This is a genomic window from Ohtaekwangia koreensis, assembly GCF_900167975.1.
GTDB lineage: Bacteria > Bacteroidota > Bacteroidia > Cytophagales > Cyclobacteriaceae > Ohtaekwangia > Ohtaekwangia koreensis.
In genome coordinates this window covers 57,672-115,342 of sequence record NZ_FUZU01000004.1, presented here as the reverse complement: position 1 = coordinate 115,342, position 57,671 = coordinate 57,672, and the positions used below count along the sequence as shown (strand labels likewise).

45 protein-coding genes and 3 tRNA genes (2 of these 48 cut by a window edge) are annotated in these 57,671 nt (G+C 40.8%); 27 read left to right on the top strand and 21 right to left on the bottom strand.

Annotated elements, in window-relative coordinates:
• The 7 genes from B5Y40_RS23935 to B5Y40_RS23900 all read left to right on the top strand — a co-directional run.
• Window positions 1–1,672 carry the 3' portion of a sensor histidine kinase gene (locus B5Y40_RS23935; protein ID WP_079689405.1) on the top strand. The gene continues 1,475 nt to the left of window position 1, outside the view, so 1,672 of the gene's 3,147 nt are visible here — the last part of the coding sequence; the start codon falls outside the window, past its left edge; it ends in the stop codon at window positions 1,670–1,672.
• A 90-nt stretch (window positions 1,673–1,762) separates the two neighbouring features.
• Entirely contained in the window at window positions 1,763–3,781 is a 2,019-nt protein-coding gene (locus B5Y40_RS23930; protein WP_079689404.1) for an ATP-binding protein, read from the top strand.
• 351 nt (window positions 3,782–4,132) lie between these two features.
• Window positions 4,133–4,221 (top strand) — tRNA-Ser (locus tag B5Y40_RS23920).
• A gap of 34 nt (window positions 4,222–4,255) precedes the next feature.
• On the top strand, window positions 4,256–4,606 hold the full coding sequence (locus B5Y40_RS23915; RefSeq protein WP_079689402.1) for a four helix bundle protein: 351 nt from the start codon (window positions 4,256–4,258) through the stop codon (window positions 4,604–4,606).
• Window positions 4,607–4,611: 5 nt separating this feature from the next.
• Window positions 4,612–4,685: transfer RNA gene (locus B5Y40_RS23910), tRNA-Arg, on the top strand.
• 81 nt (window positions 4,686–4,766) lie between these two features.
• Window positions 4,767–4,840, top strand: a tRNA-Pro gene (locus tag B5Y40_RS23905).
• Between the two features lie 275 nt (window positions 4,841–5,115).
• Window positions 5,116–6,378, top strand: coding sequence for a site-specific integrase (locus B5Y40_RS23900; RefSeq protein WP_079689401.1), 1,263 nt, complete (start codon window positions 5,116–5,118; stop codon window positions 6,376–6,378).
• A gap of 51 nt (window positions 6,379–6,429) precedes the next feature.
• On the opposite strand, the gene B5Y40_RS23895 is transcribed toward B5Y40_RS23900, so the two are convergent.
• Together B5Y40_RS23895 and B5Y40_RS23890 are read right to left on the bottom strand one after the other, a co-directional pair.
• A complete protein-coding gene (locus B5Y40_RS23895; RefSeq protein ID WP_079689400.1) occupies window positions 6,430–6,897 on the bottom strand; it encodes a JAB domain-containing protein in 468 nt (155 codons plus the stop codon).
• Window positions 6,898–7,131: 234 nt separating this feature from the next.
• On the bottom strand, window positions 7,132–7,419 hold the full coding sequence (locus tag B5Y40_RS23890) for a hypothetical protein (RefSeq protein WP_079689399.1): 288 nt from the start codon (window positions 7,417–7,419) through the stop codon (window positions 7,132–7,134).
• A 752-nt stretch (window positions 7,420–8,171) separates the two neighbouring features.
• Between B5Y40_RS23890 and B5Y40_RS29710 the strand changes: the two genes are divergently transcribed.
• The 14 genes from B5Y40_RS29710 (at window position 8,172) to B5Y40_RS23820 (ending at window position 31,422) form a co-directional block, all read left to right on the top strand.
• Entirely contained in the window at window positions 8,172–8,315 is a 144-nt protein-coding gene (locus B5Y40_RS29710) for a hypothetical protein (protein WP_159453801.1), read from the top strand.
• Window positions 8,316–8,473: 158 nt separating this feature from the next.
• Window positions 8,474–9,031 carry a hypothetical protein gene (locus tag B5Y40_RS23885; protein WP_079689398.1) on the top strand — a complete coding sequence of 186 codons (558 nt, stop codon included), beginning with the start codon at window positions 8,474–8,476 and terminating at the stop codon, window positions 9,029–9,031.
• 106 nt (window positions 9,032–9,137) lie between these two features.
• Window positions 9,138–9,665, top strand: a complete 528-nt coding sequence (locus tag B5Y40_RS23880) for a 3'-5' exonuclease (protein ID WP_079689397.1) — start codon at window positions 9,138–9,140, stop codon at window positions 9,663–9,665.
• Window positions 9,666–9,830: 165 nt separating this feature from the next.
• Window positions 9,831–10,319: a hypothetical protein gene (locus B5Y40_RS23875; protein ID WP_079689396.1), complete on the top strand. Its 489-nt coding sequence runs from the start codon at window positions 9,831–9,833 to the stop codon at window positions 10,317–10,319.
• 404 nt (window positions 10,320–10,723) lie between these two features.
• A complete protein-coding gene (locus B5Y40_RS23865; protein ID WP_143785920.1) occupies window positions 10,724–11,122 on the top strand; it encodes a hypothetical protein in 399 nt (132 codons plus the stop codon).
• A gap of 1,423 nt (window positions 11,123–12,545) precedes the next feature.
• On the top strand, window positions 12,546–13,091 hold the full coding sequence (locus tag B5Y40_RS23860) for an OmpH/Skp family outer membrane protein (RefSeq protein ID WP_079689394.1): 546 nt from the start codon (window positions 12,546–12,548) through the stop codon (window positions 13,089–13,091).
• Window positions 13,088–13,690: a hypothetical protein gene (locus tag B5Y40_RS23855; RefSeq protein WP_079689393.1), complete on the top strand. Its 603-nt coding sequence runs from the start codon at window positions 13,088–13,090 to the stop codon at window positions 13,688–13,690. Before B5Y40_RS23860 ends, B5Y40_RS23855 begins: the two co-directional genes overlap by 4 nt.
• Before the next feature lie 36 nt (window positions 13,691–13,726).
• Window positions 13,727–19,708, top strand: a complete 5,982-nt coding sequence (locus tag B5Y40_RS23850; protein WP_079689392.1) for a hypothetical protein — start codon at window positions 13,727–13,729, stop codon at window positions 19,706–19,708.
• Between the two features lie 82 nt (window positions 19,709–19,790).
• Window positions 19,791–22,964 (top strand): Ig-like domain-containing protein, encoded by a 3,174-nt coding sequence (locus B5Y40_RS23845; protein WP_079689391.1) that lies wholly within the window; start codon window positions 19,791–19,793, stop codon window positions 22,962–22,964.
• A gap of 54 nt (window positions 22,965–23,018) precedes the next feature.
• Window positions 23,019–27,431 carry an RHS repeat-associated core domain-containing protein gene (locus B5Y40_RS23840; protein ID WP_079689390.1) on the top strand — a complete coding sequence of 1,471 codons (4,413 nt, stop codon included), beginning with the start codon at window positions 23,019–23,021 and terminating at the stop codon, window positions 27,429–27,431.
• Window positions 27,428–28,006, top strand: coding sequence for an SMI1/KNR4 family protein (locus B5Y40_RS23835; protein WP_079689389.1), 579 nt, complete (start codon window positions 27,428–27,430; stop codon window positions 28,004–28,006). Before B5Y40_RS23840 ends, B5Y40_RS23835 begins: the two co-directional genes overlap by 4 nt.
• Before the next feature lie 252 nt (window positions 28,007–28,258).
• The gene (locus B5Y40_RS23830; RefSeq protein WP_143785919.1) at window positions 28,259–29,791 is read left to right on the top strand and encodes a hypothetical protein; all 1,533 of its coding nucleotides are present in this window, start codon (window positions 28,259–28,261) and stop codon (window positions 29,789–29,791) included.
• A gap of 178 nt (window positions 29,792–29,969) precedes the next feature.
• Window positions 29,970–30,413, top strand: a complete 444-nt coding sequence (locus tag B5Y40_RS23825; RefSeq protein WP_079689387.1) for a hypothetical protein — start codon at window positions 29,970–29,972, stop codon at window positions 30,411–30,413.
• Between the two features lie 316 nt (window positions 30,414–30,729).
• Window positions 30,730–31,422 (top strand): hypothetical protein, encoded by a 693-nt coding sequence (locus tag B5Y40_RS23820; RefSeq protein WP_143785917.1) that lies wholly within the window; start codon window positions 30,730–30,732, stop codon window positions 31,420–31,422.
• Between the two features lie 536 nt (window positions 31,423–31,958).
• Here the strand turns inward: B5Y40_RS23820 and B5Y40_RS23815 are convergent.
• The 18 genes from B5Y40_RS23815 to B5Y40_RS23735 all read right to left on the bottom strand — a co-directional run bounded on the left by B5Y40_RS23815 (window position 31,959) and on the right by B5Y40_RS23735 (window position 45,949).
• Entirely contained in the window at window positions 31,959–32,774 is an 816-nt protein-coding gene (locus tag B5Y40_RS23815) for a hypothetical protein (protein ID WP_079689385.1), read from the bottom strand.
• 55 nt (window positions 32,775–32,829) lie between these two features.
• Complete coding sequence (gene traN / locus B5Y40_RS23810) at window positions 32,830–33,678, bottom strand: conjugative transposon protein TraN (protein WP_079689384.1); 849 nt, start codon at window positions 33,676–33,678, stop codon at window positions 32,830–32,832.
• 483 nt (window positions 33,679–34,161) lie between these two features.
• Window positions 34,162–35,472, bottom strand: a complete 1,311-nt coding sequence (traM, locus tag B5Y40_RS23805) for a conjugative transposon protein TraM (protein WP_079689383.1) — start codon at window positions 35,470–35,472, stop codon at window positions 34,162–34,164.
• Between the two features lie 51 nt (window positions 35,473–35,523).
• Window positions 35,524–35,988 (bottom strand): hypothetical protein, encoded by a 465-nt coding sequence (locus tag B5Y40_RS23800; RefSeq protein ID WP_079689382.1) that lies wholly within the window; start codon window positions 35,986–35,988, stop codon window positions 35,524–35,526.
• Window positions 35,989–35,998: 10 nt separating this feature from the next.
• The gene (gene traK, locus B5Y40_RS23795) at window positions 35,999–36,616 is read right to left on the bottom strand and encodes a conjugative transposon protein TraK (RefSeq protein ID WP_079689381.1); all 618 of its coding nucleotides are present in this window, start codon (window positions 36,614–36,616) and stop codon (window positions 35,999–36,001) included.
• 9 nt (window positions 36,617–36,625) lie between these two features.
• A complete protein-coding gene (traJ, locus tag B5Y40_RS23790; RefSeq protein ID WP_079689380.1) occupies window positions 36,626–37,795 on the bottom strand; it encodes a conjugative transposon protein TraJ in 1,170 nt (389 codons plus the stop codon).
• A 10-nt stretch (window positions 37,796–37,805) separates the two neighbouring features.
• Window positions 37,806–38,441, bottom strand: coding sequence for a hypothetical protein (locus tag B5Y40_RS23785; protein WP_079689379.1), 636 nt, complete (start codon window positions 38,439–38,441; stop codon window positions 37,806–37,808).
• Between the two features lie 18 nt (window positions 38,442–38,459).
• On the bottom strand, window positions 38,460–39,107 hold the full coding sequence (locus B5Y40_RS23780) for a hypothetical protein (protein WP_079689378.1): 648 nt from the start codon (window positions 39,105–39,107) through the stop codon (window positions 38,460–38,462).
• A gap of 15 nt (window positions 39,108–39,122) precedes the next feature.
• Window positions 39,123–39,347, bottom strand: coding sequence for a hypothetical protein (locus B5Y40_RS23775; RefSeq protein WP_079689377.1), 225 nt, complete (start codon window positions 39,345–39,347; stop codon window positions 39,123–39,125).
• Window positions 39,348–39,359: 12 nt separating this feature from the next.
• Window positions 39,360–40,037 carry a conjugal transfer protein TraI gene (locus B5Y40_RS23770; RefSeq protein WP_079689376.1) on the bottom strand — a complete coding sequence of 226 codons (678 nt, stop codon included), beginning with the start codon at window positions 40,035–40,037 and terminating at the stop codon, window positions 39,360–39,362.
• 17 nt (window positions 40,038–40,054) lie between these two features.
• On the bottom strand, window positions 40,055–42,532 hold the full coding sequence (locus B5Y40_RS23765) for a TraG family conjugative transposon ATPase (protein ID WP_079689375.1): 2,478 nt from the start codon (window positions 42,530–42,532) through the stop codon (window positions 40,055–40,057).
• An 11-nt stretch (window positions 42,533–42,543) separates the two neighbouring features.
• Window positions 42,544–42,888, bottom strand: a complete 345-nt coding sequence (locus B5Y40_RS23760; protein WP_079689374.1) for a DUF4133 domain-containing protein — start codon at window positions 42,886–42,888, stop codon at window positions 42,544–42,546.
• An 11-nt stretch (window positions 42,889–42,899) separates the two neighbouring features.
• Entirely contained in the window at window positions 42,900–43,106 is a 207-nt protein-coding gene (locus B5Y40_RS23755; protein ID WP_079689373.1) for a hypothetical protein, read from the bottom strand.
• A gap of 11 nt (window positions 43,107–43,117) precedes the next feature.
• Complete coding sequence (locus B5Y40_RS23750; RefSeq protein WP_079689372.1) at window positions 43,118–43,447, bottom strand: DUF4134 domain-containing protein; 330 nt, start codon at window positions 43,445–43,447, stop codon at window positions 43,118–43,120.
• 24 nt (window positions 43,448–43,471) lie between these two features.
• A complete protein-coding gene (locus B5Y40_RS23745) occupies window positions 43,472–44,047 on the bottom strand; it encodes a hypothetical protein (RefSeq protein WP_079689371.1) in 576 nt (191 codons plus the stop codon).
• A 324-nt stretch (window positions 44,048–44,371) separates the two neighbouring features.
• Complete coding sequence (locus tag B5Y40_RS30035; RefSeq protein ID WP_262497188.1) at window positions 44,372–44,500, bottom strand: hypothetical protein; 129 nt, start codon at window positions 44,498–44,500, stop codon at window positions 44,372–44,374.
• Window positions 44,501–44,864: 364 nt separating this feature from the next.
• Complete coding sequence (locus B5Y40_RS23740) at window positions 44,865–45,557, bottom strand: hypothetical protein (protein ID WP_079689370.1); 693 nt, start codon at window positions 45,555–45,557, stop codon at window positions 44,865–44,867.
• Window positions 45,558–45,601: 44 nt separating this feature from the next.
• Complete coding sequence (locus tag B5Y40_RS23735; protein WP_079689369.1) at window positions 45,602–45,949, bottom strand: hypothetical protein; 348 nt, start codon at window positions 45,947–45,949, stop codon at window positions 45,602–45,604.
• 718 nt (window positions 45,950–46,667) lie between these two features.
• Here B5Y40_RS23735 and B5Y40_RS23730 point away from each other — a divergent pair.
• On the top strand, window positions 46,668–47,030 hold the full coding sequence (locus tag B5Y40_RS23730; protein ID WP_079689368.1) for a hypothetical protein: 363 nt from the start codon (window positions 46,668–46,670) through the stop codon (window positions 47,028–47,030).
• 131 nt (window positions 47,031–47,161) lie between these two features.
• Window positions 47,162–47,554, top strand: a complete 393-nt coding sequence (locus tag B5Y40_RS23725) for a hypothetical protein (RefSeq protein WP_143785916.1) — start codon at window positions 47,162–47,164, stop codon at window positions 47,552–47,554.
• 44 nt (window positions 47,555–47,598) lie between these two features.
• Here the strand turns inward: B5Y40_RS23725 and B5Y40_RS23720 are convergent, their stop codons facing one another.
• Complete coding sequence (locus B5Y40_RS23720; RefSeq protein WP_079689366.1) at window positions 47,599–49,398, bottom strand: helicase associated domain-containing protein; 1,800 nt, start codon at window positions 49,396–49,398, stop codon at window positions 47,599–47,601.
• 1,669 nt (window positions 49,399–51,067) lie between these two features.
• On the opposite strand from B5Y40_RS23720, the gene B5Y40_RS23710 reads away from it, so the two are divergent.
• The 4 genes in view from B5Y40_RS23710 to B5Y40_RS23695 are tightly spaced (at most 12 nt apart) and all read left to right on the top strand, a layout consistent with a single transcriptional unit that may run on beyond the window.
• Window positions 51,068–54,685, top strand: a complete 3,618-nt coding sequence (locus B5Y40_RS23710) for an RHS repeat domain-containing protein (RefSeq protein ID WP_079689364.1) — start codon at window positions 51,068–51,070, stop codon at window positions 54,683–54,685.
• Window positions 54,686–54,693: 8 nt separating this feature from the next.
• Complete coding sequence (locus tag B5Y40_RS23705; RefSeq protein ID WP_143785914.1) at window positions 54,694–56,598, top strand: DUF6443 domain-containing protein; 1,905 nt, start codon at window positions 54,694–54,696, stop codon at window positions 56,596–56,598.
• 12 nt (window positions 56,599–56,610) lie between these two features.
• Complete coding sequence (locus B5Y40_RS23700; RefSeq protein WP_079689362.1) at window positions 56,611–57,021, top strand: hypothetical protein; 411 nt, start codon at window positions 56,611–56,613, stop codon at window positions 57,019–57,021.
• A 9-nt stretch (window positions 57,022–57,030) separates the two neighbouring features.
• Window positions 57,031–57,671, top strand: the 5' end (the start) of a protein-coding gene (locus B5Y40_RS23695) for a polymorphic toxin type 24 domain-containing protein (protein WP_079689361.1). Its footprint extends 4,969 nt past the window's final position; 641 of the gene's 5,610 nt are visible here — the first part of the coding sequence; the start codon lies at window positions 57,031–57,033; its stop codon lies beyond the right edge, outside the window.

Below are 57,671 nucleotides of genomic sequence, written 5' to 3'. Positions count from 1 at the left end.
TAGTCGTAATGGATTGCCATCCAACCTAAATAACAAGGTATATCGCCTGGAGGCAAGTAATAAAATAGTTGTAGCAACTATTGAAGGAATTTATACTTACAACGATAAAACGGAACGCATAGAAGCAGACAAAAAGATAAATGCTGCTTTAGGTCCAAATTTTTGCATTTATACCCTGGCTGAAAACCAGGCTGGTGATATTTATTTTTGTGGCGCCATACCTCATGTAAAGCAAACGCCAGGATTATTGAAGAAGCAATCGGACGGATCTTTTAAACTTGTCTTAACACCCTTTAATAAAGTTGCTAAAAAGATAGAGGAACTTCGTGTTGATGTTGACGTACCCATATTAATTTCAAGAGATGGAAATGTATACTTCGGAGATGATTTAACGTTAGTCAAGTATGATTCAAAGCAAAAGTCGTTTTACGATGAGCCGATATATGTTGCTGTTAAAAATGTATGGGCAGGTGACTCTCTTATTTTAAAAAACAAGAACGATCAATCGGTTAACGTGCCTTTTACGAGAAACAACTTTAAATTCCAATTTGCGAGTTTTCTTTTGGAGGATCCTGAAAAAATCACCTACCAGCATAAGCTGATTGGATTTGATGATAAATGGTCGGATTGGACGTCATCACATGAAGCTATATATACAAATTTGTCGCAAGGCAGCTATACATTTTCTGTACGCGCAAAAGATCAGTATGACCGGATCAGTAAACCCGTTACATTTTCATTTTACATACATCCACCTTGGTACAAAACTATATGGGCATACTGTGCAGATGCAATTTTGCTAGCAGCGTTGATGTACTTTATTGCAAAGGTATATACATGGCGGGTGAGGGCTCAAAAGATAAAATTGCAACAAAGGGTCGATTTGCAAAATCAGGAATTGCTTGCGCAAAATGAGGAACTATCTGCTATCAATGAAGAGGTATATAGCAAAAATGAGGCGATCAGTGATCAGGCAAAAGAACTTGAGCGACTGAATTTCACAAAAGATAAATTGTTCTCTATAGTGTCACACGATTTGCGGGGACCAGTACGGCAGGTGCAGGATGTATTGGACCTGATGGACAGGAACTATATATCAGCAGACGAATTTCAAACAATGATGCCGCGACTTCGGGAGAACATTCGGCACACATCTAACTTGACGGAGAACTTATTATACTGGGCAAGACAACAAATGGATGGTCTGCAAGTAAAAGCTTCCGTTTTCGATTTGCGCGTTATTGTAGAGGAGAATTTTAGACTCTTCAAATCAATGGCCGAGAACAAAGGCATCGTGCTTACAAATTTTGTGGAACCAACCCTATGGGTATATGCCGACAGCGATATGATGCGGTTGGTACTTCGCAACCTGATTAGTAACGCCATCAAATTTACAAGCAATGGTGGAAAAATAATGATCGGCTATAATCGTGATCAAGAGTATACCATGATTTTTGTAGAAGACACAGGTACTGGTTTGGGAAAGGATGAGATTTTAATGCTCTTCCGCAATGAACAGTTTACGAAATATGGTACATCCGGTGAGAAAGGCTCCGGTTTAGGGTTTAGTTTGTGCAGAGAATTTACGGAGAGAAATGGAGGTACCATTACCGTGGAGAGCGAGCTAGACAAGGGAACCAAAATCAGTTTCACCATGCCTAACGATGCTTGAATTTGATGTAGCAGAAATAAAAAATGATAAAACGAATTTCTATTCACAAAAATAATTGCTATCGAGCCAGTTTTGATAGATTATATAAAAATGAAAAACCTCATTCTTAAAGTATTTTATTGCCTGTGTTGTGTCCCCTTGTTTTTTGCATGCTACACCAGGCAGAAGCCCATGGATATCCAGTATAAAGGATATTGTTTTGATCAGATGGATGCAGCGGTTGATAAATGCAAAGATAACGTAGCCGACTCCCTGGATAATGTATGTTATAAACACCATATTCTAATTGACACCATCAAAGATATAGATGCAGAGATATGGCATGAATATGCTCGTGCACGCGGGCTGTTTAATCATATGAAATTTGATGAAGCGAAGGAATCTGTAAATCACTTATTGAGCCAGATGACAGATTCATCTTTCCAGCTTGAGCAGGCTAAATTGTTGGAACTAAGAGGAAATATTTGTGTGGTTGGTGGTGAAGAGCAACCGGCGGCAATTGATTATTATAAGAGTATCAATATATACCTTCAACTTGATTTACAACGTAATGCAGCGAAGTGTTATCGAGGTATAACGAATGTTCAATTCAGAGTCGGCAATCATAAACTCGCTATTGAAAACGGACAGCGAGCTATTGCTATAGAAATTGCTAATAGAATGCATTCGCGTACAGATTCCGTTGATTTGATAAACATCTATAATACGATTGGCCTTGCCTATCAGCAGATTCATGAACTTGATAGTGCTATGAAGTATTTTGAATATTCACAAACCATGGCAACAGATTTGAAGGAGGAGTTCTGGATTGGGCTGGTGAATGGAAATACTGCTAAGATATTGTTTGAAAAAGGTGATATGGAAGAGGCGGAGAGAAGAATTCGGATTGATATAAATACAAGCCGTAAGTTTAATGAGCATGCCTCGGCGGCTGTGTCTATGCTTAGCATGGGGGATATATGCGCATCACGAAACCAAAAAAAGGAAGCATCTCTATATTATGACAGTGCATACCAGCTGCAGAAAATAATTAAAGATAAGGCTGTTCTTGCTATGTACTATAGAACTCTGGCCAAGTTTAATCGCAATAAGCAAAATTTTCGGGAGGGCGATATATACTTTCGACAATATATAGCGTTACGCGACTCATTGCAAGGTGCCACGATTGGCAATGGTATTGAACAGGTGCAAAATAAAGCGCGGCTTGAGAAACAGCTTGCAGATATAAATTTGCTGCGTATGGAGAATACGTATAAAACAAAAAAGGTGCAGCTTTGGCAGCTATGCATTGGTATCATTGCGGGTGCGCTGTTATTGCTATTTATTTTATACCGAAACAATCGAAAACTCAATCAGCAATTAACCAGATTGAATGTTGATCTCGAGGAAAAAATTAAGGACCGCACCACGGAACTTATCAAGACCAATAAAGAACTCGATACATACTTGTACCGTGCTTCGCATGATGTAAGACGACCCATACTTTCTATCATTGGTCTCGCGCAGATCGCTGAGTTTGCTACTGATATTCATGAGCAATCCGATATACGAAAGAAAATTATTGCAACAGCACGTGATATGGACAAGATGCTGCATAAATTGAAAATGACATATGAACTCAGAGCATCAGTTGAGAAACAAACCTTTGATTTGTACGAATATGTTTCAGGGTTAAGTCAGGACCTCGTTAAATTTTATCCTTCCGCTAAATTTCAAATAGCAAAATCCGGTGATACAGTTTTGACATCAGACATCAGGTTTATTAATATGATCTTTTTGAATATCATGGAGAATGCCTGTGTATTTCGTCATGTTGATTCAGGAATTAATGTAAATATTGAAGGCGATGCTGACTATATATCCGTTAATATTGAGGATCATGGTATCGGAATCCAGGAAGAGTATTTGACGTCAATTTTTGAAGCCTATACACGCTTCAGTGAGCGATCTATAGGCAGCGGTATAGGACTATACATCGTATCGAAGGCGCTTTCGAAAATAGGAGGGAGTATCAATGTCAGGAGTATAGTCTATGAAGGCAGTATTGTGAAAGTAAGAATGCCCAGAAATATTCAGGTTAGTGATACTTCTGCTATGGCCATGGGATGATTATGATGTTTCGCCTTCTCTTTGTCATCCGGCTTTTTAAGTATGAATGATGATGGGAGTGGTACAGTGGTGTTTCAATTTTTTTGTCTCGTACATATTGGTAGTTTTCAACAAGAGTGCGATCATTTGTATATTCATCCTGTGTTCAACGCATGGACACAGGAAAAAATCGGTAAACAAATATGGAACTGTTTTAAAAACAATTTTGAAACAGTTTGCGATAGTTTACCGGCAACTTATATATTTGCACTTCCTTTTTGAAAAGGGGTCGATTTAAATCAAAACGAGCCTTTTCTTATCAAGAAGGCAAACAAATAAGACTGAAAAGTCTAAACAATAAGCTGAAATCCCGGAGAGGTGGGTGAGTGGCTTAAACCAGCAGTTTGCTAAACTGCGGTACTGGGCAACCGGTACCGGGGGTTCGAATCCCCCCCTCTCCGCTTAACGCGGTTGTGATGTGACTAAAACAGCGCCATGTTTGATTTTGAAAAACTAGAAGTATACCAGATTGCAAAGAACCTGGTAACCGATTCACTGAAAATCATCTTCTCCAATGAGAAGCTTGATCCTTATATCAAGGACCAGTGGAAAAAAGCATGCATGGATATTCTGTTGAACCTGGCTGAAGGTACTGGACGTATGACCAGTGCTGACAAAAAGCATTACATCACGATAGCACGAAGTGCAGTTTTTGAATGCGTAGCGATCCTACAGGTTCTTGGTGAGTTGAATTCAATTCCTTTGGCTCAAGCTCAGGATTTATATGATCGCTATGAGAAAGTTTCGAAGATGCTGCTGGGCATGTATAGAAGTCATTCGGAATGATATTAGGTCCGGTAGCTCAACTGGATAGAGCATCAGATTTCTAATCTGAGGGTTCGGGGTTCGATTCCCTGCCGGATCACAACAGAAGAATTCATAAAATTAGAATTCAGAAGTTAGGAGGTAAAAAGATAAAGTGTATCTTTGCACCTCGTTAAACAATCGGGGTGTAGCGTAGCCCGGTATCGCGCTTGGTTTGGGACCAAGAGGTCGTCAGTTCGAATCTGGCCACCCCGACATAGATACCATCATGTATCATTAAAAGCCTGCAAATTATGCGATTTGCAGGCTTTTTTGTTTGTAATCATACCAATCAGCAACAAGCAATTTCAACAAAAATGAGAACTAAACGGTGACCTAACACGGGAAGCAACCCGAGGTCACTGGAGACGTACAAATAACTGTAAGTCAGGCAATTGAATCATTTTTATCGGTTCGTTTTGATTTCATTCTAAATGACTTTTTGAAGCAGGTCACCAAATGAAACTATTCAAACTCAAAACAGAACAATTATGAGAACGACAAACACATTCGGTATTCAGTTCATCATCCGTATGAACAAGGCCAAGGATAACTTAGTCCCTATATATAGCAGGGTAACGGTTGATGGTCGCAGGGTTGAAATATCTCTGAAGAAATGGATTAATCCCAAAGAGTGGAACAACAATAAAGGTTTAGCCAAAGGCACTCGCGAAGAAATAAGATCACTCAATCACTATCTGGAAGAAGTCAAAGCAAAATTAATGAACACCTACCAGGAGATGCAGATACACAAAGAGCTCATCACTGCCGAAGAAATCAAAAATAAGTTTCTTGGAACCGATGAGAAAGACTATACGCTATGCAAAGTGATTGACTATCACAATACACAGATGAAGGAATCACTGGCCTGGGGCACAATGAAAAATTATTTTACCACACAGAAGTATATTCAGATGTTTTTAAAAGTGAAATTCGGAACTCCGGATATATATTTGTCTCAACTCACCTACAAGTTCATAGTACACTTTGAATATTATCTACGAAACTACAAACCGTTGGATCATCACAAACCTCTCGGAAATAATGGTGTAATGAAACACATTGAACGGTTTCGAAAGATGATCAACATGGCTGTACGCATGGAGTGGGTTAACAAAGATCCTTTTGCTAAGTATAAACAAAAGTTCGATAAGGTAAACCGTGAATTCCTGAGCAAAGAAGAACTTGCTAAAATTGAAAACAGGGAACTGTCGGTCGTGCGCTTGCAGTGGGTACGTGATCTTTTTGTGTTTAGCTGCTATACAGGACTTGCCTATATTGATACCATGAGACTTTCTCCGGCCAATATTACCATTGGCATTGACAGTGAATATTGGTTGATCACAAAGCGTCAAAAGACAAGTAATCCTGTACGCGTGCCGCTGCTTCCAAAAGCCCTGCAGATCATCGATAAGTATAAAGGCCATCCTCGTGCTTTAACTGAAGGTACATTGTTTCCGGTGATCTCTAATCAAAAGCTCAACAGTTACCTGAAGGAGATAGCAGATCTGTGCGGCATTCACAAGAATCTTACCTTTCATTTAGCCAGACATACTTTTGCTACTACCATCATGCTTACCAATGGCGTACCGATCGAGTCAGTAAGTAAAATGTTGGGGCACTCAAAAATCACGACTACGCAAGTCTATGCAAAAGTGATTGAACAAAAATTGAGCGTTGACATGAAAACACTGAAAGAGAAATTAGCATCGGATAATATAGACAAAGGGTTCCTGCGAGTTATCAATCAATAGTATATATTCATTGCATCATCCGTTTTAATAGTATTAATAAATGATGCGGGATTAAATTAACCCCTCATCTGCAAATGAATAATAGCTTTCGCTGGTAAGTATAAGGTGGTCGAGTAACTGAATTTCCAGCAGTCGTCCACCTTCTTTTATTTTTTTTGTCAGTTCAATGTCCGCGTGGCTTGGTGTAAGATTTCCGCTCGGATGATTATGTGATAAAATTAAGCCAGTCGCGCCGGCTCTTAATGCTGCAACAAATATCAATTTCGGATCGGCTACTGTTCCAGCTATACCACCAGTTGATACTTCAAATACACCGAGGACTTTGTTAGCTCTGTTTGTAAAGAGTACTTTGAATTGTTCGCAGAGTTCAATTACTGAATCATTCCAAACTCGTTTCAAAACTTCATGAGCATCACGTGAACTGGTAATCTTCGGCCTTAGTGAAGGCTTCACATTCGATTTGTACGAGAGCTGAATTTCCGCTACTTCCCATTGTTTCTTTTCATTTGTGCTTTCCATAATTGTAAGTATTAATTATGGTCGTCACAAAGCTTAGGTGTACGCTCCGGCAAAAGGAATCGGAATAATTGGGGGTTCCTGGAAACGTACGTTGTAAGGGGGAAACCGTTTATGCCGAAGTCTTTTGCAAGGAACGAAACACCTAAGCTACTTTTACCATGATTAATACTTTACTGGGAAAGCACAAGAAATAATAGGCAGAGTAGCGGCAGCCTGGCGTAGCACGAAAGATTTTCAGTAAGCTTCCCTGGAGAAGTATATATACATTCCTTTAAATTTCATCCACTCCACATCCGAAACCCGAAGCTTACATAAACCTTTTACAAAGCGTCCTATTTCTGCTGGAGCAATTTTACTGTCTTTGATTTTTCGAAATAGAAGTTCCTCGGTCTCATCCGAAATCCAATGAATGTCCCTTTCTTTAATGACCTCCAGCATTGTTTCAATTTTGGTTGTCTGTCCTCTCGGGGTTTCCCGGGCTACATATAGTTGAATTAAGTGTTCGAAGTTGGATGTTTTCATTTTGAAATTCCCTCCAACTATATACTCTCAGAAAGTATATCTTACCCTACATGGAAGTAGAAATTTATTTTTCAATTTTTGAATCTTGCCACAGATCCAGGAAAAGACAGTGTTCCCTTTTTGACGGTCCCTACGCCACGAACTGCCCGCCATCCTAACAAAAGTGATTTTACCCTGCCATTTTCTCCCATAAGCCGCCCATCAGCACGTTTCAAAGCCTGTGTCAAGGGTGGCGATTCCAAAAAGAAATTGGATTGCCATCGCCACTTGTATACCCTTGACACAGGTTTGAAACGGGACTTACTTTGGCTTGGCGGAGAAATGCCTATTGATGTGTTACACGATCTTTATTAACTGGAGTAAGGCATGGAGGTAATAGTACACAAGCAGGCTTACGTATATGTATATAATTATGATAACATGAGCCGGCCTGGCTGATTTACCCGAAAGGGTTGGCATGGCGATGAAACTTCGGCTCAGTGAAAATTTTTCCAACGAAGACATTGCAAAAAAAAATGAATATCAAGAAAATCGTGGTGGAGAAATATATAGGTATAGCGTAAAAACACCTGAGAACATCTTATGATAATTTAGTTTAGTTAGTCATTCTACGAGTGGGCAATTGTCATTTTATCCATGTCCTTGTGAGCGGGAAATTGGGCATTGCGTAATATTCCTTTACTTCGCAATAGTTTTCGCTTCCAGCACTTGTATAACTTTTATAGTGCATGGAGTCGGAACGTGTGTAACATATGTCTGAGAAGAAAAACAAGCCTGACCAATATCCCTATCAAAACATGTCGCTGGACTCCATGAAAGGAGAGAAGTGGGCAGATATACCCGGCTTTGACGCTGTACCATGTGGGCCTTACCAATATAGACAAAAGATTGTCTAAGACTAGTATACGCAATGGGTTCGAAACGGTGTGATTATTTTAAATAATTATCAATTCCTTATAGCGGCTTAAGCTTTTTAAAAAGAAAAGTAAAAAATTATCAACTGCGCAAAAAGATTGCACAGTTGCGCTTATTCTTTGTACCGTTAACATAGCTTATGAATGTATTGAAGGATTTGAAAGAGAATGTTTTTAAAGTACTGGAGGATCAAATGGCTTTAGAAGATTTTGAAAGATGGCTTTATAGTTCAGAAGAGCTACAAAGCCTGATGAATGAAAGTGTCGTGCTTGAGGCATATACTGTGAACTATAACCAGCGAGATGCAAAGTATCAACTCAAAAAAGCAATCTTTAAATACTTTGGTGAAGACGAATTCTTGCTATGGAAAGTCAAGTCAAATCTCCGTGATCTAATTGCCAATGGAGGTAATAGGGATCGCGTATTAAATGATTTTTATTGTATAGGATATGATGGATATACCTTTTTATGCTACATCGGATACTACATATATAGGATTGAAGACACAGAATATTGTGGAAATAATTTAGAAGCTTTATTAATAGAACTTAAAAGGGACTGCGAGATTCTTCTTGAGGAGATTGAAAAGCAGGAGTTTGAGAATCCTGGATTTAGACTCAACGATTATCGCCCTAGTGATAAACTGGAGTTCAATCCTTTGGAGGTAACAAAAAAATGGTGGAATTTTTGGAGATGACATTCAGATTACAATAAGGTACAGCTCTACTGTTGCTGTTATGATAATCGCATTGATCATAACCTAATTGTAATTTTGAGGATGGCAAAAAAATAAGTATAGTATTATGAGTTATATAGTTGTTGATGTAGAGGCGGATGGACCGATACCTCATAAATATTCGATGGTAAGTTTTGGAGCCGTTGTTCTTGACGGCACACTAAGTAAAACCTTCTATGGACAAGTGAAGCCTATATCTGAAGAGTGGATTCCGGAGGCTCTCGCAGTAAGTGGTCTTACCCGAGAACAGCATCTGTCCTTTAAAGAACCTGAAGCTGAAATGGCAAGGTTTCATGCCTGGCTTTCTGCTACCTCAAGCGGAAGACCGGTTTTCGTAAGTGATAACCTTGCATTTGACTGGCAATGGATCAATTACTATTTCCATTTCTATTTAAATGAAAATCCTTTTGGTTTTAGCGGAAGAAGAATAGGAGATCTATACTGTGGAATGAAGATGAACACGGGCCTCAATCATGAATGGAAAAAGTTATTCAGACAAACCAAACATGATCATAATCCTGTTAACGATGCAAAAGGAAATGCAGAGGCGCTTTTAAAAATGAATATGTTAGGATTGAAAATCCCTATAGGGTGATGAAGGAATAACAAGGTTTACTTTAAAACGTAGACCAAGCAACCCTTTGATGCCATTTTTAGCATATTACTAAATACAAAGCTGTTGTTAACTAAATATATACGTGCAGGCAGCGATGATTCAACTATTAGTTTGTATATCGTACTGTCGTAAAGCCAAAGAGAGATGAAGCATTATATTTTAATCTTAATAATTGTATTCTGTCAGTTGTCCTGTAAACAAGAACGTGTTCCAAGCAATGATATTGACGGAGAAGTAGTCTCTCCGAGTTCAAGCGGACCTAGCCAGGAGGAGATCGATCAATTGCTAGAAAGAGCAATTAAAAATGGAGATGAGCGTGCCTACAATAGAGTCGCGGCTCACTATTTCCTCAACGAGCAGCGTGAGACCATCTTCTATTATGCATTTGTTATGGCTACAAAGTATAAAAGTGCCGAAGCATACTTTCATTTATACTTAATAATGGGAGACATAGATTCCGATAGCATTAGGTCAATTGATGAACTAGATGCAGCTACTCGAGATATTAGGTTATACTGCCTGCTTCGTTCATACGAGCTAAATAAGGATTTTGCAAAATCTCGTGTAGAAGATCTTTTTCCAAAAGGTATTCCGTCATCGAAATCCTATTGTCAAACAATTTGCGATAAATAAAATAGCTCGATTAGTACATGTCTTGAAGACCGACAAGGACGTAGATAGAGCAATTTTTAACTTGGTTATTACTACCCAGCGAAAAAACATAATGATTGAAATAAAATATTTAGATGCGATAAGAGCAAGGTTAGCAAAGACCTCTAAATGTGCCTGGATTCCTTACATCGAAGAAAGAGATTTTACTAGCGGATCGAGTTTTATTATGACAATGCTACAGATTCACGAGGTGATGATATAGAGATTATTGGAGCGACGAATGCAGATATTGATTTTATTGGACACGCAAAGCAAGATATAGGAATGCTTCTTGATGAGGTGAATCGATTAAGGGAAAAAAATACCGACCTTGGTGGAGATGTGTAGATACGGCCTATCAGGTTGGTTCAAACCTATTTAGATTTATGAATGAATTTTCGCATAGAACATTTAAGTTATGGGCTTACACTGTGAGTCATAGCTTTTTGATACTTCGAAGCCCTATGTTGTTTGAAGATTTGGATGGGTATAGTAGCGAAACCGACTATAATATTGATATTGAATTTACTGCAGTAGAATACTTGGATGTTCCGTATAAATTCACTTCTCTTAAGATATGCGAATTGCTTGGGGATGTCATACCATTAAGGCTTCAATTCTATAGTTTAAAACTTGGCTTTAAGACATTTCAACTTCAGACGGATGAGGGTTGTTATTATATAGTTGCGGGAAGCTATAGAATAGGTAAGAATAGATGGGTATCAGAAAGTAGAATCAATAATCCTTCTTTGGAGTATGATGAAATTCTTGGTACATCTGGTTGATGTTTTTTACAAGAGCAATTGCCGTTCAGGATTGCTTAAAAATTTTCTACTTTCAGGTCAAAGAAATCATTGAACATGTGAATATGTTGAAAATAAGTGAGGTGCTGGTGAAGCGGGATTTGATGCAGTAAACATCTAGAATATCTCTCGGTAAGAAAGTTACCAACTATAATTGGAAGCCAAGTAGGGGCGGCCTGAAGTTGCTGAAATAAAGAAGTTTAGTGGGCTTCTCAAGAGAGTCGTAGGTTGCGCAGATGTAGATCTATTTGCTCTGAATAATAAATGCTGAAATACATTTAAGGGAAAATTCTAACGCTTCGAGAAGACTACAAATTGAATCTACAAATGTTGTGCATTGTAGGCTCTAGGTATACGAAGTGAAAGTGTACGAGTATCAACCCTTTAAAAAATAGATGAAAAAGTCCTGGAAGAATTTAGATTTTGAACAAAGAGCAATTATAGTTATTGGTACTATCGGGATAATTATATCTCTAGGTTATATTATGTACCTGCTATTGGTGAGTAATCCTTATATATCGTCCTGACAATTGCGTGAAGATACTTTATTTAATACGATGATATATTTTTAGAACACAGAAGAAAAGAACCGTTGTGTCGATTCTCTTATTTGAATGTTAAGCCTATGGGTAGTCGGAAAGACTATATTTAAAAAATCATTGGTGATGTTTAAATAGTATCAAATAATAGCCTTACGTGATCAGGCTATAGCAAATCGCCAATTAAGTGAAGTATATTCTTATCGATTCACTTCAAGATCGCCAATACACATTATACGCGGCTCGAAGGCGTGTTTTCGCTATAAGGTGATAAAGATCGATGACTCGTTAAATCTTGATACGGTCAGTTATTGGGCACACTGGATTGAGCCAATACAGTAAATAATTCGCGAGCGAAAAGGGGACGTCGCTAACAAACATCTGTCTTTTAGTTTGAAACGAATGCTATTGTAAAACGTCCTCGTATTCTATCTCAACATATACTCGATAATATATAGTTTTGCGGAGCTTCATAAAAGATTGATTTGAGCAAGCAGCTGTCGCATATGCAGTTGCAGATTAAAATTCGGGACGGTATATGCTAAAAGATAGAGAAGCGATAATAGTAACTACGAATTTGCCTACGCCCGGAGCACTTTTGCTGGTAGGCTGAAGTAATGGAAATACAATTTTTTGGGATTACATATTTATTGAGTGTGGCGCACACGAATGTAAAGCAAGGTAACGTAATATGTGGTAATAAAATTTATATTTCTGTTGCAACATATTTAGTGACTGTATAAATTAGCGTAAAGATTAGAATTTAGTTTTAGGCCAGGCAAGTTGTTTGACGGAAATTGTTTGGACAGCTTTTTAAGTGCCTGCGCTAGATGTAGTCTTTGTTATCTTTAACCTACTGTGCCTGTATGCTTCAACGTATCCTATTAATAATAGGTATCCTAAACCTATTAGCTATCATTTCTATTTCAGCCGTAATTTATACAAGAGACTCCAAGGTTGCTTACGTTGATTCTTCGAAACTTCTAAATAATTATAAAGGGATGAAGGCAGCCAGGGCCGCCTATCAAACGAAAGTAACAGCGTGGAAAGCCAACGTTGATACTCTCTCTATAGAAGTACAAAATTTGATATCACGCTATGAGCGCGAGAGTAAAACGATGACTAAGAAAGAACGTTCTTTAAGTGAAGAACTGATTCGAAACAAGCAAAAGCAGTTTGCAGATTATCAAAATGCATTGAATTTACAGGCACAACAAGAGGATGCTAAACTGACAAGCGAAGTTGTTATTCAAATAAATGCCTACCTAAAAAAATACGGGACAGAAAAGAACTTTAAGATTATTCTAGCCGCAACAGAATATGGAAATCTTGCTTTCGCAGATGAATCTCTTGATATAACAGAGGATGTTCTGGCAGGATTAAACGGGCAATATAATAATGAGAAACAATGAAATTAACTGCCTGTTTTATTCTGCTTTTATTCTCGATACTGCTCGGATGTTATTCGAGCAAGTTATCGCCCGAGAATCTTTCCGAATTTGTTACTGACGAAGACAACGGGTTAATAAAAAACGCTAGCATTGGAAATATATCACTGCAAGTGATGTATCAACCAACAGATATATGGGTGTACAGGGAGCTTGTTAATAAACAAGCGAATACGGTAAGCGTTGACAAAATTCGATCAAAATATAGTCCCTATTTATACTTCTTATTGAGTATATCTAATGACGGGAGAGAAGCACTGCATCAGCTTGCAGATACTGATTACAGTAATCTTGTTCAAATCACATCTTTTCGTATGAATGAATATGTTACGCTGAGCACTTCTGCAGGTGATACCTTGGAAGTGGCTGATTTCATGCTTAACCGAACATATGGTATGAATACAAGCACGGATATACTATTTGTGTTTGATCGGAGTAAGCTTCATGGTCAAGACTGGTTGCAGTTCAACTTAAATGAGTTTGGCTTGGCAATTGGAAATCAACAATTACGATTTGAAATGTCAGCACTTGAAAATATACCAGAAGTGACTTTTAATAATTAGAGCATTACTATATACAAAGCCGCACTAAACGCTATTATGATACGTAACAAATTTTTACTAAAGGGTGTTGCCGTCTTCTTTCTATTCGAAATCATTGTCACGGTAGTTTCGCCAACGATTTCGTGGGCGCTAACTTCAGGCCCTACGGCGCCGGAAGCCACCAGTTTCGAACCCGTTGATACTACAGATATGGTGAACACAATAACTGGCGATTTAGTATATAATATGCCGCTTTTGGAGGTTCCTGGTCCGTCTGGAGGATATCCGTTGTCGTTGTCTTACCACGCAGGCATACAGCCTGGTGTTGACGCCAGTTGGGTTGGATTGGGATTTACGCTTAATCCTGGTAGTATCAATCGAATAGTAAATGGAGTGCCGGATGATTTCAGTGGTGCTCAGACAATGAATCATGTATTTTGGGAAGGTGGCGAGACGACCATAAATACGTATGGTGTTTCTATAGGAATAGCCAACGTCGCAAGCGTTAGCTCGGGCTTAGTATTTGCCAGCGACACATACCGGGGACGGGGAGTAGGTGGATACGCAAGTATTGGCCTGAAGTTGGGAAACACACCTGCTTCCCTAAACTTTCAAATAGGTGTATCTCCCTATGGACAAGAAATATCGGGAAGTGTAGGAATCGGTGTTGGTATTGGAATGTCAGTTAGTCAATCGATGAATGCTGGGCTTAACGCCCAGGCCAGTTTAAATACCAGTGGGAAGATGCGAGTTGGAGCGTCCGCGGGTCTCTCCACTAATACAGGTTTGAATGCTTTGGGTGCATCGATTTCTACTGATGAAAAAAGCGCAACGGTAGGGATATCAGGTATACAATCTTCATTTAATAATTCGAAATCTGATGATGTCAGTACACGATCAAAGAATTTCGCTGTCGACATTCCGGTGTTTTACTGGCTCAGTATACACTTAGGTAGGGATTACACACGTTACTGGTTAAGCCAAAGAGAAGACTATCTCAACTATGGAAGCTTGTATTTTCCCGAATCAGATCCTGGTGAAATTTCCACAAAAGTATTTGATACCTACCACCTTGAGGGTTGGAACAGTATCTCTAGCGAGAATAATGTTCAAAAATATTTAGAGGGTAGTTTTGCCGATTACGATCTATATAGTGTAAATGCTCAAGGATTGGGTGGGAGCTTCAGACCCTACCATTATGCAGTAAGCCTTTCATCTCAAGATGTAGTTAAACAATCTAATAATACAAAAGAGATTTTGAATTATTATATACCTCAGCATTCAATCGGAGTACAATATCGCTTTGTAAATGATTTTTCAAACCGAGTATTAAATGAAGCACCTGAAGTGTTACTTAATCAAACGCTTCAAAACTATACACATCCCAATCAACCAGAAGTAGACTATCAAGATTGGGAGGGGCGTATGAATAGTACGTATGCACAAACGGAGAATATACCACTTCTTTTTCCATACCAAAGCGTCATCACCGGGCAGGAGGGTTATAATAATGTACCTGGAGCAAAAAGGCGTTTACCATATGTGCCCGGGTCGCGACATATAGAATATTTTACCAATGATGAAATAATAGATAATCTCGCTTCCGCACATGGTCGTGGATTTTTGGAGTGCGATGCACCTGGATTTGTTCGTAGTAAAACGGATGGCAAAGTTGGCGCATTTGTTATTACGAATGGAAGCGGCGTAAGCTACCACTTCGCATTACCTGCATACTCGAGTGAGGAATATATATACTCACAGAATAAGGATACACGGGAAAAGATTTCATTTAACAACTTAGAGCAGCATGGAAAGTATGCCTATACTTGGTACTTGACGGGTGTTACAGGTCCTGACTATGTGGACCGTGGCCCCAATGGCGATGCTGATGGCATGATGAATGAATATGATTGGGGTTACTGGGTATCCTTTCAATATGGTAAGTGGACTGACGAGTACCGGTGGAGAAACCCAGCCCTTGGTTTTAACGACGACCTTGATACACGTTTTCAATCTTTCTCAAAGGGCAAGAAAGAGCTCTATTATCTGAATTCTATAAGGACGGCCACACATACAGCATTCTTTGTTAAGGAACTTCGTGCTGATGGCAAAGGAGAGTCGCCACAAGAGGATGTTAGCGTCAGAACAGTAACTGGCCCAAGTGTAGCTTATGTTGATGAAGGATCGTTCTCGCCGGCAAAAAGGACCATAACTATAGGAGGAAACAATCCCAATCTTCCGAGCTATGACAAAGTAGAGTATACATTGCTTCCTGTGTCTACACTAAAATTGAACTCTATATTGTTATTTAAGAATGAAGATATAGCTAGTGCGTCCTACAATAATTTAAACTCGGAATACAATGATACCTTCTCGTATGATTGGCTGAAATCTACAGAGAAAAAAATATGGACGACGCATTATGGCGAGAATGTTTTAGATGTATATGATATACAATCTACAACCTTTCCTACAGGTAAGGCTTTGCGCACCATTGATCTGAGTTATGATTATTCACTTTCTCCAGAAACGCCAAATAGTTTTGATGAGTTGGGAACTCTCTATGATTGCGAGGGATGTGATAACTATCATCCTGCAAATACGCCACAAACTAAGCTTGGAAAATTGACATTAAAATCTGTTTCTTTTAAAGGTAAAAACAGCGCATCATTAATTCCACCTATATATTTTGCTTATGACTATACGGATCCATCCAGTGGCTATGGAACGGTTGCCGCAGTAAACGCTAGTACAAAAATCTGTACGCTCTCAAATTTTCAATATGAGCCCTTTCAGGTTGGTGACATTGTCAAGCTCACTCAAGGTGAGAATGTATACTATGGATTTATCAGAAAAAATCAGGCAAGTGCTGAGGTGAAAATTTTCTCAGACAATCTTCCCTTTATAGGTAATCGCATACAAGCAGTGCAAACTAAAAATCCTCCATACAATAAGGACTGTTACGATATGTGGACATACTTCAAGGGAGATTATACTAAAACTGATGATCCCAATATGGATCGATTCCCCACTGAATCCTCTGGAAAAAATGTTGATGCGTGGTCACTTCGGCGAATTGAAACGAGTACTGGCGCTTCCATAAATATAGTATATGAATCTGATACATATGGCAAAAGTATTTTGAGCGAAAACTTGACTATTCCACTCCATCTGTCAGGAAACACAACCGAAACAACACCGCCTACTGTACCAGGAAATGCAACGACAGTCTTTTTGGAAGCTTCTTTAGATGAATTAGCGCCAGTGGATTTCAGCAAAATCTATAAAGTTGGTGACTTTGTGGATTTAGCTGGAGGGGGCTATGGGTGTAACACCGTTCCAGGTCCTCCTGGAACTACTGGTGATCAGCAACAATGCGGAAATTACCTAATCAATCAAGCGGAAGTTCAGCAGGTAAGTTCAAAGTATATACGGATGCGATTTTATATAGGATATGAATCATTTCAAGCTATCCATGGCTGTGTTATTAATTTAAAATCCAGGGACATTCAGTGGGGTGGAGGTTTACGTGTAAAGTCTATTTCATTGGAAGATCCAACAACGAACACCCGCCGGAGTACAGTATACGAATATGAGTTTGATAATAAGTCGTCGGGAGTCACGTCCTATGAGCCACTGAAGATTAATAATATATCGGCCTACATCACCAATAATGCTACGACCGATGCTTATATAAAGGGATACTTGCTAAGGCCATTTATCAAGATGATGACTCTTGCCAGAGATGTGCCAGCACCAGCTGTGTACTATAGCAAAGTGCGTGTGAAAGAAATATTTACAAATGGGGACAATGCTTCGGAGACAATTCCAGGGTATAGCGAATTTGAGTTCCAAACGTTCGACACGGGCTTGATTGATATGACTAGTATCGCTCCAACATCAACATCCGCGAATGGCACCTATCGAGGACAAAACTATAACAGCATATCAAAATCAAAACGGGTTTTACGTGATTTTACAAGTCGTATAGGTGCATTGAAGTCGATCACTTTGTTTGACGCACACGGAGAAAGGATTGCTCAGACATTAAATCATTACTTGCACGATGAGCAGACGGACCTATCCTTTGAGGGTAATAGCGAACAGTACGGTACATTGCTGAATCGTTATAATAATCAAGGGCAGATTGATGAAGTCTTCAATCACGGCCGACTTGTTAATTTTTCAAGTGAGTCAAACGTTCTTCAAGGATTAGTTACAAAGCGTGAAACATATCCAGCAGTTCAGACAGGTGCGACCTCTATAAATTATAAAACAGGTATTCGAACGACGTCCATTGTTAAAGCCTTTGATTTTTATAGTGGCGTAACCACTCAATCCTTGACCACAGATGGATACGGAAATTCCTTCCTTACAGTATCAACTCCGGCCTACCATGTCTATCCAGCACTTGGGCTTAAAATGTTCTATCAAGCTTCACAGCAGAGCAATAAACATATGATTGAACAATCGGGTGCTAATTATGTGTATAAAGTAAATGCCGCGGATCAGACTAAATCGGGACTTCATTCAGCTTCTGTTCAAACGTGGAGTAATGCTATACCTGTGATAAGTCCTGAAAATGATCAGGTGTATATTAATCAATCTCAGGTTTGGAGAAAGTACGCTTCATTTAACTTTATAGGGCAAGATTACGTAGCACTGCAGAATGACGGCCTTTACCCGGTGGCAAGTGTTACAGAGTTTACGGCCTGGAATCGCGGGCAGGATACACCTGCAGGGTGGCAAAAAAATGGTGAGGTAAGTCTCTACGATTTTTACTCGCATCCACTGGAAGCAACAGACGTAAACAAAAACTACGCGGCAACTAGAATGATGTCGGATCACTGGCGGGTAATTGCAACGGCAGCACCTGCTCGCTATACGGAGTTTGCTTATACAGGAGCTGAAGATTTTGCTAATGGGAATTATTCCGGAAGCGCCATTCAAAAACTGGACGGTACTATCACCAATACGTACAAACACACGGGAGACAAAAGCCTCGCTATACCAGCCAATGGAGCGAGCTGCCAATCAAATTTAAAGCTCGAATCAAAAAGGTATGATTTTAAGATGCATATTAGTTTCTGGCTTCATGCGTCATCCGTTCAACCTATAACTTGGAGGTATCAATTAAATACCGCATCTTCTCTTGGTACCCCACAGTCAATACCAGTGGATATGACAAAGGCGAAGCGATCCGGCAATTGGTGGCTATGCGAAATAGATTTGCCTATAAGTAAAAATACAACAGACCCAACTATAGATCTTACCTCCAAAATAATCAATAATGGATCGCAGGCTATATATATAGATGATTATCGAATTCATCCGGCGGAGTCTTCAATGGTTAGCTATGTCTATAATCAATGGGACGAACTCTCTTATATATTAAATAATAATAATATATATACATTCTACGAATATGACGATGTGGGACGTCTCACATCTACCACTACGGAATCATTTCAGCGGGCATATGGTAATGAAGGTGTTGTCAAGTTAGCTGACATTGACTATAACTACGGGAAAGGGAAGAGCTATTCTGTTCCCATAACAAGCAACTCTTCCGGAAACTCGGGATTGATATACCCTTCTGGAGTACTTGTTGCAGAGCAAGGTACAGATGTATCATTTACTATCCAGGAGCATTGTAATAGCAACAATTTATTGTCAATATCTATTGATAATAAAGTTCTGAATCTTTCACAATCTGAAACTATCCTTTTTGATGGTACTAAGGTTATTGTGAGTGGTAATAAGATTACGTTGGTGAACGTATTAACGCAACATACTGTGGTTGCACAGTTTACCAACTATACTGGTGGCGTTGTGGAATGTCACCTTGCTCAGAGTACAACTGGGCCGTGTTACGATGGAAGCTACGATTATCGCTTCTACAATGCGTGTGGTCAATTGGGAGATAAGATCAGGGTTTGGAATGTGTCGGATATACCACCAGATCTCCGACCATTGGCTCCCAGCAACTGTACAAGTCTTAACTCCGGCGGCGGTTGTGGAACAATTATCGAGGACTAATAACCATGACATTAATATGAAAGTAAATCCTGCTGACATTCTTAATAAAATTTGTCGTCTATTAGTAGTCATAGTCATGTGCATGATATGTATACCAGCGCTTGCACAACCCTCCAACAACTGCGTAATTAATGGACCATCAACAGCATGCACAGATCAACAGGTTTACTTCAATGTTGCTTGTGATTCCTATGATGGAACATTTTACTGGTTTGTAGATGGTGTTCAAGCCGCCGTTGGAACTACCGTACTGGACTATTCATTTCCTACAGCGAAAACATATCAGGTCACCTACCAAATTCTTCTCGGGGATGACGGCCATGGAGGCCTGGTGTGGGGAGATGCAGGATCAAGCTCCATTGTGATTACCTCAGCACCTACTGCTCCCGTCATTCAATCCTCTGCATTGAGTATATGTGCTAGTGGAAGCGTAACCTTGACAGTCACCAATGCGTCCTCTGGCAACTATACATGGTCGTCAATCCCAGCAGGATATTCTGCTACTGGTACATCTGCAACATTTAACAATGTTACTTCGTCCACTCAATTTGTTGTGCAGCGTGCCGCATCGGGATGCGCCGTGCAGTCAAGCATTAATGTGAGTGTGCTGTCTACAATCGTACTACCTGTTGCAGAAAGCGCAACGCCATATCACAAAAAGGTAATAAAGGGTAACACGCAAGCCAGTGATCATTACTGGCAGGTATCCGCCAGTGGAACATCTATGGATCGTAATTTAATGGGAACGCGTACTGTAACAGAAGCGGGGACATTCTGGGTACGCAGATATAACTCCCAAGGAAGCTGTTGGACGACTGCAACCGGCCCTTTGGCAATTACTGTAAGTTATATTCCTCCGGTTGCAGAAGTGCGCAGTGCCAAACAAATAGGATATAGTGATCTTTATTTCGTTAACAATGACCGTGATCATATCCTGCAATTTGCAGACTACTATTTTGTAACAAGTGGCGCCAGCAATGCTTCCGTTGTTAAATCTTTTATTGAAGAAGGCCAAGTTGTCAATCAACGGATATACTCCCCCGGTATATACTATATACGTGGCAAAGATAGAGTAACTGGAACATGGGGCGAAGCTGTCTCCGTTGATGTCCAATTTGCTGATGATGCTGGTATCAATTCTATATATACAAAGTCCTTCGATGGAATGTCAAATATACCTTTTGCTGAAAGTAAGCGTTTTTTTGATAACAATGGTAATCCACTTCAAACACAGACACTCGTTCATAATTTGGATGGTAATCGCGTGTTTTCATCCGGTGAATTCCGAGATAAATATGACCGTGTCGTTGGTTCGACATTAGCAGCACCGATTTTATCCAATGCTTTTTCATATAGTCCGGAACTTGTTATTCGTGAAAACGCAGAGGGCTCATATACTATTCCCTCTGATCGAATCGGGACTGTTGGATGGTATTATAGTGCGGCCAATTCGCTGGAAAATCATGTACCTATTTCTAATTTTCCCTATACCCAAGTTGAATACTATAACGATGGGACTGGCGAAGTAAAGTCCAGCAGTGGTCTGGGAGAGGCCCTCCGAAGAGGGAGTGGTCGGGAAATTTTGTCCGGTACGTTCCCTATATATGGCGAACTCAATGATTACCTATCTAAAAGATCCACGGCAATCACGGGTATAGTGCATGATGGTGCGCTAAAAAACGAAGGACTCCAAACTGTTGCCAGGGATCAGAATGGTAAATATACCATCACTATAGCAGACAAAGAAGGGAATAATGTTATGTCCGCTCGAGCTGGAGTAAATGAGCCGGGTGGTTATGCACTGGCTATATCGAACTCGGTTGTTTCCAGTGCTGACCCATTGTCTTCAAATTATCGCCGTATGACATACTTTTATATTTTACATGACCAGCCTGTATCCATTACCGGAAGCATTGACTTTGTTATCGAAAATATTGTAACAAATGAACGAAAAGATATAGGGCAGACATTTGCAGGATCTAACGGCGTTTGGCCTGCCGGTTTCTATCGCGTTCTTTTAAACAACAACAATAGTGAGGTTACCCTTAGTTATACGAACTACTTTACGGACGTCTCCTATCAATTCTATAACGATGCTGGAAGATTAATTTCTTCGGTGTCACCGAATGGATTTGTGAGTTGGAAATCAGGCACGGCCTATAGCACTATTGACAAAACTACCTATAAGTATAATCATCGAGGTTGGCTGTTGGAGCTGCGCGAACCGGATGCTGGACGCACAAGATATGTATATCGGAAAGATGGAAATATTCGTTTTTCTCAAAATGCAGAGCAGCGAAAAAGCAATCGGTTTTCTTATACTCACTATGATCCTTTTGGAAGACCAGTGGAATCAGGAGAGTACACGGGAACTGAAGTGAAATTTATACCGATGGATTCGTCGGTGTTTGTTTCATCAGAGATGAACAACGTACTCGAGGAAACGTCAGCAGATGAGAACTGGACACAGGATTCAAGGAAGGATTGGGTAGAGACATTTTATGATTTCAAAGACACCGAAGTGTTTAACACTCTGAATTTACCTTCTGAGTTTGATCAGACTTTTGTTAGAAGCGCAGTTTCGACAAGTAAGAACGTTAATATACAAACGTGGTATGGTTACGATGAGTTCGGACGCGTTGTGTGGATTGCTCAGAAACCAAAAACTCTTCCACGTTTATTTATAGTAAGGTACACCCATGATTTCTTGGGTAATATCCTCACTGTCGCTAATGTTACTTACGACCTCCACGGCAATAGGCTTCAACAGTTTTATCATCACTACGAGTATGACGCAGAGAAACGTTTGAGTAAGGCTTATACAAGTTTGGAAGAAAATGCGTCTCGAAGACTTCGGGCCACCTATGAATATTATTTACACGGACCACTCAAGCGCATTGAACTTGGCGAAAATTTGCAAGGTATTGACTTTGTTTATAACATTCATGGCTGGCTAACTCAAATCAATCACCCTGACCCCGCGCAAGATCCTGGTGCTGATGGTAATGATGTTTTCGGGATGACGCTTGATTATTACCAAAGTGAAATGAATAATTTATACTCGGTTGTATCCGGAGTGCCTGATGTCAGAAAAAGGCATGGTTTGCCAGAGATAGTACAGGTATCTGTATCCAATCGTCAACCCTTCATGCGGTTTGGACCCCAACTGAACTTTAGCGAGCAGTCAAATATAGGGGATAAGAAAAATGGCGCAGAGACTCCAAAGTATATGCAAGTGTTGGAGAGATTTAAATAGGAGTGCCGTCATAATTGAGTAATTGTCTGGATATATAGTTAACTACATCTGTCTATGCGTTTAATAATTTATCGACTGATTTTATTGTTGATGTTAAGTGTGTTTCTGCATCCAATCTCGGCATGCGGTCAGTCTGGTGCTCTGCAGGATGTTAGCTGGACAGATGGGGTGGGCGTTACCATAAGTGGTAATAGTATAACAAAGATTGCTGCGAGTGGTTGGGGTAATGCCGGTGCAGCATCGGTCAATCGTTTACCTAATAATGCAGATGGTACAATAGAATATATTATTACTTCATTAAATCGTGGTCAATTTGTTTTTGGGCTTTCGGATGTGAACTCCGATAATCAGTTCTATCATATAGATTATTCATTTCATTTAACGTCGACTGCATTATCCTATATCCGTCTGAATGGTACAAGTGTACTAAGCTTTAATGTAGCATTAGGTGATGTCTTACGTATAAAACGTATTGGAACAGATATAGTGTTCGAACGCAACAATGATGAAATTTATACCGCTAATAATGCCTTACAGTCTTCTCTGATAGCAGACGTTTCCATGTATAGTAATGCAGGTTACGTTAATGATTTAAAAGTTTCGTTTGGTGGTCCTCTTACCGTTACACCGACCTGGAGCAATCAGATTGGCATTACGTTCGCCAACAATACGCTTACAAAGACGGCCTCATCAGGTTATGGTAATGCCTGGGTTACATCAACAGAGATTCTTGCTGCTGGTGCTGATGGGTGGGCAGAGTTCAAGCTTGACGCATTCAATGAAGAGAAAGCATTTGGTTTACTGGACCAGAATCTGGATAACAGCTATACATCGATTGATTTTGGCTTTCTCACCTTCGGTACAAATGTATATATATATGAAAACGGAACGAATATGGCTACGGTGTCGTCACCACAGCTTAATGATGTGTTCCGCGTAGAACGTATTGGCAGCACAATCTACTGGAAGCGTAATGGCATTACAGTATACATGGAGGCTGATTCATATCAAGGAGCTCTTCAGATGTTCGCCACCATTAAGACCACAGGAGCCAAAATTGTAAATCCTACAGTTACATTCCTGATAGCAGCCGATGAACCGGTAGTAGAGCCAACTCCGGAGTTTTTAGCACTACGTACCTTTTATGATAGTTTGGGCGGGGTTAACTGGACCAATCAGTATAACTGGCCCCCGGTGAGTAACTGGCCGATGAACCTGTATGGGGCCTCGGAAGAAGACGGGTATATCAATACCGTTATCATGGAAGGGAACAACTTGGAGGGGAAGATTCCGCTAGCATTCTGGAAGTTAAAGGATCTTTGGATCGCGCGATTATCTGCTAACAAGATTACGGGGTTTGCACCTTTTACGGCTAGTGATGTAGCGGATGTTGCATCATTCTATGAGGTGAATTTATCTGATAACAAGATTAGATCTCTTCCGCACGCTTGGGGATCGTTGTCGGGATTACAATATGTAGTGCTGAATGGTAATAGCCTGTCTAGCCTTCCTTCCTCATTCGGCTCATTATCGAACCTTGCACTACTCGAACTTTCTGGTAATGAATTTAGTTCTTTCCCATCTGCGATATCAGAAAATAACTTTCCAGTGCTGTATCGCCTAAATATATCGGACAATGCATTAACGTCCCTGCCGGATCTTTCGAATGTTAGCTCTTACGGTGACTTTGTGGATTTAGATGTTTCCAATAACTATCTTGATTTTACGTCACTTGAACCTCTGGTAACCTCATCTAATATAGCACCGGTATATACGCCACAAAAAGCTATACCCACAGACGATATGTCGGTTACTCCGGGCCTAACCTTAGTGATTACTGCACGACCGAAAGGTCAACACAGTACTGTTACCTGGGAGAAGCAGCAGTCGAATGGTAGTTGGCAGGATATTACTTCGCAGAATGAAGATGCCAGTGGTCAAACATTTAAGAAGACCGCTGTATCATCGGCAGATATAGGTATATACCGATGGAAGATGACGAATACGATCGTCACAGGTTTAGTGTTGGAATCTGAGCCGATCAAAGTGCAGGCGCTGGACACTCCACCCGCGTCAAATCATACAGTTAAACCTTTATACAACGGTCTGATTACTGCTGTTTCATGGCGTACCGATGAAGCCCATGAGACAGGGAAAGGTGATTACACAGGGATGTATCTGTACGAGTACGATGACAAATATCAGATCAAGGAAGCGAACTGGGCGGTTGCGAACCATACGTTAAATACCTTTACAATGTCTGACAACATGTTCCGGCTTACAGGTATGTCGTATGATCCGAATGGAAATATACGGACACTGAAGCGTTACGATAAGGACGGTAATCGAGTCCACGATTTCACGTATGCCTATGAATCCAATACAAACAGGTTACAGAATGTAACCGGATATGTAAATGCATATACCTATGACGCGCTTGGCCAAATGATTGGTGAGGATAAGGTTGAAGAAGAATCCGATCAATATGCAACGTATGATGTGAGTGGTAAAGTTACGGCCGTATATAGCGATGCGGGTAAGACTGTAAAAAAAATAGAATATCTATATGATGATCGGGGCTTCCGCTTGGCGAAGGTAGTCTACCCGCAGGGTAGTTCGGGCGAAATTCGTACCACCTGGTATATACGTGATGCATCTGGAAGTGTGCTAAGCATTTATGAGCAGGAGGGTGCACCTTCAGAGTTGAACGACAATCCTTTGGTACAAACTGAAGTCCCTATATATGGCTCCGGTAAAATTGGTACTTACTACGCCACTCAAGATGGAAGTGTTAACTATGAAATCACCGATCATTTAGGTAATGTGCGAGCACTTGTACGTGAAAATGTATTAACATATACCGCTACGCTGGAAGATAATTTGGGTAATGACATTACTAACCCTCGCAGGCAGGAAGAGCTATACTTTCGGAATATAGATACCGCTGTTGATGATAATGAACGCATGAATCATACTCCTAGTATACCGGGAGTTGTTGACAATCCAAATAAGTCATCACTGTTGCATTGGATTGATGGTATGACAGGTCAGGGAGCAGCAGAAAAATCAATAGGCCCATCAATAGCGTTGCGAGTTAAGGCGGGAGATACGTTACGTGCTGAAGTTTGGTCACGGTTTCAGATCAGCACAAGCAATACATCCATTCCTGTTGCTACGTTTGCGTCTCTTGTCGCTGGTGCATATACTGGAGCCGCCGGGCTTGAGGGTGTATCGGCAGCACAGTCAGGTCAGACATTTGGAAATGCACTGGCAGGTATATTTACAGGTTCAGATGATGAGCGACCCTTTGCGCATTTAAACTATGTATTGCTCAATAATTCGTTGCAGAATATAGGCTCTTTATCGGTACAGGTTCCTGAGGAGGCCGGGTTCGAAGTTGGAGAAGAGTCTATTGGAGAACCTGTGATGCTTTCATTACCGGGGCCGATAGTCGTGACAGAAGATGGTTATGTATATATCTGGGTAAGTAATGCGAGTGAAAATAGATGGGTTTGGTTTGATGACCTGAAGGTTACGCATAGTTCTCCCGTGTTTGTTGCCCAGGCAACGGATTACGGGGTGTGGGGAGATATACTGAGAGAACAGAAGACAGATGAGAGTATATATAGATATGGCTATCAGGGTCAGTTTAGTGAAAGAGATTTAGAAACTGGGTGGAGTCACTTTGAACTCAGAGAGTATGATCCTGTGATTGGCCGGTGGTTGTCGGTAGATCCGGAACGGGAGCACTGGAGTCCTTTCGTAGGAATGGCAAATGATCCTATTAATTGCGTTGATCCAGATGGAGGAACTGTGAAATGGAAGCCGGGAGGTATTAAAGAGCCTAAATCATGGTGGGCCCGACTTACTAACACACTCACTGGTTATGGATTTTTAAATAAGGCATATAAGCTTTCTCAGCAAGGGTATGAGGTGTTTTATGAAGGATCAACCGGAACAAGTGCAGCGTATGTAAAATACGAGTTATACAGTTACCTTCTGACGAGTGAGGATGAAACCGAATTTGCCTGGATACATGATGTATCCGAGTATCAGTTGATAGGCCGTGATCCCGGTCCCCCCACCGGTGAAATTATGGTCGGCCTATCGCCACTGGGGTCTGTAGCAAGTAAGACAATATCATCTACAAGTACTTCCTACTTGAGGAGATTGGCGGTAACGAGAGCTTGGGCGCAAGAACTTGAGCTCGTTAAAAGACTTGGACGAGGGACTACTAATTGGACAAGAAAAGAAATGGTGGAGCTACTTAAAAACGGACAAATCAAAGGAGTTATTGGACACCATATTAAAAATGTAAAAAATTTTCCGCAACATGCAGGAAATCCTAATAACATAAAATTTGTAAGGAGTACCGGGGAACATTTAAAATTGCATCGAGGGTCTTGGCGTAATAAAACGACAGGAAACTTTATAAATAGACAACAAATAATGAAACAGGGCAAATGAAATTTAACACGCGAAGTATACTAGAGGAAGCAAGGGCATTCGGTTATTCCGTTCAGCCCGATAATACTATACTACTTGGTCAGGTGCCACATGTAGCTCCTAAAGCTTGGTTGCATGTACTGTTTGCTCCGATTGATAATGAAAAGATATTGGTAGGACTTGAAAAACAATTGCAAATGAAGATACCAATTGAATATCGAAAATTTCTGACTACTGAACATAATGGTTTGTCGCTGTTTTCATCGAGTATTGAATTGTTTGGTTATCGTAAGAATTATAACAGAAAATCACTTCAGTTTCTTCCTTTTGATATTGTCACTACAAATACTTTTGAGCGCCCGTCAGATGCGGGCGGGGATAAATTTTTCATTGGCAGCTACAATTGGGACGGTTCCCTTATTTATGTAAACACTTCATCGTCAAAAATATTTCGCTGCGAAAGGGATGATTCAAAACCGTTGAACTCTTGGAAAGATTTAGACGATTTTCTCGCAAAGGAAATTAGTCGTTTATCTAAATTATATGATCAACTTGGAAGAGAGATCGATGCAGATCAGCCAAAAATCCCGGGTTAATGGAATAGTGATAGAAGATGATCGACCTCGCCGAAATAGTATTTATTTCAGATGCCGTCTAAAAATTGTTTGTGCCAGCACAATAGGTGAACGCTTCGGTTTAGGGAACAATAAAAAGTAAGATAGGGACGAACGGTTGATTTTATAAATGTATTTCGACTCAAAAATCTTAGTCGATAATACTTATAGAATATTATTGACGCCAAAACATTATTTGTTAGAAATGTGTCGAGTATAGTAAATGAAGATCACGTGCAAACCTTCAAAATAATATTAAATATACTACTTGTAATAATTCAACTGTCGCATGCACAGGCAAATGACCAGAATTTTGGCTCGTTTCGTCCTACTATCACGAAGATTTGTTATTTGTCTAATGATTTACTATCATATAAAGTTAAAACAGATAAATGGCTACTATTAGCTGACACGTTAAAGTATCCCAAAAAAGTAATTGACTCTTTGAGTACATCTTTAAATAATTCAGGTGTATCCGCTGATACTTTAACGATATCAAAACATAGTATATATTCATTGAAACTAAAGGTTGATAGTATGCCTAGACGCTTACAAGGTGAAATCATGCATTTATATGGAAATGCTCCTAAAGGTGGGGACAGCGTAGTTAATATGAAGCAAGATAAGTTTAATGAAGTGAGAGAGAAGATTGAGGAAAAAGAGCGAAAAATTCTAAAAGCGAATGTTCAAAACAAATTGAAGAATTTCCCAGCTGCTATACCTGTAGCACATTCAGTTGATATCACACAAGTCGAAGTGCAATCATCAGAGATCGATTTTTCAGGTATCCAGTCGCCATCAAGTATTCCCGACATTCCGGAAATAAAGCTGCCGTCAATTGGTATACCCAAAACGAAGGCGCCCTTAGAGCAAATGAATGTCCTACATCAACAGTCGCAAAATACCGTAAATAAGTTTAAAACAGTCGAAGAGTATAAACACAAAATTGCAGAAACCAAAGTCGATAGTATAACAGATAGGGACAAGTTGGCACAACAAACTGAGAAAAGTGCAGAGCGCCTTACTAAAGTCAAAGCGCTAACAGAAGGTACTAACAAACTAACTTCCAAACAGGCTGAATACGAAGCCATGATGCAACACCACAGCGATAAGAAACTTGTAGAAGAAGACATAAGGCGGAAGATACGAAATGTGGCAAATGATAAAGTTAACCAGTTAACACCGGCTATTGACGAAGCTCAAAATGCGTTATTGAAAGGAAAAAAGATTCTAAAAGATTCGGCTTCGTTGAAGGTATTAAAAAGAACCATGAGAGATGCAATGGCATCCGAACCAGTCGCTAAAAGAATCGTGACCGGTGTTATGCTTCAGTTGTATAACCGGAGAGTATATTCTGTTGATGTTGATCTTCATATAGGTTATTGCCTGTCGGGTAAAATTACAACTGGTATAGGCGGGGTATATCGCTTCGGGTATCATAAAGATTACTCCTCTTACATACGTAGCATGCATGTATATGGTGGTCGGGTATATGGAGATGTTATTGTTAAAAAAGGATTTTTTGTTCATGGGGAAGCCGAACTCTTGCGGTCAAAGGATATGATCTTCGCCAGCAAGGAGGAAGTTGATGACTATGTTCTGGCCTCCTCTTTAGGAATAGGCAAGCAATATACTCTTTCAAAGAGGCTTAGGGGTAGGATTCTTTTACTATACCGAGCGGAGGTTAAGGGTCATCTACCTGAGCAGAATAAAATTAATTTGAGAGTCGGGTTGGCATTGTCAGCAAAGCGAAAAAGAATTATATAACCGAAAACCGAAAAATATAGCTATGAAGATATTTATGTTATTACTAGTTATGGTTGGATTTACTCCATACTGTTTTTCACAATATGTTCGGACTCCCAACACATACTCAATCAACACATCACATGGGACTATACAGCAAACGTACTATACGCCAGCACCTTCAACACCTGGAGGGTATATGAAATTGACTAAGAAATATGAATTTACTGTTATACTCAATAATGATAGCACTGTAGACGTACGTGGTAAAATTGATGTTTTGGATTCTGTCCATTCCCTTGTGATAAAGAATGGTAAGTCCAAGCGAGTAATTAAGCCTCAAGATACAAAAGGAATTTATCGGTATTCACTGGTAGATGGGCACAAGATTGCTGGCGTTCCAACCGATAGCTGTTGGCTTTTTATGGTCGAGGATGGTAGAATTAAAATGTATGCAAAACTTCCCTTCGAAGGAGCAAGAGCCATTGTTGCTATACAGCGAGGAGAGAGAGGGACAATTGTACCCCTTACTCGGGAAAATTTACTTGTGATAACTGGTGAAGATCCACGACTAATGCCATTTATTCAGAATAAGGAGTATGTGAAGGCTATATGGAAATATAATAGCATTGATTTTATGTAGGTGTTGAATTACTATATATAATTCCACTGTTGTCAGCGATCAAGATGCCCCGTTGTGTAATGGTTATATCTATACCATTAATTGTTCTCAGTTCGATTATTTGAGAATGAGATTTCTGATTAATTCTATTTTCTGAACTACGATGAACTTTCTTCATTGAGGGATTGGGTTTAGCATTGGATAGATTATTTCGAAACACTCATTCAGTTCTTACTTTGACTTCGTGATAAAAAATGGAATAGGATTAGTTGAAATATATAGCAGGTAGGCTTAATCAATGTAGATATTGACTATGTGAGGAATAAAAGTTTAAGGTATGCGATTGCTAGCGGTATTAATTTGTCTTTGTCGGGTTGCTTGCGCCTCTGTCCTCTATGACTACGACTCGATTGTAAAATCTAATTATAAAGATTTAGATTTTTTTAAGCTCGAAGGCATTGATGAGATGCGAAATGATGAGCCAGGAAATTATCCTTATTTTAATATTACCTCGATCGGCAATGCAAGAAGAATAATTACGTATATACACAACGAACAAGAACGTACAGAGCAAGTTCCTCGAGAAATGAATGACTGTTGGTTAAGTATAACGGAGGTAAGCAATCAGCGGGAGCATTCGTTCATCTATACATTCTTGTATAATGACAAGGCAATTACATTTACTTACTTGTATGACTTGAAATACCCTCGTAAAAATGGTGAGAATTATATTCCCGATGATTTAGATTTAAGGAAACGGAAAGACTATACACTTAATGATCACTACCTTACCCAAGTTCGTGTCTATACCCCTCTAAAGACGATCACCTATTTTTTTGATTTTAAAAAGGGAAAGCGGAAGGTGTTGAGTAATCCATCTCTTGAGTTAGTTCAAGGGGTGGCGAAATCAAATTCGTTTAACAGCCTTGTTGATGAGCGCGTAATTCAAGGAGATATAGTTACCGAACAGCACATTAATAATCAATTAAATAGCGCAAACAAAAGCTGCTATAGCCTTCGTGATGCTTAGGGTTACAAGCATAACATTTATTATATGTTATTTTTTACACCGACTGAGGTAACGTGTCGGTAGGTGTATATAGTGAGTAATTTAATTGGCGTTTGTTTCTTTCATGAGTATATAAATACAGCTCGTATGCAATTGGAACTTGGTGGTGAATCAATTTATCAACATTTCCCGAGGGATATCGCGGAATATAAGTCTCTTTATGCAGTTGCTTAGATGCATACATTTTTTTAGGCTGCGTCTTCGATAACAACAAAAGGCCGATCAATCCCGTCTGGATTTATCGGCCTTTGATTCCTAACCTGCCTACCTGTAAGTGGGCAGAAGATCAAATATACTTGAATGTATATTATTTAAAAAAATGGAGGCTTAAGTGCCACCGAATTTGCCCTTACGGATGGAATGATTTGAGGATGATCTAAAACAAAAAGTCCGAATCATTACGGATTCGGGCTTTGTATTTCTTTGGTTTGTGTACCAGTGGAGCAGCGGTGAGGGAACGCCAAGAAACAAGCTGTTAATTTCCTTTACCAGAAATTTTACACAGACATCTTTCGTCCTTTAGACTTCTTCTCCTTCGCATCCGGCTCCTCCAGAATGTCCTTCTTATCAGACTTCTTTTTCTCAGAAGAGTTGTCATCTTGCGATTTACTCACGTCTGCTTTTTCGCCCTTATGTTCTTTCACCCCCTGAAACTGTTTCTTCATAGAGGAGTCATAGACAATCACATTCCGGTCTTTGGGATTGGCTTCCAGGAACATCTTTTCTTCTTTGCCATCCCGTTGGAAGGTCACGGGCTGAAGGTTCCCTTTTTCAAGTCCTTTCATGACCGATGCTTTTTGCTCCGGATCAGTAAGCTCTTTGATCGGATGCTTACCTATACTTTTCTCCAGATCAAATCCATACGCGGTATGATAGCGGTTCAATTTATGATGGCCATTGTCATCTTTCTCCTTGAAGTTGATCTGAAGCCACGCCTGGTATGGATTGTCTTCTCTGTCCATCAGCTTCTTGTTCACGGCACGGCCATCCAGCATATTATAGGCCTCTTTGGCTGTCACACCATTACCCTTGTTTATGTAGAAGGTTTGTGACTTCTCTTTCTCAGGATCTTCGTTTTTCAAAGTCGCCTGGTATTTATTTACAAAGTACATATCGCCCTGCTTGGACTTGGAGAAATCAACCTGATAGTCCACGACATCTTTCTTTTCTCCTTTCGAAAATTCTCCCTGGAATGGAAGTTGAAATTGTTCTTTTCCTGCTTTCATGTTCTTTTCTAACTCTGCATTCAGCTTGTCACCAAAGCCCAGGTAGAAAAGACGCTCTTTTAAGAATTCAGCATTTTGCTCATTCATGATTGACAATGTTTAATGTGTTATTCTCTTTGAGATTTATAGTATATATATGCCCTTAAGCCGAAGGTATTGGCTGTGCCCGTACAATGGTTCTGTTCCGGATGGTAAGCTTTAAATGGCGACCTCCTTTTTTTTCCATCAATTCGATGGCAAGAATTTTAGCATCGGGTATTGTGAACTTCCCCAAGGCGATGACTACATCCTGTGTGGTTTTCCCTTTCACCTCTGCTGCATTACCATATTGACTGAGGAGTTCTTCGGAGACTTCCTGTGAAGCGGTACGTTTTACCTTTTGCCTGTCCTTCACATAAAAGCGAAGCATATCAGTATGAAACGGAATGCTTGATTTGTTGGAAATCCTAAGGTGATAGAACATCACGTTCTCCTGGATATATATACCCTGTAGCGATAGTTTCATTCCACTATGCGAAGTATACTTTACCGGACGTCTTTCAGGAGAGTCCAGAATATCCTCGGCGATGCCCTGCATTTCATCCGAGGTTAATTCAGCTTGAATGAGCACGCGAGCCTCTCTATTTTCAGAAATACCGGCATGATGAACCTGTGTCGTCAATGAACGCGGATGGTCTGCATAGCGCACCAGAAAATGATGCAGCTTGCCATCGGTTGTGATCACGGTCAGGTTTGTCTCCTTGAAGTTTACTTTTCCGGCTTTTAACTGAAGAACATTATTTACTCCTTTAGCCTTTTGAGCCAGTACATCACGGCTTCCGCGATCCACGGAGGTGATGCCTGTTGGGAAAATGATACTGGAAGTTTTGTTGAACGTAACTTCAATGTTCTGCGACTCGATAGAAGGTTGACTGTTCACGTTTACTGCCAGCAAGGCAAAGAACCCGCCTAGAATGGTTCTGATATATATGTTGTTTAAGAAGTATATCATAGTTTTATTTTTTTAAATGAGTGAAAAAGCTGTGGTAATTGCTTACCACAACTAATTGTATGACGGTAAGTCTGCTATAAAAACAGATCTCCCAAACCACCCAACATCAGTAATTTGATATATAGGTTGTTGAAGAATGACAGAATAGACAAGGTCAACACTGCGCTTTTCATGGTTTTATTTTTTTAGTGTAGATGGATTCATTTGGCTAAAGCAAGGCTATAGACACGATTTTCGTTTCGATATATCTATAGCAGCAGCCAAATAATGATCTCAATAATCTCTTTTCTCAGAGACTGCAACACGTGTCAAGTGACAGGTGTATCTATAGCGAGTTCCGGACCTCGTTCTGCCCTTAGCGCTTTGCAACAGAAGTTGTGGCAGATACAACCTTGTTGCTTTCCTCAATGAGGCTGGCTGTTTTGCGTGATCTAGCAATCAGAGCTATGCATGAGGAATTTTTAAAATGTTTTGAATGTGATTTTATTGAACCGGTTGGTTTTTGTCTTTCAGCAATACCTGGTATCCCGCCTTTACCGTTACTTTGATAAGCTTGGCTTTCCGGGAGAATAAACCTTTGGCAGCCTCAATGCCTGCGGTGGCAGCCTGCGCACCGAGCGAGTTATCCATAGAGTATAGTTCGACATCCTGAATGGATTGACTGGAGGCTTGCTTGGCAGCATCCCGTGTGATCGCTCCCGGTATATATACCCCTTCCATGCCATCAAGATCAAAAGCAGAAAGAGACACAGGCAGTAATGAACTTTCATTTCGTATTGAGCTGATCGATATGGTTAGCCTTTCACCATTGATGGCACACGTACCAAATACGAACTGATCTTTTTCGATACGTTGTCCGTTGATATATACATCCGAAAGCAGACGTAGCTTCACAGTCGATCCGGCTACTACAGTTTGCGTATCATGAATGACCGCCTGGATTGCATTTGCTTGTTCATCACTTGACACCACCTCGCCATCCAGTCCGTAAAAATCATTCTGCGTAGACTCGGCTGCATATAGCGGAGTATATATACTATCACGTTTTACAGGTGCATTTTCAACCAGTGAAATATTATCTTCACTCGCAGCTGCTTCCACTGGAAATACCTGTTGTTGATACTGACGGCTTTGTTCCCGGATCTTTTCACGCACCCTGTCAGGATGCTGCACGTCCAGAATTTTATCGAGCATGCTTTCGATCTGTTGCATCTCCGGATCATTCGTATCGGAGCTTGCCATGATTTGCATCATCTTTTCCAGCCGGTCAACATCTTCCGTGATGGGTGTGCCCGAACCAACGGCTATATTTTGTGCGGAAGAAGTTTCCTTAGTAGCGGCTATAGGCTGATCGTGTTGATTAAGCTGTGTTGTTAACTGCGCAAGTTTCTCGTTAATCATCTTTTCGTTCCTGTCCATCTGCGCATACTTGTCTTTGCTTCCCAGAGAGGTGTTGAGTTTGTTCTCTTCTTTTGGAATGGTATCGGAGGTCTCGTTTCCCTTTAAGGTGCTGATTACATAGTAAGGATCATTGCGTCTTGCTTCCTCAAACTTGAGTGAATCACGTTTGGCTTGTTCGTACAGGTCGAACTTATTCCACTGTTCATCCTCTTTGTCAAAATGCGGTCCGGGTAATTCCATGTTCAGGCCGGAGGTGACCTCCTGCGCTTGTACCGGTGTACCTTGTCCGCCTCCCAGCGCCCAGAAGATCATGGTAATGAAAGGCAGGACGAGCAAGGGCAAGACCATATAGAATCTCCTTTGCTGCAAGAATTTTTGTGAATGCGGTTTCATAAAAAAAGTATTTAATGGTGAAGTATATAGTATTGAAAATGTGATCTGTTTTTATCTTCTATTGCTATAGATGCTGATCAGGAAATTGATGCTGTCCAGTAGCCCAGCGTGCCCCTGAAGGAGTTCATCGTATACCGGTCGATTAGTTTTGTAAAGACTGTCCAGTGTTGATTTAAATTTTAGCAGCATGAGATAGTCTTCTTCTGCGATCACGGCATCACGTTCACGTGGTGGAATGATGAAAGCTGTGGCATTCATGCCTTCGGGTATATTGAATGTATGCGTGGATGAATCCTGAAAAGGACGTATGATGAGTGCAAGGCTTATGCCTCCCATGAGCACACCCGCCAGCAAGAGTATACGTTTTTGTTGGCGTAATGAAAGCTTCTGACTCTGCCTGCCCAGGAAGTTTGCCAGTTGAAGCTTGAGGATATCTACCCACTCAGCGAATCTTCCCTTGATCCTTTGATCTCCGGATTGACTATCGTCCTTGTTATCTTTTGTAAATGGTTTCATATCAATTGGATTATCGGTTTATAGTTTTGATGTCTTTGTTCTCCCGGGTGTTCCAGCGTTCGATCAGAAAGCCATGGGAGTTATTGTCAGACCGCGCTACATTTCGCAAGTATCCTTCTGTTATGAGGCTTCTCATCACTACAGATGTAGCCCGTATGATTCTTTGTTTAGAATAATAGCGGAAGTAGTAGGGGTAAATGTCCAGGTCGAGGTGAATGCTATCCACTTCAATGTCCTGGCTTATGTTTCCTGAAATGATGTTCGAATAGTACCGGCTCTCTTTCAGGTTATCATACTGTCGCTTGGCCGATATATCTGCCAGATACAAGGCCTTGTTAACATTGGTCTGGATCATCTTATCATCCGGGTCGAGGGTAAAGAAGTAGTGATGAAACATCTTTACATGGTCGCGTGCCTCTACGGGTATATTATCCCTTCGTTCTGCCGAGTATGCTTCCAGTGCTTTTGCATTGGAGAGAATATATATTCTTTCCTGCGTCTGCGTGATGAGCTGAAAGCTTTTATACACCGTGTAGCAACACATGAATGCACAGGCCACGATAAGCGCCAGCGAAAACATGCGTATGTGCTTGAAAGCCGTATCTATATTTTTGAGTTGCTGAAACATGCCGGTTGATTATTTATTGCCGGAAAGTTTATCGTGCATATGCCCACCCGATGACGCATTGTATTTACCCGCAGTGGATGAACCGGATTGTGACTGCGATGCTGGTGAAGACTTGAAAAGCCCGGTTGCCCCGGTTACCGTTGTGGAGGCAACGGAGCGCGCAGTACCTGTAAATACATTGGAAACTTTGTGCAGGAGTATATTTCCGCCACCGGCATGTACGATATAGTTTGCCACCGAGGGTACGGTGAAATATCCGATGATGCCAATGATGAGGAAGATGATATAGCCCGTATCGGAAGCGCTAAAGAACGTATCGCCGTATAGCTCGATTTGTTCGATGTCGATGCGCAGCATGTTCTCCTGTATCTTGGCAATAATGCTTCCGAAAATGTTTGCTACCGGCAGCCACAGAAATACATTGATATAGCGGGCGATCCATACGGTGAGCGTATGCTGCAAGCCATCAAAAACAGATAAGCCGAATACCAGCGGCCCTAGTATAGCCAATACGATCAGATAGAACGTTCGCAGTGTATTGATACAAAGCGCGGCTGCTTCATAGAGTATATGTAGTATTTCTGACATCCATTGCTTGATGGCATTCTTGATCCCGTAGGCGGTCTTGGCCATCAGGAATTTTATGCCATTGCTGAGTAAGTCGGGGCCCGTTTCTTCTTCACCCTCCGGATAGTTATAGCGATACCATTTGCCATGGGTGCCCTCATCGCCATACAATTGCCAGGTAATCGTTTTTTTAATGGCGTCTTCCTTTTGCTTTAGCAGATAGGCTATAGCATTGTTGGAGTTTGTCATCATGGCCGCCGTTCCGGTTACGGTAGGCTTCAACACACCATTGATCAGGCCGATGACATAGGGAAAAAGAAGTATAGCCAGTCCCAATGCGAAAGGCCTCAGCAGGGGATAAAAATCGATAGGCTCTGCATTGGCAAGGCTTCGCCATACGCGTGAGGCGATATACCAGAGTGCTGCAAAGCCTGCTATACCTCTGCCTACTCCAATGAGTTGGTTGCATAGCGGAAGCATATCCGTATATAGCTCATCGAGTACACTTTGCAGGCTGTGTATCTCACCGGCAAACGTCTGGGCTTTAGAAAATATTGGAAATAAGATTCCTGTGACCATCAGGATGATGGTCTTTACTATACTTGGTCTCATACATTTTTCTTTAAGGTGTTACTTCATAGAGCTTCTGTAATGTTTCCACATCGTGATTCTCGCGTGCCCGTTGCATGACCAGCATCTGCGTGCTGCTGTTGAAGACCTTCAGGAAAACAAGTTTGTTTTCCATGTCCAGGTAAATCCGGTCAATGGCCTGCAAGCGTTCTTCATCGCTCATGCGTAGCTTGGAGGCTGTCACAATCATGAGCAACTCATCGAGATTGCGCAGGCTTTGATTGAAAAGATTGTCATATACATTTTCCAGGTATTTGATCTCGCGCACGGTCAGGTTCGGATCATTCTTGAAGCGATTAAAGGCTCGTTTGTATTCGCTGACCAGGTACTCCTGATACTGTATGATCGTGGGAATACGCTTGTAATTTTTCACCGCTGGATTTACAGCAAAGAGTCCATCGAGAAATACCTGGTGCAAGTTGAAATTCCCTTCGGCTATATCTTTGATCGTGTTGTATCCTTTGGTCAATATCTTATAGCCCTTGTACATGTTATCCAGTATCTCTTCCAACTGTTGAAGCTTTTCGTAATTGAGAATGAGCTGGACGGCTTCCTGCGACTGTGCTTGACTTCGCAAGGGAAAGCACAAGCCGATCAGTAACCCTGCCATTGTTGCTAACTTTTTCATGATGTATACTTTATTATACTATATCTCGCTATATAATTTCCCGGAACCTTTGATCTGGTTTTTCTCCTTCGCCCTTTCCAGGGAAAGTAACCGCGTGCTGTCAATGAAGTCCTGCGTGAAGGTATATTTGTCCTGCATAGCATCATGCACCTTATCGAGCCGTAGCAATCGTTCATCGTCTTTCATTTCCGCTTCCCCGGATGTAGTGATTAGCGTTAATTCATCGATGGAGGCGTCACATTCTTTCAGCATGTTCGCATATACATCTTCGATATAGCGGACTTCATCGGCAGTTAGATTTTCATCCTTGCGACAGTCATTCACAAACTTCCTGAAGTCCGTGATAATACTTTGCTGGTAGGTTAGTACCTCCTTTACTTTGGGGGAGTTCTTTACTACGGAGCTTACTTGTTTTAAAGAGTTCAGATAGTCTTTGTCCATGGTAAATGTTCCGTTCTTAATCTCACCAATTGTGGTGAGCCCCTTGTCAACAATCTCGTAGCCTTTCTTCAGGTATTCGAGATACACTTTCAGCGCAGCGATCTGCTCAAGCAGGTACTTGCGCTGGGTCTTCTTCTGACGAAACCATTCGTTGAAGTTGGGCGTCTGCGCCTGGATGGTTAGCCAACCACACAAGAGGAGCATGAGTATCCCTATATTTTTCATAGTCTCTTGTTGTTCTTATTTTATCAGTTCGTAAATCTTGAGCATTCTTTCGTGAAGCTCGCCGGCGAGTTGTTGCATCCGGCCCAGTTCACCCATGTCTACTTTATCGAAGGGCCTATAGCCGCGTGCGTTGATCTTTTCACGTATGAGGTGAAGCTGGCAGATGGGGCTATTGAACTTAAAGCAGGTTTCCATCAGCATGGCGATGTGTCGCGAAATATCTTTTTCGTGTTCGTTCATGATCTTGCACTATTAGAGGCCGTATAATTTTTTCACGCGATCAACTTCAGATTGCGTTCGGGCACGGTTCAAACTGATCTGGTAGGTATTCATATTGAATTCCAGCAGGTCGATGAAGTTCTGTTCAATCCGGTCTCCGGCCTGCGTGATGATAGCGAGCCGCTGCGCATCCGTCATCTGTGTCTTAAAGGAGTTGATGACAAGAAGGACCTGGTCGAGATTCTTTACACTTTCGTTGAGGATGCCGGTATATACCCGGTACATATAGTCAATCTCACTTTCTGTAAAGTGCTTATCCTGCCGCACCAGGTTCCAGGCACGTTTATACTCGTCCACAATCCGAACCTGCTTGTCCATGATCTCACGAATGCGTTGATAGGCTGCCAGCGCGTTCTTTACTTTCCAGAGTTCTTCGTAATACTCCTGGTATAGCTTCCGGTGCTTCTCTGTCCACTCGGCGATCTCGGTAAGCTTGAGTTCAGAGAGTTTATTCTCCAGAACTTTCTGCGCGTTTTGCAGCCAGATGGTTTTGTTCTGTAATCGCTGAATCATCAGGTCCACTGCTTTGATTACCTTCTTCACCGCCTCCTTGATGATCTTTAAGATCGGTATAGCAGCCTTAACTTCAGGCGTTGGTGTCACCGTCAAACAGACCGTTGTTAAGAAAAGTATGATCCCTATTTTTTTCATGTTCACTACAGTTTGCGTTATGCTATTCCCATGCGTATATCATTGGCAAGGGCCGCTATACCTTTCCGGATGTCACCGCCCCATTTCTTTGTGTATGCCTGCACCTTGATCTTTTCCGATTCCTCTGTTGTATAGGCCAGGTATTCTTCGAGTGAAACTTCTGTGGCATATACTTTTGAAAGTACTCCGCCCAGACTGATAAATACTTCCTTATACTTTCGGGAAGGATCATTGCTCTTGTTGATGGAGAGCACCAGTGCTTTCTCTTTTTCAGTAAGACCTAATAGTTCCTGTATCTGATCGAACTTGTTTTGATATTTACTTTGGTCAAGCAGGATCTTGCAATCGGAGTTGTTGATGATGGCTTGCTTGACAATGGGGGAGCTGATAATGTCTTCCACTTCCTGCGTGACGACAATCGCTTCGCCATAGAATTTGCGAACCGTCTTGAACAGGTATTTGATATACTCGGCCATACCTTCCTTGGCAATTGCTTTCCACGCTTCTTCAATGAGGATCATTTTGCGTATACCTTTGAGCTTGCGCATTTTTGAAATGAACACTTCCATGATGATGATGGTCACTACCGGGAAGAGGATGGGATGATCCTTGATGTTGTCGAGCTCAAAGACAATAAAGCGTTCACGCAACAGATCAAGATTTTCAGTAGCGTTCAACAGGTAATCAAATTCTCCGCCTTTATAGTAAGGCCGCAGTACATAGAGGAAGTTCTCGGCATCGAAGTCTTTCTCCTTTACCTTGTCTGCTTTGAGTATAGCGATAAACTCATCGCGCAGAAATTCATAGTAGGCATCAAAGCATGGGAAAAGTTTTTTGTTCTTCCCTAACTTCTCATAGTACATCTGTAGAGATATAGACAGGGCTACATATTCCGAGCGGTTAAAGGTCTCATCATCTTTCTTCCATAGTGCCAGCAGCAAGGTCTTGATGCTTTCTTTTTTTTCGGTGTCCAGCGTATCGCCCGTTCCAATAAAAAAGGGATTGAATTTGATAGGATTGGATTCATCGTAAGTGAAGTAATATCCATTCACCAAATCACACAGTCCTTTGTAGGAATGGCCTACGTCCACCAGCACGATGTGTGTGCCTTGTTCATAGTAGGAGCGGACCATGTGATTGGTGAAGAATGACTTTCCACTTCCGGAGGGACCAAGTATAAATTTATTTCGATTGGTACAGATGCCGCGTTTAACCGGCTCGTCTGATATATCTACATGTACCGGCTTGCCCGTCAGACGATCACCCAGACGGATACCGACCGGACTGAGTGAAGAACGGTAGGAGGTTTCAAGATTCAGAAAGCATGTAGCCTGTTCGGCAAACGTATCGAAGGTATCGTTTACGGGAAAGTCTGCTTCGTTGCCGGGTATACCTGCCCAGTATATCTGGGGAGCGCCATCAGATTCCTGTTTGGCAACAGCATCCATCTGCGCCAGTGCTGATGACACTAGCGTTTTCAATTCTTTCAGATCAGATTTGTTGTCCGTCCACAGCATCACATTGAAATGTGCTTTCACCGGTTGTCGCTGCTGGCCAATCGCTTCATTGAGAAAATCGTTGGTGGCATCGCGGCTTATCGCGTTCTCGCGCGAATACGTTGACAGCGATTGAAGTCGGAGGCGCTTACTTTCCAGTTGCTTAATTGTCTTGTTCGCATCCTCAATAAAGATGTACTGATTGTAGATGTGGTTACAGGACAACAGTTGTCCTATGGGTGAAGCAAAGCCTACGCTGAACTTGGTTTTGTCCGTGGAGTATTTATCGTAGTTGATGCGGGAACCACACAAGGTCGGCAGGTCTTCAACATCCGATAGGGTATATACCTGGCAGTACTGATCTCCAATCTTCAGACCGTCCCTGAAGTGGATATCCTTGATCATAGGGAGATCTGTATCGGATAAAAGAAAGCAATATCTCTCCAGCAACCCTGCCTGCCTGTCAGACCCTGCCAGACCATCGTTACTGATACGCCTGAGCTTTACAAAACCGCTGTCTTGCAGGATGCGTTCGAATTGTCCTGCACTGTCCAGAAACTCCTGCATACGCTGCGGATTGATAGTCTCTGATGGCACCACGCTGCTGCGAATGAGATTGGAAAACATTGAAGAGGAAAGCTTCCGGTCTGCCGGCTTTTGTGTGAGCATGATATAGCACCGGTGATCGAGGTACGGTCTTTCATGAAAGAACCGTTCGCTGGCTCTCGTTAAAAACGAGAGGTCACTGTTTTCAAAATCGGCTTTATGCTTTTGGGCAAAGAACCAATCCTGTTTATGAAAGACAGAATTCTTCGGCAATACTTTTATAGCCTTTACTAGGATCTGGTGAAAGGCTTCATAGTCCTGGTCGGAGAGGGTAAATATCTCCGGCAATGTGGCTTCGAAGGCAAGGGTGACATCACCTTGCTTGGAAAGCATACAGTCGTGCTCGACTTTATATACCGGAAATATTTGCAGGAGTGGAATGGGTTGTGACATAGAACGGATCTTTAGTTGTGAGGATTTACGTGTTGCATTTTAGCAGATAACCGCAGAAAGATTTTCCGGGAAGGACATTCGAGGTGTTCCGGAATGTTGCGTTTGGCAAGCTTCTTTACCAGTCCATGTTGGCCATAGGTGTCACTCAGCCGGTAGATGCCCAGGAAGAGCAACGTGCCCAGCAGTAGAATTACCCCCAGGCACACAAACATATTTAGACCACTGATATAGAGTATAGCGAAAATGATCAGGAGTAGGAGTATACCTATACCCAAATAGCCAATGTACTGTGCCTTGAGGCCCTTAAATTCTATTGGCTTGTTAATGCCTTTGTTGATTTTATATACACTGTTCATGGCAATGTGCTTTAGAATTTCCTTCCGCGTCTTCTACGTTGCTTTACCGGCTTGTCTTCGTCATGGAAATCCGCTTTTTCAGTTTTGGATGGCATTCGGTTTTCCAAGAAGTCATCGCCTTTGAGTATTTGCCTGTCCCATATTTGTTCCAGCTTCTCAAGTGCCCGGTCATCGGTGTTGCCGGGCTGTTGTGTTTTTCGTTTATCATTCGAAGGCATATACTATATATTTATACCCCAAAGAATGATTTCAATACCGTGGCTACCACTACCAGAAAGATGCAGCTACCAAACCATGCAGCGGCCACGCGTCCGGTATCCGGATCGCCACTGTTCCATTTCTGATATACCTTGACCGCGCCGATGAGACCGAGTACTGCACCGATGGCATACATCAGGTTTGTGCCCGTGTCGAAATAACTTCTTACGCGCGTGTTGGCTTCGTTGATACCGGCATTGCCATCCTGTGCGTAGCTATAGATATAGGTGATACTATATATAGCCAGGGCCAACGCAAATGCTTTTCCTTTTCGCAGGGTTGAATAAATTTTTGTCTTCATGATACATAGATGTTTTAGTGTGGATTATTTTTTTGAAGGCCGTTCTTCTTCCCACCAGGCGTTTACCTCGGAAGAAGACAGATCGAATGAAAACTGCTGGCGACCCGCATCAACAATGTAGAAGTTGATGGCATCGCGATAGGTAGTGCTACGCAAATGAGGATAGCGAAGCAATAGCGTTCTGAAAAGTGATTCACCCTCGGCTTTATCCGATTTATATTCTGCCAAAAGTTGTGAAAGTGTTTTGACTTCTTGAAGCAGGTCCGCTACACTGCCGATCAGCAGAGTGTCTTGGGATGATGCTTCGGGTGAAGTCACTGTTTCAGGTTCTTCATCGGTTGTGTCAGCATAGATCTCCTCTGCTGCTGCTACTGATGAGCGAAGTTCTTGTGTTGATTCCTTTTGGATGCCACCCATCACTGCGTGCGATGGTTCTGCAATTCCGGTTGATTCTGTTTGAGCGACTGGTTGCTGCCCGCTGGATTTTATCCATTGGATAATCTCCCTGTGATAGAGCAGCAGCGTAGTAATACCGTAGTAGCTGCCGATGGCTGCCACTAGCGCGGTAACAAAAAATTCCCAGGTGATAGAAGTGAACATAAGCCTTCGTGTTTTGATTTCGAAGGCTAAGGTGTGCGAGATTAAAATTCCGTATTCACAATTCTGTCAGAATACGGATAAACTTTTTCTTCAAGCAAAAAAAAGGAAAGGAATATATATTCAACGGAAAATTCAAATCACATCAATGCTGACCATCGTTCATGAAAAGTATACGGATCATCATCTATATTAATATGTACCGGCTGTGGTTGACGCTGTTCCATGTGGAATATATAGAGATTGGCAGTTGTCTTCCTTTGCTAATACAGACATTTCATATCTGCTCCGTATTTTCTTTTATGATTAAGTTCAGATCCCTCGTGTTTAGCGTTGATCGCTGTTGTCAGGATTCAGGCTCAACGATGGAGGTATATCTACCTGATGGGAGATGAATTCATCCGCAGTTGTAGATTTTGGAAACTCATTCTGATTCGTCTCTGGTAATTCAGTCAACCCATTGTCTGTTTACTTTTGGTTTTGTTATCATCTGTTTAGGTACATCAGTGTGTACATAATTTTTCAATGCAACTGTCTCCAGTTCAAGTTGCTCTGTTAGCAACTTGTCCATTTCGATTGCAGTCTTATTCTCTACAGTAAAGCCGCGACTTAGTTTTCTTGGTTCAGATTGAGAAGGCTCCTGATCTTCATCAACAGCTTTATTATAGTATCGCTTATAGGAAAGTACCTGGTCATTAATGAGTGACTGAATGGATGGATAAGTTTTCTTTAAGAAAGACTTGCTGTAGAAGTTTTTAGGTGCATCTACAGTAACATAGAACTCGGCGCGCTCGCGTAGCTTTTCAAATTCTGCAAGGCTTTAGTGATGTTTTGATCCCCCATTGGGAGAGCCGGATTCTTTGGTAAGCGCCACGTAGAAGGCAATTGAAAAAATGATGTTCTTTACCATGTTGCTTCCATTGTGCAGCGCCCAGGAGAGTAAAAAATTCTCATCAGCTTTTGGAATAAACCGATCCACCGTGAGAAACAAAAAGAGATTGGTGCCGAAATAGAAGAACACGCCAGCTCCTACCCAGAACATCACCATGCGTTCGATATAGGGTTCAGGTAATTCCTGGATGATCTGGTAAAAGTATATCAGGCAAAAGATCATCAGCACAATGCTGGAAACAGTAAACAGGTTAGTGTTCAGTCCGTGTACTCCCTGAATGTAAACGAAATTAATAGCGGCAAATATTATAAAGGCTATACTTACCACGTCTGCCAATCTCTTAAATGCTATACGGGTATACTCTGTCCGATAGATAAACATGAGTATAAGGAATTGAAGCAACCCGTAAACACTAACAACCGGGTTGGGATTGATGTGATAGCGCGTGTAGATCAGGAAACTCACCAGATCAGCCAGCCCTGAAACGATCAGCAGCACTCCGAGCAACCATACGCTGCCCGGTTGCTTCCTCTTGTAAACGGCAATGGCAAAAAGAGCAAGAGGTAGCAGTACTGAATAGGAGGATATATTTCGAACGCCAATATAGGTTTCTAAAGTCATTGCGCTAACGAGAGAGTCTTTTTTTCATTCAACACTGTAAAGTGCTAGTTCTTGGGGCAGAACGGAGGACAGGTGGTGGATGCATCAACAATGAGACCGCCTGTTGCATTCTCTCCGTCTTCATCGCTATTGCCATCCGGCCAGATATTACTTCCATCTTCGCGTGCACCTACCAGAAGCAATTGCTTCACACCTTCGTCATTGGTAGCATAATAGATACGCATACCTACACAACCGTCTTGCGCGAGTACTTGGTTAATAATGTCCGAACCAAAGAAATGGGCACGTATGCTGTCTTTGGCGGGATGTTTCTCTTCATGGTTCTTGAGCCATTTGTCTGCCGTCTTCTTTGAAATAGGCTTGCCCACATCAGGGCTTAGGGTGTACTCCATTGGTAGTTGTTTGGTTTAGAGTGATTATTTACTTCGCTGGTTGAGGCTTTCTCAAACCGGTGGGCAAGTATATATATACCCTTAAAAAGAGTTACAACAACTTACTGTTAAATAGTACAGCGTTTCTTACTGGTAAAAAACTACCATGACACATAGTACATTTTTACCATGACACGAGGCTGGAATCGGTTTTGCCTATGTAAATACTATGTGTTCAGATATTAAAAGGTTGTCTATACCTATAGTCCTTACATCACGCCACGATTTTGCAGGTACAAAAGCCACAAAAAAGAATGTAGCCCTCGGTATATCTACGGAATTTGTCATCAGTAAGACTAAATTCAGCAGAGGCGTTTAAAATTTACTGTCGGTGATGCATTTAATTTTTTTGTGGGAGATATAACACCTGCGAAATAATGGATTTATATTTTTTTAGTCTCGTTAACCTTCTTTGTAATAGGATATACTTCTATTAGTGGTATTTATTTCACGATAACATACGCAATGTATAGTCTTGTTGTAAATCAAAGTATATATATATCTTATAAATCCGGTGTATTTTGGGAGCATCAAAAAATATATACTTGCCAAGAATTAAAGCGTTACCAATCAAGAGAATCTTGTCGTCAACAACCTGTATTTCCTTGCCGCCTTTTTAATTTTAAGCGGGTTGTATTCATATCTACTGCGGAGTAGCCGAACACTGATTTACACATTTATGGGCGTAGTTCTTTGCTTTTTTGTTTGGGATAGTCTTGCTCAGCAAAACATAACCGGTGTGCAAAGCTATATGATAACGTTTTGTACTGTACTACTTCTCGGATATGCTACTGTCTACTACGAGCATCTCCTGCATACTTCACCGGTTACTGTTCTATTGAAGTACCCGCTTTTCTGGATCAACTCAGCCGTCACCTATTACTATGGACTTAACTTTTTCATCTTCATTTTCAGTACCTATATTTTCGAGAACCTGAAAGATCATGAAATAGTAGTAGTCTGGATTTTTCACAACACGAATAACATCATCAAAAATGTATTGCTGGCTGTCGGTATTTACTATGCTGGCAAGGAGGAATAGACGGTAGATTTTAAGTGGGACAACCCGGTAGCTCTGGACGGGAAACTTACCGGTTTCTTTTTGATGCCTTTCCATGTTACACTCCTCTGACTTTTAATTTCGAAGAACACCCTATGAATAAACAAGAATTTATGAAAGCCCTGAAAGCAAATTTCAAGGCTGTTTTAATAACTGCCATTTGCTGCTCTGCATTCTGGATGGCAATTGGTATTGTATGCTATAGATATATAGTTAACCAGCGAACAAAACCGATTGATAGGGAAGGACAAATGATGTCCGGATTCTATAAACGTGAGGTAAAGATCAAAATGGACAGCATTAGTAACACATTGATAATTCAAACGCTTCGAAACCAACTGGTAGAAAAGCAGATTGAGATTGACGGCCTGGGAGAAGTGCTTACTACTGAAAGATCGAACAGGTTAGACAAAAGCGAATATGAATCAGATGAACTCATGATGTTCATGAACCGGATGGACCATAAGAAGCCTTCTTCAGGGGGGAAGAAGGCTATTGAATCCTAATATAGTATCATCGGAAAAATATCTTAGTCTTGATTCAAATGATTTTAAACTATTCCTGTTTGTTTAAGTATTTTTTTCTTCTCAGCGGATAGCTTATTGAAGTTCTTTTTTTGTTGATATACCCAGCTATAGAGTGGAGTATGATGCAGGATTGGTAGGTTCTTATTTTTCTTTTTAAACTCTGTAAATTCCTTAACGCTTTGATTCCATCGGTTTTGTTTGATTTCATTTCTCCACGAAAAGCCTAATTCATTCAACTTCTTCTTTTTGTCTGAGGATAGTTTCTTAGTGCGTTGCCCATTTACCCAACTGGCTAAAGATTGATTGGCAGGATATTTCTGGGGTACATCGCAGTGGCCATATTTAGTCTTAAAGGCTATAAGCTGCTCATACTTTCTTTCCCAGAGTTCATCCCAATAGTACCCATCACGATTCCATAAAAAATGTATAGCATTAAGCTTACCTCTTTTATAAGATGACAACTTATCTTTACTGTGTATCTGAAGCCTTACCCACTCTTCTAGATCCGGATTTTCTTTAAGCTTTATATGATACTTTGATCCATATTTTTCTTTAAATGCTTTAAACTTTTTATACATGGTTTCCCACGCCTTCAGTTTTGTAGCTTCTGCTTCTCCCGTCCAGATAAAGCCCAGCGTTTCTAATTTTTCTTCCCGCGCTTTGCTTAGCCTGTTTTCTAATTTTAGTTTCTTCTGCGTTTGAATCCATTCATATAGTATAGCATCATTTTTTGGAACAAGCAGATGTTTGTATACTTTCTTGAAAGTTTTTAGTTCCCTATACCTGGTTTCCCAGATTTCTCTGAAAAGTTCGTACGGCCACTTCACCCCTAAGTGTTCCAGTTTTTTCTTTTTATCCTTGTCTATCTTTTCATGGTCACGTTTATTTCTTTGAAGCCATACGGCCAGCTTAAAATCGTCATGCTTCTTAACCCGGCAGTGTCCATGCTTCTTCTTATAAACTTGAAGCTTCGTATACATTTCGTTCCATCGCTCTTCAGCATAATCTTCCTTCACCCATTGGAATCCGATGGCGTTTAATTTTTTCTTGCGATCAGGCGACAATAGATCTTGTCTTACGATTTGAGTTTCAATCCAAAGACCAAGCTCGTAATGATCGTGACGAACCTTGATCCGGTCTATATGACCGTGAGCCTTCTTATACCGGACAAGCTCAGTATATCTTTTCTCCCAGGCTTCTTCACGCATCCTGAGTATATCTTCTTTCCAAAGAAATCCAATCTTGTTTAACTTCCTTATTCGTTCTGCCGACAATATCTTTTTCGTCTTATTACTTCTCTGATTGGACACCCACGCGCCTAAACTCTTATTTTCTTTAAATTCCTGAGGTACTTTCGTATGTCCATATTTCTTTTTGAACGTTATAAGCTCCTGGTACATCTGTTCCCATTTGATGTCCTTATCGGTTAAAGCATTCCAATCGAATTGCAGACTGTCTAATTTCTTAATCTGCGTGGCGGTAAGAAGTGATTTAGCTTGTCGCTGATTGTGCGACCAGTCAAACAAAGATTCATACTTCTTTTGATCCGATGGAACGTAGGAATGTCCATGCTGTTTATAAAATTCCTCTAGCCTGTAAAACTGGCTGTTCCAATCAGAAGGATCCTGGAAGGAAAATCCAATTTTGACAAGCGCATTATATTGATTGCCGGGTAAACGATTGGGATGCTTACGAATATTCTCTACCCATGTAGAAAGTTGTTTGTCTTTACTCCATTGCGAAGGCACATTAAAATTTCTGTACTTTTTATAATAAGCTTTCAGCTTCCGGAAATTTTCTTTCCAACCTATCAGATCATTCATATAGTAAAAAACATCCCAATGTTACGAATTGTTTGATGACGCTTCGCGCCATGGCAAGATCATCGACTGAAACAATTGTCTGTGCTGAAATATACACTTGATAGAATGCAAATACAATCCGTGTGTTATTCGCCTTTGTCAAATTTGCATTCCGGAAAGTAGAAATAGCTTGATGTACCACACATAGACGATCGCTGATAGTTTAAAGTTGGTTACTAACGCGAAATCATTATATATATATAGCTAAGGGCACCGAACCTTTAGTTTTATCAAACTATGCTTTGGACACCATTTCCAAAGCAAAAAATGAATGGATAACTGATTCAATATTCTTTAAGCCCAAAACAGGATGGCCAGAATCGGCTATTATACATGCCTATAACAAATCTGGAACAATATTATCCGGATGCAAACAAGAAGATTCTATTAGAGAAAACCTTTTTACGGAGATACAAGCGCTTTGTCGATAAGAGTTACGCAGCATTATGCGAAAATTTTGGACATGAAGATTAGCGAGGATATGAAGTTTCTTAGAGAAATAAAGCCATAGACATAACATGAGAAATTTATGGACTTACTTTTTCGGTAGCAAATTGCAAGTCATTGCAACAACTGACACACTATATTTTACTTTCAGAAAAGTGATGTAAAGTTTTTCTTCTTACATCACGGTAGTGCATTTAGCGATATGGCATAAGAATTTTTTAACCTGTATCTATACTTACTGCGGTTGTCATGCGTGGTAATGATTCGCAGACGATCGAATTGCTGGTAAAAAACCTGATAGGAATTTGAATAGGGTTTGTGATGTGGTTTAAAATAGAAAAGATAGAGACAAATTCGGATATGTAGTATCTGTAATAGTGTGTTGTTTTGTCGATTTAAACAATTGAGATACTCTCAATTTAGAGAGTATCCGTATTTATACGGATGCTCCTATAGGTAGATTCATTTTTGAGGCGAACTGAATTTGGTAATGAAATTTTAGAGATATTTGGAAAGGAAAATTGATTTACGTCTTGCGTGTATTATATTCTGTCAATATTATTTGACACACAATGACGCGGTAGAGGATATAGTGTTGTCGAAAAAAGTATGCTGCTGTCAATTAGGTATTTGTTTATTGGGTAGCTTATTTAATGTTTACTCTTGTGTTGTATTTGTAATCGACTGATGAGTATATATACTCATCAGTGAAGCCATGGAAAGTAATGCACGGAAGCGGTTTTCTTCGTCTTAATTTTTGTGGCTCCCGGTAATGAGACAAGTACTGGAATGTTCGGCTACTTCATTTTGGGAAATTTATAGAAGTAAAAAACAATCTGTATTCCCAATAAAAGACTTTGAGTGCCTAGTGGTTAAATTCTATTAATAAATTTTAAAGGAAGTACAAGTAGCTAAAATCACTGGAATTAAAGAAGAAACTAGTTATTTGCGAAACGCTCCAGGTAAAATAACATGATATACTAAAAGTGGTTTGGAATTTGAACCTAACGTACTTGCAGCTGTAAATAACGATTTATCCATTTTTGTAAATAGACGAATAACCTAACCTGCCTATAAATCTATGTCTCATTCAGTTGAAAGTGTTTTGGGAAAACATTGGCGTTATAGCCTATCCATTTTGCGACTTTCCAACACCAAGCTATTACTTCTATTTTTGTTAACGATGTTAGCTACCGCTAATCTATTTGGACAGGGTCAGCTACCGAAGATAATACCACCATCTCCGAACGCAGCAGCCTTGGCTAAGTATGGAAATATTCCGATTTCAACATATACTGGGTTGCCGAATGTCGCTGTCCCAATTTATGAGATAAGAGCGCGTGATATAAAAGTCCCTATTTCAATTAGCTATCATGCATCGGGAATAAAGGTTTCAGAGGAGTCTTCCCCTGTTGGATTGGGATGGGTGCTAAACGCAGGTGGGGTAATTAGCCGAAACGTTGTTAATAAGGATGATTTTTTGGTTGACCCGAGCGGCTATTTGAGTCCTTCAAATACTTCTCCGGTTATCCCGCAGGGCCCAGGTTTTGCGTTTCCTTATGGAGCTACACCTGGGACAGCGCTAATATACTATAATAGTGGAGGTGATCCTAATGGTCCGACCCAGAATACCCTGAATCTTTTTGACTATACATATGGTGCGGACTATGATTTCGAACCCGACCAATTCAATTATAATTTTGGAAATTATTCTGGGAAGTTTGTTTTGACGCGTGATAGACAGGTGGTGCTTGAAAAAAAGGAAAAGGTAAGTATCAAACCCCTAACACAAGATGGTTCCTCATGGGAGGCAAAAACGCCTGATGGATTTACATACAAATTTTCTGTATTTGAGTACTTCGTGGATTATAATAATACGCAAGGATATAAGCAAAAGTCGGCATGGTATGTTACCGAAATCGTATCGCCACAAAATGAGCATGTATACTTTAACTACGCGAATAATGGCACACAAATGATTAGTCCTGTAGGGGCCTATATGGAGACCATTGAACCGGTAACGCTAAGTTGTTTAGGATCAAATTGTCGTCCGCAATTCCCTTTGCCACAAACAGGAACAGTGCCGCGGAAATTATATTCGAAAGTTACATTGCAGAGTATTACATGGACGCATGGTCGAGTTGAATTTTCCATGGTTAATGATAGACAGGACATTGAAGGCGACCAGAGACTGGAGTCAATTAAGATCTTCAGAGCAGGTGGCACAGTACCGGAACAGGAGTTTCTTTTTGAGCAGAATTATTTTTTGAGCGGAAACATAAGCGGCTTTCCTACTTCGGTATCTTCGGAATTTTTGCAAAAGCGGCTGAAGCTTTTGTCTGTTACCAAACAAAGCCCTGCTTCAACTCAAAAAGAAGTACACAGATTTACTTATTATGAAGATAGACTATTGCCGGTTAAGAACTCCTATGCGAAGGATCATTGGGGGTATTATAACGGACGTGGTGGATCCTCCTTTATTCCTTCTTTTGAGAGTATAAGTGGTACTAATACACAGGCCATTGTTGGAATAATGGGCAAAGAGCGTGATGCTTCAGCTTCAGAGATATATGCCTACAGCTTGAAATCTGTAATGTATCCAACGGGTGGCAAGTCAACGTTTTATTATGGCCTTCATGACTATCAGGATAATCCCAATCATCATCACGTGATACTTCCCGATGCATGGCAGGATTTTGTCAGCTTTTCATACGATATAAAACAACGCGGAACTATTGAGGAAAGCACTTTTGACATAACAGATGAATTTGTGGATGCTTTCGGTCACGTTGTACCGACAACTATTAATGCTGCATTCAGATTAAATATACCCTGCAAAAATCTAACTGCCAATCCAGACGTATACTTTGAATTATATAATGAGAGCGGTGGACGAATTAGCCGCGTTGACATGGGACACGGTAGCTGTTCTGTCAACACCGATGAAAACTGTCTTTATTGTGATCGGAGCACGTCTTCACAAAGTCCCGTCTTTACATTCTTGAATACCTATACACTATATCCGGGCAAATATACATGGAAAGCGTTCATCAACGGGGCGGAGACCAGGTTTGAAAATATAATTGCCACCTATGCCTATTGGGTCGATTCAGACAAACGTCCGCCATCCAGCGCAGGACCTCCTGTTTATTATAGAATAGGTGGCGGCTTGAGAATTGAAAAGATTGAAGACTATGACATTGAGACAGCAAAAGTTGCCTCTGTTCGAAAATATATATATCGTTATAAAACTGATCTTGACGAGAACGGTATCCAAGAGGAGCGCTCTTACGGAAAGCTAATGGTATATCCGGAATACTCTTATTTTGATGTAAGCAGGCAGCAAATCACTGATCCGGGTATTCCGGAACCTGTCGCCTGCCTGGAATGTGTTCATTTGCTTCGTCAGGCGGATAGTAGTCTGCCGTTGATGAATTCGAAAGGCACCGTTGTAGGGTATGATAAAGTAATTGAGCTATTTGGTGAGGAAGGTGAGTTTGGTAAAATAGAACATGAATACAATAACGAGTTCGATGTAGTAAATACTAATAAATATCCATATAACCCTGCCTACTTTATAAAGCCATCAACAGTTGCCACAACTACGAATGATCTTAATGGTCTTTTGAAGAGGCAAGTCTATTTTGATGCTACTGGAAAAAAAGTAAAGGAAATTGTAACTAACTATGAATCTAAGTTTCCATCCACGATTTATGGTATTGAAAAAAGAACTGTAAAAGTTGATCCGGGATTGGCGATAGGACCAGCTCAGACGATTGTGTTGTGTGTGTACCCTGCCATACGTTCCTCCTTCACATTTTTGGAGTCCACAACCAGTACGGATTTTGGCCCTTCTGAAATTCAGACTTCAAGCGTTAAAACAAGCTATAGTTATGGTAATTCAAATCATCTGCAACAAACGCAAGTAATTAAGGAAGATAAAAGCAGTAAACATAAGACTATCGTAGCCTATACATATCCGGCAGATTATTTAGAATCAGAAAGTAATTCTGTAATAGCATCTATGAAAGGTGACAAGCACCTCCATGATAAAACAATTCAAACAACGGTGATTGATCAGGCACCTAATGGTGATCGAAAGGTTGTTGAGAGATACTTTACAGAGTATCAGGATTTCTCCGGGATTATTTTGCCGCAAAGCCAGGTATCGTTGGTTAATAGTAAAATTCTGCCGGAGAATGAAGTGCCCAAATATATACCTGCTGTTTCATACGATCCTGTGCTATATCGCAAAAACTATACATCTCAGTATACATCTACAGGTAACATTGCCAGTGTTACGAAATCGTTCGATCAACCTGTTTACTACCAATGGGGTTATTCGAATGCTTATCCTGTGGCAGAAATCAGAAATGCTACAACCACTGAAGTATACTATAATGGTTTTGAAGATAATGGTACTGAAGGTAATCTTAGCCTTCCCGCTGGGGCGGGTAGTCGATATCGCGCTGGCGGCACGTACTCCATTCCATTTACGCCGCCAGCCGGGCGAACATATTTGATGTCCTATAAATACTATAGCAATGGTAAATGGAATACAAGAGTTATGCCTTTCACCGCCAGTATTACTGAAGGTTCTCACTTGGATGAGGTAAGAGTATATCCTGTCAATGCCCAATTAACTACGTACACATATGATCCCTTGTATGGTGTTACTTCAATTACCGATCCCAATAATATGACGGCTTACTATGAGTATGATGCCTTTGGTCGATTGGCGTTAATACGTGATAATGAGAAAAAGATTTTAAAAACCTTTCAGTATAACTACCGAAACTAACAATGTATATGAGAAAAGTTAAATTTAGTTTTGTTGTTCTCATAGGATTGTTGGTGTCTGTTTGTACTGCGTTCGCCCAAATCTCCGGACCAACACCCGTAAACCTTGGACAAATCGAAACATATCGATTTTACAATGGTACTATATATAGCAGCTATACCTGGGGAACAGGAGGTAAAGGATATCTAGTTTCGACAAGCAACGAAGGAGCTAACTTCTATGCAAGGATTCAATGGCTCGTGGCTGGTTCTGCCACTATTACTTTTTTTGATAATAATCGAAATCAGATGGGAAGCCACTCTGTAACGATTAACAACAACGTGTCTACTCCTACAGCCACTTTTACTATTACGCAGAATTGCAATTCCACGACTGTAACACGGAGTGCGAATACTTCCGGGGTGGACTGGTACTGGCAGACTTCGCCTACAGGGATGGCTACGAATCTTGGTTCAACAAATACCATTGTGCGTACTACTCCCGGATCGTTATACCTGCGGGCAAAATTTAGTGACACGGGTACATGGAGCTCTGGTTATCAAACTGTCGGCAATATTAATATCGTTACGTCAGTAGGATCACCGAGCTCTTCGACTGATGGTCACAGGATTTCAAACAATGCACTCGTATCTGTCATGCTCCAGGTATCGCCTGTGTCAGGAACAGACTCGTATAAATGGTATACGGATGTCACCGGAGGTAATGCTGTCTCCAGTGGTATTTCCGCAACATCTTACAATGCTCAATTATCCGGTACCCGAACTTTTTATGTCGAGACAGTCAATGGCCCTTGCACAAGTACACCCAGGAAGAGTGTTACAGGATATATACATCCAGAGCCTATTGTGATAGTTTCAAATGGTGGTAAACTTTATAATGGCAAAGCAACGCTGTCGGTAAGTAATTATAGTTATGATACTTATGCATGGCTTAATTCGTCTAAACAAGTAATTCCAGGGGCTACAGGTAGCAGTTATATAGTTGACGCTACTGGTACATATTATTTGCAGGTAACGAAGGCGAATTCGCCTGCCTTTATTTCTGGGCCTATAACGATCAGTTCAATTAACTATATCATCGCGACAGATGTTTTAGCGGACAACGTATATAATGTAAATGACGCACATCAATTAATTAGTGGTTCGCGGAATCAGACGACTCAATTCTTTGACGGATTAGGCAGACCACTTCAAAATGTTACATGGCAGTCGTCCCCAACGAACCAAGATTTAATTCAACCTGTGGTGTACGATGCAGCGGGACGAGAGGCTAAGAAATATCTGCCTATTTCAAGTGGTACAGACGGATGGTATAAGGGGACGAGTACAATAGTAGATCCTGTGACAGGAAGCTATGTTGGAGTCGCTGAACCGTTTTATAAACCCGGTTCCGATAATGCGGTAGCCGATGACGTTGTCCCCTATACAGAAACTGTTTTTGAATCCTCACCGCTCAACAGACCTATAAAGTCTTATGGTGCTGGTGGTGATTGGGCTGCAAATAGTAGCACCAACCCCAATGGTGCGAACAAGTATATAGAATCTCAATATACTGTTAATATACATGGAGAAGGAACGTCCTCTGAAGAGAAAATCATTGCATGGAAGGTGAGTTCTTCAGGTTCGTTGGAAAGAGAACCTGCACTGACGGGAACTATAGAATCAGGCGGATACTTTAGTTCCGGGCAACTGAAAATTCAAAATACTATTGATGAATCGGGTAACTCCGTTCGTGAGTATTTCAATAAAGAAGGAAAAGTTATCCTAAAAAAAGTACAGGTGGTTGCAGGAGCCGTCAATTTAAATAGCGCTACGGATTGGGCTCTTACATACTATATCTATGACGATTTCGGGAATTTGGCATTTGTTCTTCCTCCCCAGGCTGCAGAAGTTATTAAATCCTCATCTAATTAACGAAGGCTATATATGACTAAATCAATACTATTTATATTATCCTTACTGCTGAGCATTACAATATCAGCACAAAATATAGTAACGGAAACCTTGACCTGGCAGATCTCTCAGGTCCAGGATGTCAACACCGGGGAGAGCCTGTCATCAGAGAATGAAACCTTTGTTTCGTATGGTTCTCAAAAGGTGGAATGGAGGAATGCAGATGGTGTAAAACATACCTATATAGTAAATAAAACTAATGGTATCTGGACCAATACAAGTCAAAGTGGCTCTATGATTTACCAGGTTGACAGCGGAGATAAATCCGGCACGATCACTTTTGAGCGTGCAAAGAACGAGATCACAGTTCGTATACTATTGATGAAAGGCGATGAGCTTCCGGAGATATATGAAATTAAAATTGTAAAAGTTACCGCCCTATAATTAGCTGCCATGATGAGATCTACTTTACTTACTTTTCTATCGAGTATTCTGCTTATCTGTGTATTGAATTTTACAGTGCAGGCTACTACTACAGCACCTGTTGATGTAGTTCCGGATGCTGTTGAGTTTGCTGCTTTGAAAGCTATATATGATAACCTCGGGGGCAGTGGATGGACCACGAAAACAAACTGGCCTGCAAGCGGCAGTTGGCCGTCATCGGCTACGAGTGCACAGTTCGGTACATGGTATGGTGTAACTGTTACCAATGGAGATATTTCGAAAATAGTTCTTCCCAGCAACAAGTTGACAGGAACAATACCATCTGAAATAGGATCGCTGCAAGCGATGAATACACTCAACATGTATAATAATTTAGGCATTACCGGAAGTATACCAACCTCCATAGGACAAGTTAGTGCCTTGCAGTTTATATACCTTTATACCTGCAATTTGACTGGTACAATTCCTTCGTCTTTATTCGATATAGCTGGATTGCAGTATGTGGCTCTGGCCAATAATAAACTTAGCGGTAGTATTCCGTCTAATGTCGGTAATGCAACGGGGCTTACCTATCTGGGGCTTCATGCCAATGATCTTACGGGTACGATTCCTTCAAGTATATGTAACCTGGTTAATCTTACCGGATTATA

Excerpts from the sequence above, each read along its gene's own strand:
- B5Y40_RS23930 (WP_079689404.1), top strand. The coding sequence starts at position 1,763 with ATGAAAAACCTCATTCTTAAAGTATTTTATTGCCTGTGTTGTGTCCCC.
- B5Y40_RS23915 (WP_079689402.1), top strand. The coding sequence starts at position 4,256 with ATGTTTGATTTTGAAAAACTAGAAGTATACCAGATTGCAAAGAACCTG.
- B5Y40_RS23900 (WP_079689401.1), top strand. The coding sequence starts at position 5,116 with ATGAGAACGACAAACACATTCGGTATTCAGTTCATCATCCGTATGAAC.
- B5Y40_RS23895 (WP_079689400.1), bottom strand. The coding sequence starts at position 6,897 with ATGGAAAGCACAAATGAAAAGAAACAATGGGAAGTAGCGGAAATTCAG.
- B5Y40_RS23890 (WP_079689399.1), bottom strand. The coding sequence starts at position 7,419 with ATGAAAACATCCAACTTCGAACACTTAATTCAACTATATGTAGCCCGG.
- B5Y40_RS29710 (WP_159453801.1), top strand. The coding sequence starts at position 8,172 with ATGTCTGAGAAGAAAAACAAGCCTGACCAATATCCCTATCAAAACATG.
- B5Y40_RS23885 (WP_079689398.1), top strand. The coding sequence starts at position 8,474 with ATGAATGTATTGAAGGATTTGAAAGAGAATGTTTTTAAAGTACTGGAG.
- B5Y40_RS23880 (WP_079689397.1), top strand. The coding sequence starts at position 9,138 with ATGAGTTATATAGTTGTTGATGTAGAGGCGGATGGACCGATACCTCAT.
- B5Y40_RS23875 (WP_079689396.1), top strand. The coding sequence starts at position 9,831 with ATGAAGCATTATATTTTAATCTTAATAATTGTATTCTGTCAGTTGTCC.
- B5Y40_RS23865 (WP_143785920.1), top strand. The coding sequence starts at position 10,724 with ATGAATGAATTTTCGCATAGAACATTTAAGTTATGGGCTTACACTGTG.
- B5Y40_RS23860 (WP_079689394.1), top strand. The coding sequence starts at position 12,546 with ATGCTTCAACGTATCCTATTAATAATAGGTATCCTAAACCTATTAGCT.
- B5Y40_RS23855 (WP_079689393.1), top strand. The coding sequence starts at position 13,088 with ATGAAATTAACTGCCTGTTTTATTCTGCTTTTATTCTCGATACTGCTC.
- B5Y40_RS23850 (WP_079689392.1), top strand. The coding sequence starts at position 13,727 with ATGATACGTAACAAATTTTTACTAAAGGGTGTTGCCGTCTTCTTTCTA.
- B5Y40_RS23845 (WP_079689391.1), top strand. The coding sequence starts at position 19,791 with ATGATATGTATACCAGCGCTTGCACAACCCTCCAACAACTGCGTAATT.
- B5Y40_RS23840 (WP_079689390.1), top strand. The coding sequence starts at position 23,019 with ATGCGTTTAATAATTTATCGACTGATTTTATTGTTGATGTTAAGTGTG.
- B5Y40_RS23835 (WP_079689389.1), top strand. The coding sequence starts at position 27,428 with ATGAAATTTAACACGCGAAGTATACTAGAGGAAGCAAGGGCATTCGGT.
- B5Y40_RS23825 (WP_079689387.1), top strand. The coding sequence starts at position 29,970 with ATGAAATTGACTAAGAAATATGAATTTACTGTTATACTCAATAATGAT.
- B5Y40_RS23820 (WP_143785917.1), top strand. The coding sequence starts at position 30,730 with ATGCGATTGCTAGCGGTATTAATTTGTCTTTGTCGGGTTGCTTGCGCC.
- B5Y40_RS23815 (WP_079689385.1), bottom strand. The coding sequence starts at position 32,774 with ATGAATGAGCAAAATGCTGAATTCTTAAAAGAGCGTCTTTTCTACCTG.
- traN (WP_079689384.1), bottom strand. The coding sequence starts at position 33,678 with ATGATATACTTCTTAAACAACATATATATCAGAACCATTCTAGGCGGG.
- traM (WP_079689383.1), bottom strand. The coding sequence starts at position 35,472 with ATGAAACCGCATTCACAAAAATTCTTGCAGCAAAGGAGATTCTATATG.
- B5Y40_RS23800 (WP_079689382.1), bottom strand. The coding sequence starts at position 35,988 with ATGAAACCATTTACAAAAGATAACAAGGACGATAGTCAATCCGGAGAT.
- traK (WP_079689381.1), bottom strand. The coding sequence starts at position 36,616 with ATGTTTCAGCAACTCAAAAATATAGATACGGCTTTCAAGCACATACGC.
- traJ (WP_079689380.1), bottom strand. The coding sequence starts at position 37,795 with ATGAGACCAAGTATAGTAAAGACCATCATCCTGATGGTCACAGGAATC.
- B5Y40_RS23785 (WP_079689379.1), bottom strand. The coding sequence starts at position 38,441 with ATGAAAAAGTTAGCAACAATGGCAGGGTTACTGATCGGCTTGTGCTTT.
- B5Y40_RS23780 (WP_079689378.1), bottom strand. The coding sequence starts at position 39,107 with ATGAAAAATATAGGGATACTCATGCTCCTCTTGTGTGGTTGGCTAACC.
- B5Y40_RS23775 (WP_079689377.1), bottom strand. The coding sequence starts at position 39,347 with ATGAACGAACACGAAAAAGATATTTCGCGACACATCGCCATGCTGATG.
- B5Y40_RS23770 (WP_079689376.1), bottom strand. The coding sequence starts at position 40,037 with ATGAAAAAAATAGGGATCATACTTTTCTTAACAACGGTCTGTTTGACG.
- B5Y40_RS23765 (WP_079689375.1), bottom strand. The coding sequence starts at position 42,532 with ATGTCACAACCCATTCCACTCCTGCAAATATTTCCGGTATATAAAGTC.
- B5Y40_RS23760 (WP_079689374.1), bottom strand. The coding sequence starts at position 42,888 with ATGAACAGTGTATATAAAATCAACAAAGGCATTAACAAGCCAATAGAA.
- B5Y40_RS23755 (WP_079689373.1), bottom strand. The coding sequence starts at position 43,106 with ATGCCTTCGAATGATAAACGAAAAACACAACAGCCCGGCAACACCGAT.
- B5Y40_RS23750 (WP_079689372.1), bottom strand. The coding sequence starts at position 43,447 with ATGAAGACAAAAATTTATTCAACCCTGCGAAAAGGAAAAGCATTTGCG.
- B5Y40_RS23745 (WP_079689371.1), bottom strand. The coding sequence starts at position 44,047 with ATGTTCACTTCTATCACCTGGGAATTTTTTGTTACCGCGCTAGTGGCA.
- B5Y40_RS23740 (WP_079689370.1), bottom strand. The coding sequence starts at position 45,557 with ATGACTTTAGAAACCTATATTGGCGTTCGAAATATATCCTCCTATTCA.
- B5Y40_RS23735 (WP_079689369.1), bottom strand. The coding sequence starts at position 45,949 with ATGGAGTACACCCTAAGCCCTGATGTGGGCAAGCCTATTTCAAAGAAG.
- B5Y40_RS23730 (WP_079689368.1), top strand. The coding sequence starts at position 46,668 with ATGGGCGTAGTTCTTTGCTTTTTTGTTTGGGATAGTCTTGCTCAGCAA.
- B5Y40_RS23725 (WP_143785916.1), top strand. The coding sequence starts at position 47,162 with ATGAAAGCCCTGAAAGCAAATTTCAAGGCTGTTTTAATAACTGCCATT.
- B5Y40_RS23720 (WP_079689366.1), bottom strand. The coding sequence starts at position 49,398 with ATGAATGATCTGATAGGTTGGAAAGAAAATTTCCGGAAGCTGAAAGCT.
- B5Y40_RS23710 (WP_079689364.1), top strand. The coding sequence starts at position 51,068 with ATGTTAGCTACCGCTAATCTATTTGGACAGGGTCAGCTACCGAAGATA.
- B5Y40_RS23705 (WP_143785914.1), top strand. The coding sequence starts at position 54,694 with ATGAGAAAAGTTAAATTTAGTTTTGTTGTTCTCATAGGATTGTTGGTG.
- B5Y40_RS23700 (WP_079689362.1), top strand. The coding sequence starts at position 56,611 with ATGACTAAATCAATACTATTTATATTATCCTTACTGCTGAGCATTACA.